This window comes from Peribacillus sp. FSL R5-0717 (assembly GCF_038002945.1).
Taxonomy (GTDB): Bacteria; Bacillota; Bacilli; order Bacillales; family DSM-1321; genus Peribacillus; species Peribacillus frigoritolerans.
In genome coordinates this window covers 5,184,041-5,241,711 of the sequence record NZ_JBBOOF010000001.1, presented here as the reverse complement: position 1 = coordinate 5,241,711, position 57,671 = coordinate 5,184,041, and the positions used below count along the sequence as shown (strand labels likewise).

The 57,671-nt window shown below is 39.1% G+C and carries 57 protein-coding genes and 1 pseudogene (2 of these 58 running past the window's edge); 25 read left to right on the top strand and 33 right to left on the bottom strand.

Features of this window, described 5'->3' with window-relative positions; translation table 11 throughout:
- The 7 genes from NYE65_RS25105 to NYE65_RS25075 form a co-directional block, all read left to right on the top strand.
- Nucleotides 1-365 carry the 3' portion of a transporter substrate-binding domain-containing protein gene (locus NYE65_RS25105; RefSeq protein ID WP_340862186.1) on the top strand. Its footprint begins 1,657 nt before the window's first position, so only the last 365 of its 2,022 coding nucleotides appear in the window; its start codon lies beyond the left edge, outside the window; it ends in the stop codon at nt 363-365.
- Between the two features lie 24 nt (nt 366-389).
- Nucleotides 390-1,766: a sigma-54-dependent transcriptional regulator gene (locus NYE65_RS25100; protein ID WP_340861994.1), complete on the top strand. Its 1,377-nt coding sequence runs from the start codon at nt 390-392 to the stop codon at nt 1,764-1,766.
- 162 nt (nt 1,767-1,928) lie between these two features.
- Nucleotides 1,929-2,936 carry a TAXI family TRAP transporter solute-binding subunit gene (locus NYE65_RS25095; RefSeq protein WP_106026368.1) on the top strand — a complete coding sequence of 336 codons (1,008 nt, stop codon included), beginning with the start codon at nt 1,929-1,931 and terminating at the stop codon, nt 2,934-2,936.
- Nucleotides 2,937-2,955: 19 nt separating this feature from the next.
- Nucleotides 2,956-4,056, top strand: coding sequence for an ABC transporter substrate-binding protein (locus NYE65_RS25090; RefSeq protein WP_340861993.1), 1,101 nt, complete (start codon nt 2,956-2,958; stop codon nt 4,054-4,056).
- A 19-nt stretch (nt 4,057-4,075) separates the two neighbouring features.
- Entirely contained in the window at nt 4,076-5,236 is a 1,161-nt protein-coding gene (locus tag NYE65_RS25085) for an ABC transporter ATP-binding protein (protein ID WP_340861992.1), read from the top strand.
- Nucleotides 5,200-6,144 (top strand): ABC transporter permease, encoded by a 945-nt coding sequence (locus tag NYE65_RS25080; RefSeq protein WP_340861991.1) that lies wholly within the window; start codon nt 5,200-5,202, stop codon nt 6,142-6,144. Before NYE65_RS25085 ends, NYE65_RS25080 begins: the two co-directional genes overlap by 37 nt.
- Complete coding sequence (locus NYE65_RS25075; protein ID WP_328178164.1) at nt 6,144-6,950, top strand: ABC transporter permease; 807 nt, start codon at nt 6,144-6,146, stop codon at nt 6,948-6,950. Before NYE65_RS25080 ends, NYE65_RS25075 begins: the two co-directional genes overlap by 1 nt.
- Before the next feature lie 64 nt (nt 6,951-7,014).
- On the opposite strand, the gene NYE65_RS25070 is transcribed toward NYE65_RS25075, so the two are convergent.
- Nucleotides 7,015-7,656 (bottom strand): hypothetical protein, encoded by a 642-nt coding sequence (locus NYE65_RS25070; RefSeq protein WP_328109413.1) that lies wholly within the window; start codon nt 7,654-7,656, stop codon nt 7,015-7,017.
- A gap of 109 nt (nt 7,657-7,765) precedes the next feature.
- On the opposite strand from NYE65_RS25070, the gene NYE65_RS25065 reads away from it, so the two are divergent.
- A complete protein-coding gene (locus tag NYE65_RS25065) occupies nt 7,766-9,172 on the top strand; it encodes an FAD-binding oxidoreductase (RefSeq protein WP_328178018.1) in 1,407 nt (468 codons plus the stop codon).
- Entirely contained in the window at nt 9,169-10,500 is a 1,332-nt protein-coding gene (locus tag NYE65_RS25060; RefSeq protein ID WP_340861990.1) for a (Fe-S)-binding protein, read from the top strand. The genes NYE65_RS25065 and NYE65_RS25060 overlap by 4 nt, the downstream gene beginning before the upstream one ends.
- A gap of 215 nt (nt 10,501-10,715) precedes the next feature.
- Here NYE65_RS25060 and NYE65_RS25055 read toward each other — a convergent pair whose 3' ends face one another.
- A complete protein-coding gene (locus NYE65_RS25055; RefSeq protein WP_268591709.1) occupies nt 10,716-11,345 on the bottom strand; it encodes a homoserine/threonine efflux transporter in 630 nt (209 codons plus the stop codon).
- 139 nt (nt 11,346-11,484) lie between these two features.
- On the opposite strand from NYE65_RS25055, the gene NYE65_RS25050 reads away from it, so the two are divergent.
- From NYE65_RS25050 to NYE65_RS25025, 6 genes and pseudogenes are all read left to right on the top strand, one after another.
- Complete coding sequence (locus NYE65_RS25050; RefSeq protein WP_034306726.1) at nt 11,485-12,312, top strand: TrmB family transcriptional regulator; 828 nt, start codon at nt 11,485-11,487, stop codon at nt 12,310-12,312.
- 278 nt (nt 12,313-12,590) lie between these two features.
- The gene (locus tag NYE65_RS25045) at nt 12,591-13,049 is read left to right on the top strand and encodes a HEAT repeat domain-containing protein (RefSeq protein WP_340861989.1); all 459 of its coding nucleotides are present in this window, start codon (nt 12,591-12,593) and stop codon (nt 13,047-13,049) included.
- A gap of 173 nt (nt 13,050-13,222) precedes the next feature.
- Complete coding sequence (locus NYE65_RS25040; RefSeq protein WP_340861988.1) at nt 13,223-14,041, top strand: methyltransferase domain-containing protein; 819 nt, start codon at nt 13,223-13,225, stop codon at nt 14,039-14,041.
- Between the two features lie 674 nt (nt 14,042-14,715).
- Entirely contained in the window at nt 14,716-15,411 is a 696-nt protein-coding gene (locus NYE65_RS25035) for a GntR family transcriptional regulator (protein ID WP_328178013.1), read from the top strand.
- A complete protein-coding gene (locus tag NYE65_RS25030; RefSeq protein WP_328109420.1) occupies nt 15,404-16,321 on the top strand; it encodes a DMT family transporter in 918 nt (305 codons plus the stop codon). Before NYE65_RS25035 ends, NYE65_RS25030 begins: the two co-directional genes overlap by 8 nt.
- A 177-nt stretch (nt 16,322-16,498) precedes the next feature.
- Nucleotides 16,499-17,032: pseudogene (locus NYE65_RS25025) on the top strand (family 4 glycosyl hydrolase); the annotation flags it as partial.
- A gap of 135 nt (nt 17,033-17,167) precedes the next feature.
- Here NYE65_RS25025 and NYE65_RS25020 read toward each other — a convergent pair.
- Together NYE65_RS25020 and NYE65_RS25015 are read right to left on the bottom strand one after the other, a co-directional pair.
- Nucleotides 17,168-17,374: a hypothetical protein gene (locus NYE65_RS25020; protein ID WP_328178012.1), complete on the bottom strand. Its 207-nt coding sequence runs from the start codon at nt 17,372-17,374 to the stop codon at nt 17,168-17,170.
- Between the two features lie 575 nt (nt 17,375-17,949).
- On the bottom strand, nt 17,950-18,321 hold the full coding sequence (locus tag NYE65_RS25015; RefSeq protein ID WP_340861986.1) for a cyclic-phosphate processing receiver domain-containing protein: 372 nt from the start codon (nt 18,319-18,321) through the stop codon (nt 17,950-17,952).
- 300 nt (nt 18,322-18,621) lie between these two features.
- Here NYE65_RS25015 and NYE65_RS25010 point away from each other — a divergent pair, with 300 nt between their 5' ends.
- Nucleotides 18,622-18,801 carry a hypothetical protein gene (locus NYE65_RS25010; RefSeq protein WP_034306717.1) on the top strand — a complete coding sequence of 60 codons (180 nt, stop codon included), beginning with the start codon at nt 18,622-18,624 and terminating at the stop codon, nt 18,799-18,801.
- Between the two features lie 225 nt (nt 18,802-19,026).
- On the opposite strand, the gene NYE65_RS25005 is transcribed toward NYE65_RS25010, so the two are convergent.
- Nucleotides 19,027-19,779, bottom strand: coding sequence for a FadR/GntR family transcriptional regulator (locus NYE65_RS25005; RefSeq protein ID WP_340861984.1), 753 nt, complete (start codon nt 19,777-19,779; stop codon nt 19,027-19,029).
- Between the two features lie 525 nt (nt 19,780-20,304).
- Here NYE65_RS25005 and NYE65_RS25000 point away from each other — a divergent pair.
- Together NYE65_RS25000 and NYE65_RS24995 are read left to right on the top strand one after the other, a co-directional pair.
- Entirely contained in the window at nt 20,305-21,693 is a 1,389-nt protein-coding gene (locus tag NYE65_RS25000; protein WP_340861983.1) for an FAD-binding oxidoreductase, read from the top strand.
- A gap of 4 nt (nt 21,694-21,697) precedes the next feature.
- Nucleotides 21,698-22,672, top strand: coding sequence for a bile acid:sodium symporter family protein (locus NYE65_RS24995; protein WP_328109433.1), 975 nt, complete (start codon nt 21,698-21,700; stop codon nt 22,670-22,672).
- A gap of 91 nt (nt 22,673-22,763) precedes the next feature.
- On the opposite strand, the gene NYE65_RS24990 is transcribed toward NYE65_RS24995, so the two are convergent.
- Nucleotides 22,764-23,795 (bottom strand): acyltransferase, encoded by a 1,032-nt coding sequence (locus NYE65_RS24990; RefSeq protein WP_340861982.1) that lies wholly within the window; start codon nt 23,793-23,795, stop codon nt 22,764-22,766.
- A gap of 750 nt (nt 23,796-24,545) precedes the next feature.
- On the opposite strand from NYE65_RS24990, the gene NYE65_RS24985 reads away from it, so the two are divergent.
- Nucleotides 24,546-25,187, top strand: coding sequence for a glycosyltransferase (locus NYE65_RS24985; protein WP_328131529.1), 642 nt, complete (start codon nt 24,546-24,548; stop codon nt 25,185-25,187).
- A 373-nt stretch (nt 25,188-25,560) separates the two neighbouring features.
- Here the strand turns inward: NYE65_RS24985 and NYE65_RS24980 are convergent, their stop codons facing one another.
- The 21 genes from NYE65_RS24980 to cdaS all read right to left on the bottom strand — a co-directional run bounded on the left by NYE65_RS24980 (nt 25,561) and on the right by cdaS (nt 50,358).
- Nucleotides 25,561-26,301 (bottom strand): exosporium leader peptide, encoded by a 741-nt coding sequence (locus NYE65_RS24980; protein ID WP_340861981.1) that lies wholly within the window; start codon nt 26,299-26,301, stop codon nt 25,561-25,563.
- The gene (locus tag NYE65_RS24975) at nt 26,282-26,506 is read right to left on the bottom strand and encodes a hypothetical protein (protein WP_340861980.1); all 225 of its coding nucleotides are present in this window, start codon (nt 26,504-26,506) and stop codon (nt 26,282-26,284) included. Before NYE65_RS24975 ends, NYE65_RS24980 begins: the two co-directional genes overlap by 20 nt.
- A gap of 1,517 nt (nt 26,507-28,023) precedes the next feature.
- Nucleotides 28,024-28,194, bottom strand: coding sequence for a hypothetical protein (locus tag NYE65_RS24970; RefSeq protein WP_340861979.1), 171 nt, complete (start codon nt 28,192-28,194; stop codon nt 28,024-28,026).
- A 1,088-nt stretch (nt 28,195-29,282) separates the two neighbouring features.
- On the bottom strand, nt 29,283-30,260 hold the full coding sequence (locus tag NYE65_RS24965; protein ID WP_340861978.1) for an NAD(P)H-dependent flavin oxidoreductase: 978 nt from the start codon (nt 30,258-30,260) through the stop codon (nt 29,283-29,285).
- A gap of 71 nt (nt 30,261-30,331) precedes the next feature.
- Entirely contained in the window at nt 30,332-32,218 is a 1,887-nt protein-coding gene (locus tag NYE65_RS24960) for a sigma-54-dependent Fis family transcriptional regulator (protein WP_340861977.1), read from the bottom strand.
- A 206-nt stretch (nt 32,219-32,424) separates the two neighbouring features.
- The gene (locus tag NYE65_RS24955; RefSeq protein ID WP_034311940.1) at nt 32,425-33,201 is read right to left on the bottom strand and encodes an acetoin reductase; all 777 of its coding nucleotides are present in this window, start codon (nt 33,199-33,201) and stop codon (nt 32,425-32,427) included.
- A gap of 35 nt (nt 33,202-33,236) precedes the next feature.
- Nucleotides 33,237-34,619, bottom strand: a complete 1,383-nt coding sequence (gene lpdA / locus NYE65_RS24950; RefSeq protein ID WP_340861976.1) for a dihydrolipoyl dehydrogenase — start codon at nt 34,617-34,619, stop codon at nt 33,237-33,239.
- Between the two features lie 16 nt (nt 34,620-34,635).
- Entirely contained in the window at nt 34,636-35,856 is a 1,221-nt protein-coding gene (locus tag NYE65_RS24945) for a dihydrolipoamide acetyltransferase family protein (RefSeq protein ID WP_340861975.1), read from the bottom strand.
- A gap of 105 nt (nt 35,857-35,961) precedes the next feature.
- Nucleotides 35,962-36,996, bottom strand: coding sequence for an alpha-ketoacid dehydrogenase subunit beta (locus NYE65_RS24940; RefSeq protein ID WP_098936477.1), 1,035 nt, complete (start codon nt 36,994-36,996; stop codon nt 35,962-35,964).
- A gap of 21 nt (nt 36,997-37,017) precedes the next feature.
- A complete protein-coding gene (locus tag NYE65_RS24935) occupies nt 37,018-38,010 on the bottom strand; it encodes a thiamine pyrophosphate-dependent dehydrogenase E1 component subunit alpha (RefSeq protein WP_340861974.1) in 993 nt (330 codons plus the stop codon).
- Nucleotides 38,011-38,344: 334 nt separating this feature from the next.
- Nucleotides 38,345-38,887, bottom strand: coding sequence for an NADPH-dependent FMN reductase (locus tag NYE65_RS24930; RefSeq protein WP_048684481.1), 543 nt, complete (start codon nt 38,885-38,887; stop codon nt 38,345-38,347).
- 74 nt (nt 38,888-38,961) lie between these two features.
- On the bottom strand, nt 38,962-39,285 hold the full coding sequence (locus NYE65_RS24925) for an antibiotic biosynthesis monooxygenase family protein (protein ID WP_340861973.1): 324 nt from the start codon (nt 39,283-39,285) through the stop codon (nt 38,962-38,964).
- Between the two features lie 109 nt (nt 39,286-39,394).
- A complete protein-coding gene (locus tag NYE65_RS24920; protein ID WP_340861972.1) occupies nt 39,395-39,988 on the bottom strand; it encodes a TetR/AcrR family transcriptional regulator in 594 nt (197 codons plus the stop codon).
- 210 nt (nt 39,989-40,198) lie between these two features.
- Nucleotides 40,199-42,187, bottom strand: a complete 1,989-nt coding sequence (locus NYE65_RS24915) for an acetoacetate--CoA ligase (protein WP_340861971.1) — start codon at nt 42,185-42,187, stop codon at nt 40,199-40,201.
- Between the two features lie 108 nt (nt 42,188-42,295).
- A complete protein-coding gene (locus NYE65_RS24910) occupies nt 42,296-43,486 on the bottom strand; it encodes a sensor histidine kinase (RefSeq protein WP_239861240.1) in 1,191 nt (396 codons plus the stop codon).
- Between the two features lie 473 nt (nt 43,487-43,959).
- A complete protein-coding gene (locus NYE65_RS24905) occupies nt 43,960-44,280 on the bottom strand; it encodes a (2Fe-2S) ferredoxin domain-containing protein (protein WP_340861970.1) in 321 nt (106 codons plus the stop codon).
- Nucleotides 44,281-45,120: 840 nt separating this feature from the next.
- Nucleotides 45,121-46,263 (bottom strand): acyl-CoA dehydrogenase family protein, encoded by a 1,143-nt coding sequence (locus tag NYE65_RS24900; protein ID WP_340861969.1) that lies wholly within the window; start codon nt 46,261-46,263, stop codon nt 45,121-45,123.
- 115 nt (nt 46,264-46,378) lie between these two features.
- Complete coding sequence (locus NYE65_RS24895; protein WP_278088949.1) at nt 46,379-47,626, bottom strand: GTPase family protein; 1,248 nt, start codon at nt 47,624-47,626, stop codon at nt 46,379-46,381.
- Between the two features lie 111 nt (nt 47,627-47,737).
- On the bottom strand, nt 47,738-48,493 hold the full coding sequence (locus NYE65_RS24890; protein WP_048684497.1) for a helix-turn-helix transcriptional regulator: 756 nt from the start codon (nt 48,491-48,493) through the stop codon (nt 47,738-47,740).
- A gap of 229 nt (nt 48,494-48,722) precedes the next feature.
- Nucleotides 48,723-49,469 (bottom strand): type I methionyl aminopeptidase, encoded by a 747-nt coding sequence (map, locus tag NYE65_RS24885; RefSeq protein WP_057277666.1) that lies wholly within the window; start codon nt 49,467-49,469, stop codon nt 48,723-48,725.
- A 268-nt stretch (nt 49,470-49,737) separates the two neighbouring features.
- Nucleotides 49,738-50,358: a sporulation-specific diadenylate cyclase CdaS gene (gene cdaS / locus NYE65_RS24880; protein ID WP_328177993.1), complete on the bottom strand. Its 621-nt coding sequence runs from the start codon at nt 50,356-50,358 to the stop codon at nt 49,738-49,740.
- 265 nt (nt 50,359-50,623) lie between these two features.
- Between cdaS and NYE65_RS24875 the strand changes: the two genes are divergently transcribed.
- Nucleotides 50,624-50,944, top strand: coding sequence for a 2Fe-2S iron-sulfur cluster-binding protein (locus NYE65_RS24875; RefSeq protein WP_340861968.1), 321 nt, complete (start codon nt 50,624-50,626; stop codon nt 50,942-50,944).
- 97 nt (nt 50,945-51,041) lie between these two features.
- Here the strand turns inward: NYE65_RS24875 and NYE65_RS24870 are convergent, their stop codons facing one another.
- Nucleotides 51,042-51,422, bottom strand: coding sequence for a VOC family protein (locus tag NYE65_RS24870; RefSeq protein WP_053535009.1), 381 nt, complete (start codon nt 51,420-51,422; stop codon nt 51,042-51,044).
- Nucleotides 51,423-51,971: 549 nt separating this feature from the next.
- Nucleotides 51,972-52,100 (bottom strand): hypothetical protein, encoded by a 129-nt coding sequence (locus NYE65_RS24865; RefSeq protein WP_340861967.1) that lies wholly within the window; start codon nt 52,098-52,100, stop codon nt 51,972-51,974.
- Nucleotides 52,101-52,264: 164 nt separating this feature from the next.
- On the opposite strand from NYE65_RS24865, the gene NYE65_RS24860 reads away from it, so the two are divergent.
- The 4 genes from NYE65_RS24860 (at nt 52,265) to NYE65_RS24845 (ending at nt 54,710) form a co-directional block, all read left to right on the top strand.
- A complete protein-coding gene (locus NYE65_RS24860; RefSeq protein WP_340861966.1) occupies nt 52,265-52,732 on the top strand; it encodes a DinB family protein in 468 nt (155 codons plus the stop codon).
- 62 nt (nt 52,733-52,794) lie between these two features.
- Entirely contained in the window at nt 52,795-53,208 is a 414-nt protein-coding gene (locus NYE65_RS24855; RefSeq protein WP_057277670.1) for a VOC family protein, read from the top strand.
- 286 nt (nt 53,209-53,494) lie between these two features.
- Entirely contained in the window at nt 53,495-53,995 is a 501-nt protein-coding gene (locus tag NYE65_RS24850) for a VOC family protein (RefSeq protein ID WP_328177989.1), read from the top strand.
- Nucleotides 53,996-54,158: 163 nt separating this feature from the next.
- Entirely contained in the window at nt 54,159-54,710 is a 552-nt protein-coding gene (locus NYE65_RS24845) for a DUF402 domain-containing protein (protein ID WP_340861965.1), read from the top strand.
- 88 nt (nt 54,711-54,798) lie between these two features.
- On the opposite strand, the gene NYE65_RS24840 is transcribed toward NYE65_RS24845, so the two are convergent.
- On the bottom strand, nt 54,799-55,449 hold the full coding sequence (locus NYE65_RS24840; RefSeq protein WP_034311999.1) for a lysozyme family protein: 651 nt from the start codon (nt 55,447-55,449) through the stop codon (nt 54,799-54,801).
- A 156-nt stretch (nt 55,450-55,605) separates the two neighbouring features.
- Between NYE65_RS24840 and NYE65_RS24835 the strand changes: the two genes are divergently transcribed.
- Nucleotides 55,606-55,761: a DUF4021 domain-containing protein gene (locus NYE65_RS24835; RefSeq protein WP_082609346.1), complete on the top strand. Its 156-nt coding sequence runs from the start codon at nt 55,606-55,608 to the stop codon at nt 55,759-55,761.
- Nucleotides 55,762-55,949: 188 nt separating this feature from the next.
- Here NYE65_RS24835 and NYE65_RS24830 read toward each other — a convergent pair whose 3' ends face one another.
- The 3 genes in view from NYE65_RS24830 to NYE65_RS24820 are tightly spaced (at most 49 nt apart) and all read right to left on the bottom strand, a layout consistent with a single transcriptional unit that may run on beyond the window.
- A complete protein-coding gene (locus NYE65_RS24830) occupies nt 55,950-56,735 on the bottom strand; it encodes a glucose 1-dehydrogenase (RefSeq protein WP_340861964.1) in 786 nt (261 codons plus the stop codon).
- A 49-nt stretch (nt 56,736-56,784) separates the two neighbouring features.
- Nucleotides 56,785-57,537: an SDR family NAD(P)-dependent oxidoreductase gene (locus tag NYE65_RS24825; RefSeq protein WP_034312008.1), complete on the bottom strand. Its 753-nt coding sequence runs from the start codon at nt 57,535-57,537 to the stop codon at nt 56,785-56,787.
- A 34-nt stretch (nt 57,538-57,571) separates the two neighbouring features.
- On the bottom strand, nt 57,572-57,671 hold the final stretch of the coding sequence (locus NYE65_RS24820; protein WP_340861963.1) for an SDR family NAD(P)-dependent oxidoreductase. 689 nt of this gene lie beyond the right edge of the window; only the last 100 of its 789 coding nucleotides appear in the window; its start codon lies beyond the right edge, outside the window; the stop codon is at nt 57,572-57,574.

Here is a 57,671-nt window from a genome sequence, read left to right as displayed (position 1 = left end):
AGATGATTGAGGAGGACTTTATTTTTTATATAGATTTACAACAAATTCAACAAGTACTTCTTAACATGGTGTTGAATTCGATTCATGCCGTTGAAGAAACAAAGGAAAAGACCATTAAAATCACCATTGATAAAGTAAACGAAAAGACAGGGCGGATTGCCATATCGGATACGGGAAAAGGGATGAAGCAGGAAGAACTGAACCATATTTTTGAGCCTTTTTTCACAAATAAAGAAAAGGGAGTCGGTTTGGGACTTACGTTATCGTATAGGCTCATTAAAGAAAATAACGGAGATATCCATGTGAAAAGTTATCCTAATTCAGGAACGACATTCACCATTTTACTACCTATATATATTGAATAGAAGCCTGGAAAGAGGAGGAGTCATATGAAAATGCAAGTATTGGTGATTGATGATGAACCTGCTATTTGCACCGCTCTTAGCTTTGCATTGGAAGATTCTTATGATGTCATGACAACTACAGACCCGGATGAGGGTCTACGGAAAATTGACAATCAGCTCTTTGATATTGTGTTACTTGATTTGAGAATAGGAAATAAAAGTGGACTTGATGTCCTACAGAAAATCAAACAAATATCTCCTAACGTAACAGTCATCATGATGACTGCCTATTCATCCATTGAAACTTCCATTGAGGCCATAAAAAAAGGAGCCTACTACTATATTGAAAAGCCAATTAATATTGAAGAACTTTCTTTGTTGTTGATGAGGGCAGCCGAATTCAAACAGATGTCCAATCAATTGGAGACATTACATGAAGAATTAGAGATTCAAAAGGGATTCGGTAACTTCCTTGGTAACAGCAAGGCGATGCAGCGTATTTTCTCAATGATCGAAAGAGTGAAAGATATTGATTCCAGTGTTCTCATCACGGGAGAAAGTGGTACTGGAAAGGAGCTTGTAGCCCGAAATATCCATACGTTGGGAAGAAGGAAAAACAATCCAATGCAGATCGTCAACTGTGCAGCAATTCCTGAGATGCTGCTGGAATCTGAATTGTTCGGTTATGAAAAGGGAGCATTTTCAGGTGCAACTCAGAGGAAGGAAGGGAAATTCGTTGCTGCTAATGGAGGGATTCTTTTTCTGGATGAAATCAGTGAAATGCCCCTTCCACTTCAAGCCAAATTATTAAGGGTATTGCAGGAACGGGAAGTGACGCCTCTGGGATCCAATACAAAAATCTCATTGGACGTCCGTATTATAAGTGCAGCCAATAAAAACCTGGAACAAATGGTGATGGAAGGGGAATTTAGGGAGGATTTGTTTTTCAGGCTAAATGTCATTCCTATCTCGATGCCGCCACTAAGAGATAGAAAAGAAGATTTACCGATCCTTATGGATTATTTTATAAAAAAACACGCGAAGGATATGAATCGTGAAGAAAAGATGTTCTCGGCAACCGCACGTCGGATTTTACTGGATTATCATTACCCTGGGAATGTCCGGGAGCTTGGAAACATTATAGAATATGCTGTTGCCCTATCAAACTCAAAAAAAATGGAAGAAACCGACTTGCCGCAATATGTTCAAGAACAGAAGTTCATTCTTCAGCCGGATGGCACGGACGACGATTTCAACAGTTTCAGGATTCCCATTGGCATTTCCATGAAAGAGATAGAAGAAAAGGTCATAACGGCCACTCTTCAATATTGTAATAATCATCGGCAAAAAACAGCCCAAATCCTAAAAATTTCTGAAAGGAGCCTTCGTGATAAAATCAAGCTCATTTCAAAAGAAGAATAAAGGGTTCATCGCGTTAACCGGCAATTTTTTCTGGAAAAGCGGAAAAAATTGCCGGTTTATCCTTGTATAACATTCTTGAAATCGGCAGGATTTGCGTTTTAAAGCAGAAAATCGACTTGGCATGGCATTTGCATCTAAATTCATTAAGAAAGGAGGATCACGATGAAAAATGGAGCACTCTTTATAAAAGTCGCTTTGTTATTTTGTTTCATGACAGGATGTTCTTTTATGAATGAGCAGCAGGAAATATCTAAACCTGCTACTACCTTGATCCAGAGGCAACTAACTTCTGAAGGACAGGATTTAAATAACAGGATGTTAATCATTGGAACCGGAGATATGACAGGTGTTTACTTTTCATTGGGACAAAGATTATCAAATATGTATGAAAAATACAACGGGGCTGTGTCAGGTACCCAAGTCACCGATGCTTCCATCGAAAATACTGAATTGGTTAGCCGTCATCGGGCAGAAATTGGTTTTACCTCAGTGGATGTACTGGATTTGCCTGAAACGGATAAATCCAAGTTAAGAGCTTTAACGGCCCTATATTCCAATTATGTTCAAATTGTTTCTACTAAACAAAATGATATTGATTCCTTGGAAGATTTAGTGGGTAAACGCATTAGTGTAGGGACGGCTGGAAGCGGTACAAGGCTTATTGCAGAGCGGATACTGTTAGAATCTGATTTACCGACTGATCAATTGAATTTATCCTATCTTTCTTTTTCTCAATCTGCAGAAGCATTACGAAATGGTACCATTGATGCAGCTTTTTTTTCTTCGGGAATCCCTAATAATGAAATCGCTTTCATATCCAAGCAGACGGAACTAACTTTCATTCCAATACCGGGAGACATCATTGAACGCCTTCAAAAACAATATGGAGTTTATACCCATAATGAAATTCCCAGAGATACATACAGGGGGATGAAAAAAAATGTCCAAACGATTTCAATTAAAAATGTCCTGGTAACCTACAAGGAAATGTCTGATCCTCATGCTTACAATCTTGTGAAAACATTATATGAACATCTGCCTGAACTGCAGCATACACATCCAGCTGCTTCTGATATTTCAATAACGGAAGCAACTAAACAAGTTCCCTTGGATTTTCATCCAGGGGCCGTGAATTATTTCACCGAACAAGGAATTATTGGAAATCAATGAAAAACGGGAGGTAATGATTATGAAAAAGCTGATGAGTCTTTTATCAATAATAGTATTGATCACTCTTGCGGGATGTGGTAATCCTACTCCGCATAAACCGGGGGAATCCGTACAAACGGGTGCTGGTGAAAAAGGAGAGAAAAAAATAACGATAGCCGGTAATGGCGGTGTCATCGAAAGTGCCATCCGAGATGTGATTGCCCCAAAATTCAAAGAAGAAACGGGAATCACGGTTAATTATATTTCCGGTTTATCAGGTGAAATCCTATCCAAAGTGGAATTACAGAAGAATGCTCCGCAAATAGATGTTGCCCTTTTTGTACCGGTTGATGTTATACGCGCTAAGGAGAAGGAACTGATCGTACCAATTGATGAGTCCAATGTTCCCAATATGAAATCGGTGGATTCACGGTTCATTCCGGTTGAAAATGCGGCCGCTCCAGCATTTGGTTTGGTAATTGCACCAGCTTATAATACGGAAACCTTTAAAAAGGAAGGCTTAAAATCAATTGAATCATGGAATGATCTTGTCTCTCCTGATTACGAGGGTAAAACGGCATTTTCAGATATTACGAATGATTGGGGTTTCAATACCCTTAATGGTCTGGCGATTTCAAACGGCGGCAGTACGGAAGACATGGAACCAGGTCTCGAAAAGGCAAAAGATCTTGCAGCGTATTCCAATACATTTTATAAAAACTCAACGCAAATGATGCCAGCGATCCAACAAGGAGCTGCTGACGTAACGGTCATGGGAAGTTATTCCATCGGTGAATTAGCCGTTTCAGGTATTCCGATTAAGATGGCCGTGCCTAAAGAAGGCGTGCCGCTTCAAGCTTTCAGCGCTGGTCTAGTGAAAAATACACCAAATAGCAAAGAAGCCCTAGAATTCATCAACTATGTAATCAGTGAAGAAGCACAAGCATTAATTTCAGAAAAAGGATTTTATCCGACAGTGGAAGGCATGAAAATTCCAGAAAAATATGAAGAGTCAATCGGGCTTAAAGCAGGTGATAAAACATTCAAACCTGATTTCGCCAAGTTTGCCGAGATCCGTGCAGAGTTGTCAGACAGATGGGCGAAAGAGGTTACTCCTGAATTAGGGAAAAAACTCAAATAAAAAGGAGCGTGTTGATCACATGGAAGTATTAAAAAAAGATGTGGAAATTAACAGGCAACACCTGGAGGCAGTTCAGGGGGTTGGCTCAAATAAGAATGATGTAGAGATAAAAGGCGCGTTTAAACAATTTGGAGCGAATGTTGTCCTGAATGGCATTGATTTGGAGGTGAAACAAGGAGAGTTACTCACTCTTCTTGGTCCTTCCGGGTGCGGAAAGTCCACAACCTTAAACCTTATTGCCGGGTTCCTCGATCCGGATCGGGGCGAGGTCCATATTAAAGGCAATAATGTTACGAAGGTTCCGCCTTACAAGCGAGATTTAGGAATGGTTTTTCAAACCTATTCGCTTTTTCCCCATATGACAGTCTATGAAAATCTCAGTTTTGGCTTGAAACTGCGCAAAGTCGGGAAAGCTGAACAAAAAAAGAAGATTAGTAAAGCGCTTGAATTAGTGAAAATGTCAGGATTGGAAAATCGTTATCCAAGGGAATTATCAGGAGGTCAGCGTCAGCGTGTAGCGATTTCAAGGGCACTTGTTGTTGAACCGGAACTCCTTTTGCTTGACGAGCCGCTTTCAAACCTTGATGCAAAGCTGCGTCATGAACTAAGGGCCGAGATTAAGCGTTTACAAAAGGAAATTGGCGTAACAACCATTTTTGTGACTCATGATCAAGAAGAAGCTCTATCCATGTCTGATCGAGTCGTGGTCATGAATGCAGGGAAAATTGAACAAATCAGTACTCCGACTGAAATATACAATCATCCGAAGACAGAGTTCGTTTTTCAATTCATCGGGAAATCGAATTGTTTTGAAGGGAATGTGTCTGCTATCGATAAGCGGAAAGTTGCAGTCAAGATCGGTTCTGATATCACTCATGTCGACACAAATAACGTCATGGGAAATGAAAGTGATCTGAAAACCGGGGATGAGGTAAAACTTTATATTAGACCGGAAAAACTGCAAATTGTTTCTCTCGATGAAAAATCTTCATCTCCATTGGATTTCCATCGTGCCAAGATCAGCCAAATGAACTATCTCGGTACCTCATGGGAAATCAATGTTCTGTTACAGGGGAAAAGTATTCAAGTATTGACTTCCGCTTTCGATTCATCATGGCAAAATGGAAGTGAGGTGTTGATTGGATGGAGCCCATCAGAAGTTATGCTAGTCAAGAAATAGAACAGCAAACGAGTCCTATCGAGCCGCAAAAGAAGCCTAAAAGCAAGAAAAGGAAAGTCTGGGTGCCGGGATTACTTCTTTTAACGCCGATTCTGCTTTTCATATTTGGTTTCTTTGTCATACCGATGTTATACATTTTATATTTAAGCTTCATATCCACAGATAATCTTGGAGGAGCGGAGGCAGTTTATAGCATAAAAAACTATACACAATTATTTTCCGATAGCTATTACTTATCTTCATTATGGCTGACAGTGAAGATCAGTTTATATTCGGTCTTGGTTGCTTTATTTCTAGGATATCCAGTAGCTTTGACAATGGCCAAAAGTTCAGCGCGGATCAGAGGGTACATCACTCTCTTGATCGTGTCACCGCTCTTGGTAAGTATAGTTGTCCGTAATTTTGGCTGGTACCTTTTGCTCTTGCCTAATGGAACGATTAATCAAACCTTGATGGCCCTTGGCATAATAGATGCACCATTGAAACTATTGTTTTCGGAGATGGGAGTTGTGATTGGGCTTTCCAATGCATATCTTCCTTTCATGATCTTATCCATCGTAGCAAGTCTTTATAATATCGATCCTTCTCTTGATAAGGCAGGAGCCATACTTGGGGCAAGCCCATTCAGAAGGTTCTTTTCCATTACATTGCCGCTAAGCATCCCAGGTATCGTATCTGGCTGCATTCTCGTATTCAGTTTGTCAATGAGTGCTTATGTGACACCTGCACTAATGGGGGGAGCCAACGTGCCCGTGATGCCTGTTGTCATCTATGATCAAATTAATAACCTGCTGCATTGGACATTCGGATCTGCTCTTTCTTATATTCTATTAGCAACCACTGTCATATCGGTAACCGTCTTTACCAGAGCGTTTGAAAAAGGGAAATTCAAGGAGGTATTCCGATGATGAAAACGTTTGGCGGCCTTCGGGTTACAGTAGCCGTTTTGGCCATTATCTATATCTTGATCCCGCTCATTGTCGTTATTCCCGCTTCTTTTACAAGTGCCAATTATCCAAGTTTTCCGGCTGAAGGCTTTTCACTGCAATGGTATGCCAAGATCTTGGAGCGCCCTGAATTTTTGGAAGCATTTTTGAACAGTGCGAAGTTCGCAGCATTAGCTGCCCTTTTCTCCGTCATATTCGGTACTTTGGGTGCCCTTGGCATCGCAAAGTATGATATTCCGGGAAAATCGTATATTACGGCCCTTTTAACTTCTCCATTAAGTGTGCCGCAATTAGTCTTAGGGATTGCGCTCTTAATGTACTTTACACCAATGATGCTTGCCGGTACGTCTACAGGATTTTTAATTGCCCATATCGTGATTTGCATACCATATGTCATGAGGCTCGTATTAACCGGTTTAAGTGGATTTGATTATAATCTCGAAAGGGCTGCGGCCATACTTGGAGCCAATCCACTAACGGTATTCATGAAAGTGACACTGCCGCTAATTGGATCCGCGGCCATCTCAGGGGGATTATTCGCATTTTTGACATCATTTGATAATGTAACGGTCTCTCTTTTTATGGTATCACCTGAAATGAGAACGCTGCCGATCGAGATTTTCTCGCAAATGCAGGATGCCTACAATCCAATCGTCGCATCCGTGTCGAGCGTGGTTATTTTCATATCAGTCCTTCTGATTGTCATACTTGAAAAAATTCAAGGTGTAGGCAAAGTTTTTGGCGGTTCGCATCATACAAACGGTTAAAAAACGGTATATATGATGCGACATTCGATCATGCTGGCAAAGTTATGATTTTTTCGAAGAAAACTCATGTGTACATTCCATTCAAATGGGCCAAACACCTTTTCGCAGCCAATAACGGCGCCGTTAGGACAGGGACAGAGGGATTAACCTGCTTTGCGATATGTTCCATACTATATTGTGAAAGCAAAATCACTTCTGTCTTTCCATCCAATTGTTCCACCATCTTTTTAACCCGATCGTCATGTTCCTTTCTTTTTCCTTGTGATAATAAATGGATGATTCCGGGATCGACCAATGACTCGATCATACAGTCCGGATTCTTATTTAATAGGTAATTTTGAAGGGCGATCGGCGTTTCTTTTACGGTGGAAACCAGACCAATGCGAGTATAGCGAAGAGCTTCATCAAGCATGGCCTCATCTGAACGAAATAACTTTACAGAGTATAAAGGCTGTAAAATTACAGTGATGTCATTAAAGGCCGAGCAAGTAAGTTGGATGCATGAAACATCAGAATCACAAGCTAAATTCACTAATGCAGAAAAGCGGCGGATGATTTCAGGAGTTAACTTGCCGCTCTTTTCCATCAAGGAGAGAAGAGACGTGTCCATGAAATGAAGGAGTTCAATGTTCGGTGCAACGGTCTGAAAGGCAATTTCAATTGGTTTTAGTGCAGTTGTGGTTGCATGAATCAGTGCGATTTTCAAAAAAAACCTCCTTTTCTTTCATCATTATATCTAGCAGAATCCTAAAATGCCATTATATTACATACGGGTAGAACTTACCATATTTCTATTAAGAAAGGAAGTGGGAAGCATGGAGAATGAAGTCTTGGTCGATCTTCGACAGGTAATTCCAGGTGACAGAATGTTTCTTGATTTGGCAGAAAGGTATTGTTATAGCTATGACGCTTCTTTTGGGGAATATTTACCCGAAATCGTCATCCAGCCCAAAAACGCGGAGGAAATCAGTGAAGTGGTTAAATTGGCTAATACTCACAAAATACCTGTTTACCCTAGAGGATCAGGAACCTCGCTAAGCGGCGGCCCTTTACCTGTTAAAGGGGGGATGGTTCTTGATATGACCCTTTTGCGGGATAAATTGATCATTGATCGGGAAAATATGCTTGCCATAGTCTCTCCAGGGGTGATTACGGCAGATATTCATAAAAAGGCTGAAGAAGCTGGCTTATTCTACCCGCCGGATCCAAGCAGTTCCAATGTAGCCACTATAGGCGGGAATCTATTAGAAAACTCCAGCGGGCCAAAGGGATTGAAATACGGAACGACAAAAGAATACGTGATAGGTCTGGAGGTGGTCACCCCGACGGGAGAAATCATTCGTACTGGCGGAAAGACCGTAAAAAATGTAACTGGGTATGATTTGACCCGATTGATCGTAGGATCGGAAGGTACTCTGGGCATCGTAACTGAGGCAATCATCCGCTTAATACCAAAACCTCAATCTAAACAAACATTTGTCGCCCACTTCAATCATTTGATAGACTCTGGACATGCCATTACCAGCATTTTATCATCAGGAATTCTACCCTCTGCCCTGGAATTAATGGATAATGCGTGCATCCGTGCTGTTGAAAGCTACCATCCTTCCGGGTTGCCTCTTCAGGCAGAAGCCATTCTGATCATAGAAATAGATGGACACCCATTGGCGATTGAGGAAGAAATCAATAAATGCGCCGATATATGCAGGGCAGAGGGTGCTTCCTACGTCAAGATAGCGGAGACAGAGGAAGAGCGCCAAACGATTTGGAGTGCGCGTAAATTGGTTTCCCCGGCCATTACACAAATGGGTCCTACAAAAATTTCTGAAGACGCGACCGTTCCACGCAGTCAAATACCGGCAATGATGGAGAGATTAAACAATATCCGGGAGAAATACGGGTTGAACTTGGTTGTATTCGGTCATGCAGGGGATGGGAATTTACATCCGAACATCATTACTGATAAACGAAATATTACGGAAATGAAAAAAGTGGAGCTTGCTGTCAGTGAAATTTTTGAAGCGGCAATCGAATTAGGCGGAACACTTTCAGGGGAACATGGAATCGGTACTTTAAAGTCACCATATATGGAAATGGAATTAGGAATTACTGGAGTGAATATGATGAAAAAAATTAAAGAAGCATGGGATCCCAATAATATCCTGAATCCAGGGAAGATTTTTCCTGATAAGGGACAGACAAGGGTCGTGTTGGTTCCATGAATCTACCCGCCAAACCGGATGAGTCAAATGCTGCGGTCCAAAATTTATATTCAGATGCCTATGATTGGACAAACCAATGCGTAAAATGCGGATACTGTTTACCGGCATGCCCTACATATGAATCAATGGGTGTGGAATCCGCCTCTCCACGCGGTCGTATCAATCTAGTGAAAATGGCAGCCGAAGGAAAAATAGATTTCCAAAAAGATTTAGCTGAACCAATCGACTTATGCTTAGGCTGTCGTGCTTGTGAAACAGCATGTCCTGTTGGTGTGCCATACGGACATATACTGGAAGCGGCTAAAGAAGCCATTGAAAACTCCCCGTCAGCAAACCAAAAAAACAAAATGACAAGATTCAAAAAACTGGCATTGGTTCATCTTTTTCCATATCCAAAACGAATGAACAGGATGGGAAGTGCAGTTCAGCTCTATCAAAAAACCGGCTTATCCAAGCTTATCCGTTCATCAAATATATTGCAGAAGGTTTCCCCTGCCCTTGCACATTTAGAACAGGCACTTCCAGTCATCGAGACTTCTTCCAAACGTATCCGACCAGGTACGATTATGCCGGCAAAAGGGGAAACGAAACTAAAAGTGGCATTTTTTACTGGGTGTATCATGGATTCCATGATGTCACGAATTAACCGTCTTTCCATTGAGCTGCTTACCATAGCAGGGTGTGAGGTCATTCTCCCTGAAAATCAGAATTGCTGCGGTGCACTGCATTCCCATCAAGGTGAAACAAAACAAGCGAAAGCATTGGCAAAGAGGAATATCCAAACCTTCATGCAAACGGATGCTGATGTAATCGTAAATAACGCAGGAGGCTGCGGTGCTTCGCTTCTTGAATATGGACATCTATTGGCAGAGGATCAAGAATGGGCTGCGGCGGCAAGGGCTTTCTCGGAAAAATCAAAAGATATCAGTCAAATTCTTCATCAATTGGGGCCGCTACCCTTCACTGAAGGATGGCAAGGCATCGTTTCCTATCAAGATTCATGTCATTTACGCAATGTACAAAAGGTCCAAAAGGAACCTCGTTTATTATTGCAATCCATACCAGGAGTTTCCTATGTCGAAATGGAAGGCTTTGACCGTTGCTGTGCATCTGGAGGCATTTACAATCTTCTCCACTTTGATGAATCCATGAAAATTCTTGATGAGAAAATGAAGAATCTTAACGAAACGAAAGCAACTACCATTGTTACGGTTAACCCAGGATGCCAAATGCAAATGAGCATTGGCATCCAAAGGGAGGGAGCGGCGAACCAAATGAAAAGTTTGCACCTTGTTGAAGTACTTGCCAAGGCTTGCGGCTTGGACTGACAAAAAGGGATACTTCAAACTTCATAGGACATTACTTCGTCAGTATTTCCTGCACTTATGGGAAAATACTGACGTTTTTGTTTTAAATGATGAAGACGGAAAAATCTTTGCAGTCAATAATGCAGTGCCATATGTATAATTAAAAAGATATCGGTGCCGGTTCGTAAATGAAAAAAACCGTTCAATTATCTGAACGGAATGTGTGAGTAAATAATTTAAATTCCTGTTTTTATCCCAAAACCGATTAAAATTAAGCCAGTTGATTTTTGGAATGCTTTCTGGAATTTGGAATTGTTCATCCATTTTTTTGCGTAATCAATTAGATAAACAAGAAATAGAAACCACAGAACAGCGAGCAAGGTTAAGATGAAGGCTAATATAATCAATTGCTGGTTTACATTTCCATTCAAATTGATAAATTGTGGCATGATTGTTATATAAACTAAAACGGTCTTTGGATTAAGAATATTATTCAGTAATGCTTGCATGAAGGAATCTTTATTGTGCCGGTTTGAATACTTAACAGGTGTATTTGCTTGTGCTTGAATGTCTTTTAAGGAAAAAACGCTTTTAGCAAAAAAACTTTTTATCCCTAAGTAAATTAAGTAGGCGGCTCCCAAATATTTGATTGTACTGAAAAGAATCACAGACTTTGCAATGACAACAGATAGTCCAAGAATGGCTATAAGCGTCCAAAAAGAAAGTCCCGTTGCCATTCCGAGAACGGTATAGCGTCCCGCTTTCGGACCATGACTAAGCGTGTTTTTCACTAAGAGCATTGTATCTGCTCCCGGTATAATAACCATCATTGCCACTATTGATATGTATGTAAGTAAGCTGTCCAAACTAATTCCCCCTCCCGTTTTCATAGTGGTTACTAAAGTAACTACTTAGTAAGTATATTAGATGAAAATGGAAAACGTCAACAGATTTTGCTAAAATATTAGTTACAAAGGTAGCGACTACGGTTGTGTTGGAGGGTTTATGAAAGAAACCATTTTAGAAACATTAAAAAATCTGAATTTCACCGAATATGAAGCGAAAGCATATCTTGCCTTATTGGAAGAATCGCCATTAACAGGCTATGCAGTAGCAAAAAACTCCGGTGTACCACGTTCAAGAATATATGAAATTCTGGATAGTCTCGCCATACGCGGAGATATTCTGGTCAGTCCTGGAAACACACCACAGTATACTCCTGTTCCTGCAAAGGAGCTAATAAAAAACCGTCGGATGAAAGCGGAAGAGAATTTTGAACTGGCAGAAAAATCATTAGCGGAGTTCGAACGGTCTGCAAATGATCGTGAAAATATCTGGAATATCATGGGGCGCAATGAAATACTCGATAAGGTTAAAGCTTGTATATTATCTGCTAAAAAAAGAATACTCTTAGAGATTTGGGAAGACGAATTCGAAGAATTAGAACCTGAACTAAGACAGGCCGCAAATGGTGGGGTCAATGTAACAATTATTGCCTATGGGGAAATCGTCTGTGATTTTGCAAATGTTTACCTCCATTATATGGGTTATGAAATTACAGAAGAGTATGGTGGACGATGGCTTGTTATCAGTGGCGATGATTCTGAAGTAGTCGCAGGTATAGTCTCTCTTGGTAAAGATAGCCGTGCAGCATGGACCATGCATGTAGGTTTAGTGATGCCCATTACAGAAGTCATGATTCATGATTTGTATCTCATGGAAATCATGGAGAAACATAGGGAACTTTTAGAAGAAAGTTTTGGTGTAAACCTCGTCAATTTACGTAAAAAGTTTTCTATTCATCCAGATAATAAAAAACATTACGTGGACTAGATTTGTTCATGTTCAATAAAAAAAAGCATCCTTCAAAGCGGCATGAATCCAGGCAGGATTTATGCCTTTTAAAGTTGAAGTTGATAGGCGCAGGTAAATTGAAGACAAACAAAGCATCTCGTCCCCGGAACCCGGGTGATTGACTATACGGCAGATAAATTTAACTATATTAAAATATGGAAAAGGGTATAATAAAGAATGGAATAAGCCATTTTGGTAATGGGAATATCATATCGGATTACATGTTTGATATCCGGATCACTAAGACAGAAGGAGAAATGATTCATTTGAATAACAAGGAAACAACGGGTATCGAGTTACCTGCCAACTATGAGGAATTAAAAAAATCTGCCAATCGCAAATCTAATTGGAGAGAACGTTTAGATGCAATCGAAGAATTAGGTCAAGCAAAAAATAAACAAGTAATCGACATTCTCATACATATCATGAATAATGATTCTGTATATAAAGTTCAAGAGGCAGCCTACCGTCAATTGAAAAGTTTAGGCGAAGATGTGCAATTGCTGCCCGCAAGGAAAAAGGGCGAGTTGATCAAAGGTTTGACCAAAATCTTAGTGAGGATCAAGAAGAGTTTACCTGAAAATCACACATATCACGAATTCAAAGACAAACTCCAGAAGATGAGAATGGATATATATGATACATATGAGGGTGAAAAAGGAGCAGACTTTGATAAATGGCTTGAAAATACGTGGTCAACTTTATCGAAAAGATAAAAGTTTTTAGAAAAATACGCAATATGGATATAGGAGCAAAGTTTTTGCTTCTTTTTCTTATGTGTAAAACAAAGTTTTAGCTATGGTATGCTAATATATTTAAAAGAGGAAGTATTTGGCTGTTTGCTTTAATTTGAAAACCGATAACTACATACGAATTCAGGGGAGAAAAGATGACAGATTATATTGAACTTTGGAAACAGGCAATGACAGATCATACAGGGAAGATACCTAACAGGCTAAAAGATGATGCTGCAGAAGAAGCTTTTTGGGCTTCCAAGGTTGCAGCGAAAAAACAACATAAAGCGGACCCTTATGCAAAAATTGTGCAGCAAGAGTTATTGGCATTATTAAAACAGGATGATCATGTTTTGGAAATCGGCCCTGGATGGGGCAATTATACATTTGATATTGCAAAAGAAGTCAGGAAGCTAACTTGTATAGATAGTTCCAAAAGCATTATCAATTTTTTGGAATCCCAGGCAAACGAAAAAGGTTTGGAAAACATGGAGTTAATTCATGATAAGTGGGAAAGTGATAACAAAAAAGTCAAATATGATGTAGTTTTTGGTTTTAATTGTTATTACCGAATGAGTGAAATCGGTCATACCTTATTAAAAATGAATGATTCTGCAGCTCGTTTAGCGATAGTAGGTATGACAACCGGACCAGAAAAACCTCATTACATGGAATTGAAGCAACGAGGATATACGATTAATTTAAGAAGACGGGATTACATACACATCTTGAATGTTTTGTATCAACTTGGAATACTGGCGGACTGTAAGATCGTTAAATTGAAAAGTAAAAAAATCTATTCCACCTATGAAGAAGCAATCCTAGATAATACAACAAAAATTCTTGATGAACATTTTTCCTATGATGAAGTAAAAACGATCCTAAATAAATATGTGGTGGAAAAAGAGGGAGTTTTCGAATACGAATATCCGTTTCATGCAGCTTTGATGTATTGGAATCCAAGGTTAAATTAACAATTTTAGTACCTTTTTCTCTGGCCCTTCAGGAAAAAGGTATTTTTTCGGTTGGATATTCGCAAAATAATAGTAACAAGGTTACAAATATGATGAAAAAACGGAGTGTGAATGATAAATGAAAGAAATATCCGAAAAGAGATTTTGTGAAACTTGTAAAAAAGAAACAGTTCATACAGTAACTGAAGATGCATTGGAAATAGAATATTCATGTAATGAGTGCGGTAAGCACCAAGATATTTTCAAGACATTTTTTTAGATACACAAATTTCACTTGAAAATGGTCAGTAAAGTGAAGAAGTATACAAATCACTCGCGAAAAATATCCAATATTTGTTAATCCTGAAAGCAATAAACTACAAATGCCGTTAGTCTCAATCTAATGTACTAGGAATTTTAAAATACATACAATGGTATACAAAAAAAATAGAACTTTCTTTTTAATCAGTGAATCGTTGTAAATTTAAAGCTCGAGGACTCATGATAGAAGGATTTCTTTCACCATCGTAAAGAAGTGTTTTTACTAAGGAAGGATTCCCTTTTATTATGTGAAAAGATACTTGATGTTTTATTAAAGGACCCAGATTTAAAATGTTCTATAATTTCTTCCAACGGAATGCAATATGTGATATATTGCATATTATAAATACCTGTATTTTAAGGAGGTAAAGCCGTTGAAGCATTCAAATTCTTCACAAAAAATTAAACGTACGTCTGTACGTGAAGAAGCATACATGATATTGCGGGATTGGATTGTCCAGGGGATCCTGTCGCCAGGCCAACAATTACGCGACAAAGAATTAGCCGAACAATTGGGAGTAAGCAGAACCCCTATTAGAGAAGCACTTTTAAGGCTTGAGGATGAGGGATTTGTCGAGACCAAGCCGAGCCGTTCAACTATTGTTTCCCCCATTCGATTCGAAGGGGGATTAAACATATATTCCCTTGTTTGGACACTGGAAAAGCTGGCTATGGAACAGGCTTTTGATTTCATTGAAGAAAAACACTTAATGGAAATGGAAGCCATCAATCATGAAGTTAAAAACGCAATCGACGAGGGAAATCAAATAGTGGCCGTCCAGAAAGATAATGACTTTCATTCCATTTACATCAATCTTTCAACAAATGATGAGTTGAAGCGGATTCTATCGGGACTCAAACAAAAACTTATACGAATGGAACTGTTTTATTTCAATCAGGTAAGTGATGTTCACTTTTCCGTTGATGAGCATGACCAGATCATACAGGCAATTAGGGGTGGAAATCTCACAATGGTGCTTAAGGAGATAGAAAAGAATTGGAAAGAAAGTTACTTTAGAATACAAGCCCATACGGAACGTGTAAAAAGTGGAAAAGAAAAAAATGAATAATGATACTTTAGTTGCTATATCACCTTCAAGAAATAAAGGGATTGCACTGGTACTGACTGGCGCTGCGTTATGGGGAGTGTCAGGAACGGCAGCTCAATATCTATTTCATCAGCAAGGTTTCAGTCCTGAGTGGCTCACTGTTGTACGCTTGTTGCTTTCTGGAATCATCTTATTGGGGGTCGCTTATAAGAATGAAAGACTGAAAGTTTTTGAGATTTGGAAAACTAAAAATGATGCGCTTCAAATTATCCTTTTTGCCATTCTGGGCATGCTCGCTGTTCAATACACATATTTTGCAGCAATTGAACATGGCAACGCAGCCACTGCCACTGTCCTTCAATACTTGGCCCCGGCACTGATCACTTGTTATTTAGCCATTCGTTCCAAACGTTTTCCAAGCATTACGGTGAGCGTAGCTGTGATCATAGCGATTTTAGGAACTTTTTTGCTTGTGACGGGAGGAAGCATACGTACACTCTCCATTTCCGGGTGGGCAGTATTTTGGGGAGTAACATCAGCCTTTGCCTTGGCATTCTATACATTGCAGCCTTTTAAACTCCTTTCAAGATGGGGTTCAATGATTGTTGTGGGTTGGGGCATGTTGATTGGAGGCATATGCTTTAGCATGATTCATCCCCCATGGGCATTTGAAGGCAAATGGACGTTATCTTCATTTTCAGCGGTTTTATTCATCATCATTTTCGGTACGATCATTGCTTTTTATTTTTATTTGGAAAGTACAAAATTCATATCTGCTTCAGAGGTAAGCTTATTGGCTTCCGTTGAGCCATTATCCGCAACCTTAATATCCGTTTTCTGGTTGAATGTAACGTTCGGTTTTGCCGAGTGGCTCGGCACACTCTGCATTATAAGCACCATTACGATACTATCCATCGTAAAAAACAAGTAAGGTCATTGTAAACAGGGGAAAATCTGCAGTAGTTTATTTTTACTTGGCGATTAAAACCATAGTCTACCCTGTAAGGGATAGCTCGAACATTAACGAAAGCTTAATTAACATGAGTTATATCCATACACTTCTTTAAAAAGCAATTACACTACATGTGAATTGCTTTTTTTTGTATCGCTTGCCGAAGAAAAGGAATCCTCAGCAACAAATGGGACGAGGGCTGAGGTCGTTCAACAACTGGAAAAAGATTTATTTGAATTGTATACAGATCCTGAATTGAATGTTAAACCGACTCAACTAGAAAAGTGCGGTGGAGCGTATTACAGCGAAGCGGCCTGCAGTCTCATCAATTCGATTTACAATGATAAGCGGGATATTCAGCCAGTCAATACACGTAATAACGGAGCGATAGCGAGTATCCCAGATGAATCAGCAATTGAAATTAAAAACTGTATGATCACCAAAGAAGGCCCCAGACCAATCGCCATAGGCGACCTGCCTGTAGCAGTGCGGGGGTTGGTCCAGCAAATTAAATCATTTGAAAGAATGGCTGCTGAAGCGGCTGTCACAGGAGATTATCATAAAGCTTTGGTAGCGATGACGATAAACCCTTTGGTACCATCAGACACCATCGCCAAAAAAATGCTGGATGAAATGCTCGAAGCGCGTAAAGAAGACCTGCCGCAATTTTTCAATGAAGTGAAATCATGAATTAATTCAATGAATACAGAATGGGCATATTAAATAGCAATTGGCTTTAAGACTAAAATAGATCACCCCTTGTCCGCTTTCAATCAGGGTGTGATCTATTTTATTGACCTGCAATTTATTCAAAAGTTTTATCAATTAAGGCTGTTGTCGAGATGGTCTTACAATAAACTCATTAACGGTAACATCTAGAATCGTTTCCGCTATACGGGCAGGACTAATCGCAAAAGCATCGTATAATTCTTCGAACGGACCTTTCAAGTCTGTATCAGCAATGGTTTGAGTTAATTCTGTTGTGATAGCTCCTGGAGAAACAATCGACACCCGAACAATACTTTCAGCCACGGCTTCCTCTTGACGTAACGTTTCACTATCATATTTACAGCTGCTTTCGTTGCGCTATAAACAGCTCCAATTAAATTTATTGTTTACATCAGGAGGCAGTTAATGCAAAAAAGCACAAAAGATAACTGTTTACCTTTTACAACGGATGACAAAGCCTCAAAGAAGGAAAAATCACCACAGAAAATTGAAAGATCTGGGTGGCTAGATATGTCTTAAGAAACCACCAAAATTAATTAGGCGATAGGGCAGGGGGGAGGATAGTAACTTTAAAATAACATATCTCATATGTGTCGAATCTTTATGTGTACCCGGTATGAACTTCTGCTTGGCGGTACAATGCTATGGAAGTTGGTATATAGATATACGCAGCCAGAAAGAAAAAGTAATTCGATGATCAAGTTGTTCACATGTGGATGATCGCAAAGTGTGCAATGAAAGATATTCGAGCTCTTAAACAAAGTAGAAATACAAAAAGAGCAACTCAGATTAAAGTTGCCCTTTCGATTTACTATTTATCTTACCTACAGTCTAATGTAAAAAAGAAGGGGTAAAATGTAATTGAGATTGAGAAGGGGTTACCGTATATCTATATAATGTTGCAGAACCTTTGACGGGAAGAATTTGAGGGGCAATGGTCGTAAGGATACGATAATGGCAGAGGGCATAGTTAAATTCCGTTGTGCTTGCTTTAAACAGTTGTACATCGCTTTACCGCCTACTGAATTGGCAGAGTGAATAGTAATTCGATTAGCAAATAGTTTTTCTTTCACCATCTCTTGAACAAGCATAAAACCATTCCTGGTTTTATTTAATAAATCATGGTCCAAAGAGAGATGTTCAATATCAAAGTTTTGCAATAGCTCTAAACATTCGTCAATAGTCTCGACTAACACATAGCCATCGGGTGCTTTCCGATAGTCATCCAAAAAAACGCTGATTTTCTTCATTTCCTTCACTCCTTTGCTTATGCAAGTGTGACTAAGAAAAGTCAATTAAAACCAAGAAAATATGGTTTTATCTATTAAGTCTAACACAACAAGGTAAGAAGGGGGCATATTCGACGTTTAATACTACTATACGACAGCCTTTTTTAGATCGTCGTGCTACTTTAACTAACGGATCTTTACTATAAGAAGGAACTGTTACTGAGCAATCCCTTGTGAATATAGTACAAAACATCCACTTATAAGTTAATGATTGTAATAATTTGGGTAAAAGGTAATATCTTGATTAAAAGGAGAAGTGATATGTTACATCCAGACGAGATTTACCTTATATTAAGGGACAAAACGCTGCTGTTGGAGTTAAAGGAACAAATTAATGACTATCATATTTCCTACTTATCAATGATTAATGAACAGCTTTCATTGATTGATAATGCTCTAAAAGTATGTAACATTGATTCCTTCACTATGTCAAAAGGATAAAACAAACATTTACTTATATAGGGGATCAATTACTTAACTATATTAAACCAGCTTAGCGCCCTCTGAGAAAGGCGCTTTTTTTATTGGTCAAAGTAGTGTCAATTAATAGGCCAAGGTTAAAAAATCACTTAGTTGATAATTTTAGAGGTGTAGTTCCATATTGGGTTAATCATATTGCAAGCGGAACTTTATTTTTCACCTACAGCATTGTGAGGCTGGTCTTTTTTATTTGGATAAGCAGCAATCTTTTGCATCTTCTCCAATGCTTTCAAGTGTAGCCGCAGCCATCTGCTCTCTAATGCGAATGATATGGGCATTCATTAGTTGCTTGGCTTTGTCCGCGTCCTTTAATGCGATGGAATAGTAGATTTCTTTATGTTCTTGAAGCGTTTCTTGAAAATGACCTGGTTTTGCGAAACGATGCCGTCTTGTGGCACGAATCGTATTTTTCATTTGGTCACTTAAAGTATGAACCAATCCAGCATATATGGAATTATTTGTGGCTTGTGCAATACTATGGTGAAAAAGCAGATCTGCTCGCAAGCCTAATTCTTCATCATGTTCCGAGCGTGCCATTTCTTCTAGAGCTTTAAGGATATTTTGTAAATCAAGAGAGTTTGCTCTCTGCGCAGCAAGAAAAGCACACTCCGTTTCAATTACTCGACGGACTTCAAGCATTTCATAGACCATGTTGTCCTCAGTTTTGATGATGGAGGTGGATAGCTGTTCAATCAGTGATTGAACATCAGATTGTCTGATAAATGTTCCATCACCTGGTCTAATCTCAATGACTCCGTTTATCTCCAATACTCGAAGGGCTTCCCTGATTGATGTTCGACTCACTTTAAAAAGGTTGGATAATTCGCGTTCAGGCGGTAATTTATCTCCAGGTTTCAATTCACCGCTAATAAAAGATTCCTTAATTTGATTGAAGATGACTTCGTACACTTTGGGAGATTTAACTGGTATTGAATTCATTACTCTCTTCACATCCTTCCATGACAACCCACAACTTGCTGGTACGACTATTAGTGAAATCATTCTAACAAGCATTCATTTATGAAGCAAGGGGATAATCCGCAATATTAAAATTAAAATAAATAACTGTTGAAAAAATCTGATATTTTAATTGGTTAGACCAATATTGTAAAAATATAATGGTTCAGATTCAGTCAAATTACGTTCACATGGCTATTAAAGGTCATTTGGGTTTTTGTTATAAGGATGGAAAATTAACTATAAACATTGAGAATAAAGCATTTTTTTTATGGAGAAAAGTATAAATTGAATAATTGTTGAAAAAGTCAAAAAATTTAGTATAATGAAAATTGGTTAGACCAATTATCCGATAAATAGAAGCGATATCATATAAAGCTATTTAAGGAGGGGAAAACCATCTCTTGATACTCAGTTGAAGAATAGAAGAAGAAACTAAATATTGGTATAGGTACGACCAAAGTTTTTGATATGAACGGATGCTATAGCAGAAAGAAGGAGAATAGAATGGAAGCGGCTAGTGTAAATTTAATCAACGATTTAAAGCAAATCCTTTCGGAAAGCCAAGTAACGGAAAACCAGACAGTAAGAGAATTACATGCCAGAGATGAATCCTATCATGCTGTAAGTCTTCCTGATATTGTTGTATTTCCGGAAACAGCACAGCAAGTCAGTGAAGTTGTGAAATTGGCAAATAAGTACAAAATCCCGATGGTTCCTTTTGGGTTGGGATCAAGCCTCGAGGGACATGTCATACCATACAACCATGGCATAACAATTGATTTTTCACTAATGAATAAAATCCTGGAAGTGCGTGAAAACGATTTTCTCGTAAAAGTTCAGCCTGGCGTAACGCGTTCGCAACTAAACAAAGAATTGAAAAAATACGGTATGTTTTTTTCCGTTGACCCGGGAGCTGATGCTACTCTTGGCGGAATGGCGGCAACAAATGCCAGTGGAACGACATCAGTTAAATATGGTGTGATGCGTGATCAAGTCCGTGATCTTGAAGTGGTACTTGCAGATGGTTCGATTATACATACTGGCAATTTGGCCGCTAAATCGTCATCAGGCTACCATCTAAACGGCCTTTTTGTTGGATCAGAGGGAACGCTTGGCTGCTTTACGGAATTGACGTTAAGAGTTTTCGGAATTCCTGAGCACGTTATGGCGGCAAGAGCATCATTTCCGACATTGACCCATGCGGTGGAAGCTGTTGTATCCATTTTGCAGTCAGGTGTTCCAATAGCAAGGGTGGAACTTGTCGATGAACCCTCGATGAAGCAGGTTAACCTTTATAGTGATACAAGCTATAACGAAGCGCCTACACTATTTTTGGAGTTTCATGGCAATGAAGCCGGGTTGAAGCAAGACATAGGGTTCACTAAGGAAATAGTAGCTGAACATAATTGTTTCGATATTGAATTTGAAACAGATAATGCTGCCAGGAACCGCCTATGGGAAGCTCGCCATAATCTTGCCTATGCTTATATTCATGGCAATCCTGGGAAAAAACTAATGGTGACTGATGTCTGCCTTCCGATTTCAGAGCTGTCCGGTGCCATTCATCACGCAAGGGAAGCTATTGATTTCCTTGGCCTTACCGGTGGGATCGTCGGCCATGTAGGCGACGGGAACTATCACGTACTTTTAATGATTGATAACAATAATCAAGAAGAGATTAAAAGAGCTGAACAGCTAAATGAACAAATTGTCCTGTATGCCCTAGAACGTAAGGGAACATGTACTGGCGAACATGGTGTTGGGGTCGGTAAACAAAAATATCAGGAAAAAGAACATGGGAACTCACTGTTTGTGATGGAAAAAATCAAATTAGCCCTTGATCCAAATAATTTATTAAATCCCAATAAAATATTAATGCTAGAAAGAGTGTGATGGAATGAAAGTATTAGAAGCATTAAGCGCAGTAGCCGGAAAATATTTTGCTGTTTGGGTTATCTTAATATCCGTCATTGCTTTTATATTTCCTGAGCCATTTTTGGGATTGGGGGGATTCATTACAATATTGCTTGGCGTTGTCATGTTTGGAATGGGGCTCACTTTGAAGGCAGTTGATTTTAAAATCATCATTACTAAACCACTGCCCGTGATAATTGGAGTTTGCGCCCAGTTTATCATTATGCCATCTGTAGCATTCCTTCTTGCTAAACTCATGAATTTGCCAGCCGAATTAGCTGCAGGTCTGGTATTGCTTGGTTGTGTACCAGGCGGCACAGCCTCTAACGTGATGGTATATCTTGCAAAAGGGAATGTACCTTTATCGATAGCTATGACTTCGGTTTCAACTTTACTGGCTCCTATCATGACACCGCTGCTTCTGCTTTTGCTGGCAGGACAATGGATGCCTGTTGATTTTTTTGATATGTTTAAGTCCATTGTACAAGTCATCCTTCTTCCGATTGTTTTAGGATTGGCCATTAAGCGGTTTTTCCCAGTAGCAGTTGAAAAAAGCTTGACCGTTTTACCGCTTATTTCGGTAGCAGCCATCATTACTATTGTAAGCGCAGTAGTCTCAGGCAACGCAGCTAGCATTGCTGCTTCCGGGTTCCTTATTTTTACTGCAGTGATGCTTCATAACGGATTTGGGCTACTTTTTGGTTACTTAGCAGCAAAAGTGCTTGGACTTGATGAAGTGAATAGAAGAGCGATTTCGATTGAAGTGGGCATGCAGAACTCTGGGTTAGGTGTTGCGCTTGCTACTGCACATTTCGGCCCGCTGGCAGCACTTCCAAGCGTCCTGGCTGCTGCATGGCACAACATATCGGGACCAATTCTCGCGACTTACTGGTCAAAAAAACATGCTGGCGACAGTATAGAGGAACCGAGAGTTCATCCGGTGGAGACCAAGCTTTAATTATTTGTAATTGAAAAAAAAATCCCATGCTCCCAGCAGGGGTTTTTTTTATCTATAAATCCCAGCACTAAGTAAGGGTTTTAACCTTCCACTAACTGATTTTTACCAATTCGCTTAAGCGCCTTTTGAAATATTGAAGTAGGTCATAAGAAATGTACGACATCGTAATTATAAGGAGTGTCTCAAATAGTTTTAAGAAAAGATTGTCAGATATATGATCCATTCTTAGTGCCGATATAATTAAATCAAAAATATCGATGAAGACTACATGAACAATGTATATACCCAGGGCTCTTCCTCCTACTTTAGTAATGAACAAATCCTTCCCCAATGTTTTATTATTTAATGCAAATAAAAAAAGAAATGCAGTTAAAAAGATAGTAGAAATAAAATATTCCCCATGACTTCCCGATAATATCTTTTCTAATAAGTATCCTTCTACCACTTGGATAGTAAAGAAGATAAAAATTAAAGATAAATTGGTTTTGGCTGTTATTGCTCCCGACTTTTTAAAGAATTTATCAACCGCAAAGAAGAATCCCAAAGTTGTATAAAAAAGACCAATGAATAAAGCATCCCGTGAACTCAGAGGAAGATCATAGAACACCGAATACGATTGTCCGAAAAGACCTAACAAGTTGAATATTAAGCTAATGGGTAAAAGAAGCCTTGCTTTTTTTAACTTAAAAAAACCGAATAGAATGATAACACTCCAAATTAATGCGGTTAAAAACCACAATTGGTATCCGCTAGTCCCAGTTCCGTAATATATAAGGTCAAGAAAAGAAAAATGATTAATGTATTGCGCAAATTCCTTTGGTACATCGGCAGCATCTTTATAAAGAATTAGAACATCATACATCATATAAAAGAAGAGCCAGCACAAATACAGTTTCAAGATTTTTATAATATACCTTTTAAAATAATCAAAGGAATCCCTTTTATGGATCATCTTTTGACCGAACAAATAACCAGATGCAGTAAAGAAGAATGGCACCGCAAACCTTGAGAGGTTATCGAGAATAAATAGACCAATTTGGCTATCCCTAGGGAATACATGAATGACTACAACAGATAATATGGCAAAAAATTTAATAAAGTCAATCGCGTTATTTCTTTCCATTTGTTCACCCTTTTCATAACACTTTTACTATCATTGGTTATTCCCTATATTATGTACACCAAAGAAAAATTTATTTTTCTCTTTCTGATTCCAATTACAAGATACTCTAAGACTTAATTAATGAACAGCTAATCGTTCAGGAAGGTGGACTGTTTGTAGTAGTAGCTTCACTATACAGATAGTAATCATTTGAATGCCTATGTTCTTGTTAATCTGGCCCTTACAGAAGAAACCCCTGTAATCAAGCCTTTTGACTAAGGGAAATGGGAGACTTTCTGATTGCAACTTGCAAATTGATATTTAATTTTCATTGCTTGGAGCACTGCACACATGCTGGAGCATAAGTCCTGCTGATATATTAAAAACATTTAATTTTTGCTCGCTAAAAGAATGCTTAATAGTTATGGTAAGACAATGTGATGAAGGGGGAGGAGGCGTTCTTATTTTCTACTTTCTCTATTAACTTGCTCCCATATTAAATTCACTAATTCTTTTCGTCTCATTCCTGAATTTTCAAGTAATTTAAACATCAATTCATCATATTTCAAGCACCAATGCGACGTAGTTGTAACTGTGTATTAATCATGATTGATGACCTGATTTTATACAAAACAGCTTACATTGGACGATGTGAGTCCATCTAATTCCAATTTAATATAAACATGGTAAGTACAAGCAATTTTATGCATATAAAATTCGCATATATCAATAATAAAAAGGAACTTTTTAACTTTGGAAGGAGATGGTTTTATGAAAAAATTATTGTTGATGGGATTTATTTTATTATTTCCTCTAAACATGGTGGCCGGAACAACTAGCGCATACGCTAAGCCACAGGAACAACGTATTAGCCAATCTGAGGTAAACTTCGAAAATGAATTCAGGAGACTTTGGATTGATCATGTATTATGGACAAGTAATTATATAACAAGTGCAACCACCGCTGGAGCGGAGGATCAAACACAGGTACTGGCTAGACTTCTAAAGAATCAGGAGGATATTGGTAATGCTGTAAAGCCAGTATACGGAGAGAAAGCTGGGAACAAACTTACCGATCTGCTTAAGGAGCATATTGTAATTGCGGGAAAGATTGTAGATGCGGCTAAAAGCGGAAATGATGCCTTGGTGAAACAGCTAAACAAAGAATGGTATAGAAATGCTGATGAAATAGCAGCTTTCCTTAGCGGTGCCAACCCATATTTAAAAAATGAGGATCTAAAAAATTTGCTGTATATGCATCTGAAATTTGTGACAAATGATTTAACTGCAAGCTTAGCAAAAGATTGGAACGCAAGAATCGTTGCAATTGACGAAGGGGTCACACATATAATCCTAATGGCAGATACTATCTCTGCCGGAGTTATAAAGCAGTTTCCGGATAAGTTTAAATAATAATCTTAAGAATCCTCCAGCAATCTGTTGGAGGATTCTTTCATGTTGAGAGATGAATTGATTATGTTTATATAAGTGGTTCAATCAAATGCGCGCTGTTGCGTAACTGCATTATTACAATGAACTTCACGGTTACTTTAAGTACATTCCTTGATCGCAGAGATAACAGTTCAAGGCAATATTTAAACATAATATGAAGAAGTTGCTTATTGAACAAACGGGGCATGTTATTTCAAGAAGGAATGAGACTTCGCTTAATTTACCTGTGTAAACAAAACCACCACGGTCATTAAGCATCTGAAAGTTATAAAAGGAAAAAGCCCACAACATTTAGGTTAGGGCTCTTTTTGCTCCTATTTACTGACTTTGGCAGCTAGTTGGCGATTTTTGTGACTACTAATGAGGGATACCTATATGTTACATTGGCAGATGCAGTAATAACTCTAATACTTAGCCTATCGTTTGCGGATAATTGAAGTTGGATTGTTCTTCCTATCGTGTTTCTAGTTTCAACTTGTGATGGTTGACCGCCTGGACCGCCTGAAATACGATTAAAGGATTCAAAAGTACTTTCAAGAACCGGGGTTGTGTCATTGATGAATAACCTGAACTGCACCTCGGTATTAAACGTCAAGTTAGAAGCATTAATCAATCTAGCTGTTAAATCCATGCTAATCTCATAAACCCCAGCAGTCAGAACTTCAATATCAGTATAAGGACCAGGACCAGGAGGTAAAGGAGCTGTTCCTAATAACGGCCCAGTAGTTGTAAAAACAACCTTCTGCCCCAGAGCAGGAGGACTTACCGTAGACACTGTGACAAAATTTCCAGTCGGATCGTACAATGATCCATAAGCCAATGCACCCCCTGGTCCTGGGGGTCCAGTTTCTCCCTGAGGTCCTGGAGGTCCTGGAAGTCCTTGAAATCCTTGAGGTCCTGCAGGTCCTTGAGGTCCTCGAGGACCTTGTTCACAATCCTTACATTTTTTATGATCTTTTTTATTGACGAAATCATCGTTTTTATTAAAGAAATCATCTTTTTTACACTTATAAGTCGTGTCAACAAATCTACGACCTTGAATTGGCTTATCTATTTTACTCACCCTTTTTCTCATTGTTCACTTTCCGAAAAGTCGAGCAATGAAGCTTTTTTTCTGTTTTTTCCGTTTCTTTTTTTACTTTAATAGTTTCTATTTCCTCTTTAGCAGAGGATACAAGGGGTCCTATACGTTTTACAGTAAGTGACAGAGTTCTATAAGAAACACTTCCACTCACATTTTGAATAAACACAAACACTTTTTCTCCTGCATTTAATTCCACTTGGACGGTCTTACCTATAGTGTTAAACCATGAAGGTTCTCCAGTTTGACATGTCAATCCTGTTACGATTCCGAAAGAGGAACCTGGAATGGGCCCTATGAAACTTCAGTTAATCGTGAATAATGAAGTTTCAAGTTCATTAGTAACAACAACAAGGTCGGCACTTATTTCATAGACACCACTTAGAGAGACAGTGATCTCATTTGTTTCCGGATTCGGGATTGTATTTAAACTGAATCCTCGGAAATCAAAATCTTATGACAAAATTTCCAGACGGATTTGTACAATGATTAAGCCAGAGCACCTCCTGGTTCTTGAGGTCCTGTTTTCCGCAGTGTGATTCTTTGCAACAATTATTATCGTGATCGGCCTAGTTAATCACTCCCTTTCTACACTATATATGCCGATATAAAAAAAAGGGTTGGATTTTTAAGTTTTTTTAAAAAAAATAAGGATCTATTTAAAGTTATATTGAATGGGTTATATTGAATGCGTACAATTAAGAATGATAGCTGAATATCGTTTGGGCAAGTTATGTTAAAGAAGAAGCTGGAATATCGATTTATCAACGTTATGTATATACTGAACATAAAAAAACCTATAAATGTGCTTGTTGAAATACCATGAAAATTAACTTCTGGGGAAAAAAGCAATACTGAAGAAGACGCAGTTCATTTGTAAAAGGGGAGAGCGTCTTATATATGGAATCGGATTGGTTAACTGAATTAAGAAGCCTCCGGTTCTGCCAATGTAACCGTGAAGCCTAAACTTTCAAGTCTTCCAATTTGAATCACACTGGGGGTATATTTGAAAAGTTTAGATTCATGAATTGGATATTTGTAAAGATTTGTGAATTATTTCGGGAATAAGGAAATGAATCAAATAATAAACGGTTCAACAAGGATATTTATCAATTAGATAATAATTTTAAAAAGAAAGTCTTGACAGGAATTTAGAATTAATCGTAAAAGGAAAATAGAGAGAAGCTAAAACATTCGTAAAAATGATTTTCCGTATGGATGTCTATATATCAGGGGTAGTCGTTGTTAAAAATGTTTTAATAGATGAGGGGCGGTAGACATTAAAGGAAAGAATCCATTTTTATTAAACATTTTTTCTAGTTTACATAATATATATTATAGGAAGTTGTATTTTTAATGTTTATTTTGTCTCATATCTTAAGAATACTTAACTTAGTGAGACGGGATACGGATTTTTTATATTTAATTTCATTGCCATTATTTATCTATAATTTTTTTAAGTCATTGTTAACTTATACTTTAAAACTTAATAACAATTGTTCCAATTAAAATGATTGATCTTCAATTAAAAATTCGGTCTAAATTCGCAATAAGATTTCTTGGATTTAAGCTAATTTCACATTAGTTACGGTCATTAAAATTTCCTTGATTAATATTATATTGAATTTTAATTTATCTGCTAATTGTTAACATATTTCGTTTTCAATCATTTTATGCTATAGATCGGATTATTCAATTAGTATTTATCATCCTTAGTCATTTCACTCTAAGGATTTCCAGTTGCTTGGTTGTGGTAATCAAATCTATTTTATTATTTCCCTTCATGTATAAAACGGAAACGCCCTCAGTTTTTCCATCCATTCGCTTTAAGGGCCATTGCATATCCATAAGGAATGCCGTCTTCTTCAGAAGCCCTTGACCATTCATATCTATTCCCTTGTTCATTTATGAAGAAAAAGATTAGTTGTGCACTTACCCTAGCTGCTTTTTTAATAGGAGGGGCAATCATTTATTACTCAATTTCTATTTCTTTATACACTACTACAGAAGATTTAAATGAATTCCCTGTACCTAAAAATGCTGAATTGGTTCAGTTACTTCCCCTTTCCTTTACTTTCCTTAAGACCTATTCAAAGAATAGTTATCTAATAACCTGTAGTAATCTAAATATCCCTGTTTTATTTACATTATTTATCATTTTTATTATTCTTATATATAAATTAAAGGGCCAAATGAGAAAAATCACGGGTTAACACTCATGAAAAGTTATATAAATATAATTTACCTCAATGATAATTCAAAAGGTTTTTTATCATGCAAGTTCCGCTTTCTACCTGAAATTGATGATAGCTCCTCCATTTAGCCACATAATTACAATATAAGCTTTCATAATTAACCTCATAGCAGCCTTTAGCATGAATAACCTTTAAAAATTGTTTTAAACTTAATGATGCTCAAACCGCCATCGAGTTTTGATGTAAAATAACAAGCATTGACCGCTTTCATATGTGGAAACAAGCAGTGAATCAATAGGAAGCTGCCAAGGATTATAAGGCAAACCTTCAAATTAAATTTGTATAGAGCCACACCTACTTTCAGCAATCAGTTTTTTATATCATGAGTGAAATAAAATCGTAAAAGTCGATTTTTACATTTTATATAAAAAGATTTAAAAGTTTCAGGAATCAAAAATGCCAGATAAAATAGAATGGTTTTAAGATCTCAAGCTTTGTTTGATAAAGCAGAATAATAATGTTATGTAAACACTCACGAAATGTTAATTACCTTTTTCTTTGTTTTTTTACATGTGAAAGTCTTTATTAAGAAGTCACTGAAAGTTAATTAGCAAGTAATTGATGGGCTATGTAGCTTTTTTCTATTGAATTGGCCTTTCGCGTTAGAGTTATAAATCAGTCTTCTGTTATAAATAACGGTCATGCATTATGGAACTTTATTTCTAATAGATAAAAAAGGAACACGAAATCACTATTGATCGCATGTTCCAGTTAGGTTATTTATGTTCGAATGGATTCGATACGGCTTTGGATGAATTCGAACGAGTTTTTTGCTTCTCGGACGATTTGTTTGATCAGTTCATTGACGGTCAATATTTCTTTTATGAGTCCTACGGATTGACCGCATGACCAGATGCCTCCGTCTAAATTTCCTTCAAAGTATACTTTCTTGCTTCTTTGTCCCGTAATTAGCGGAATCAATTCCTCTATAGTGGCACCTTCATTTTCAAGTTTGTCCACTTCTTTACTGACGGCATTTAATGCTACACGCGAAGGACTGCCTATATTCCGTTGGATGACGACCGTATCCGTTTCATTGGCCGATACCATCCACTGCTTCACGTTTTCATGAATCGGTGCTTCTTGCGTTGCCATAAAGCGAGTCCCCATGACGATACCTTCAGCACCGAGTGATAAGGCGCTGATAAGGCCCCTCCCATCCGAAAATCCCCCTCCAGCTATTACTGGTATATTTACAGAGTCAACGGCTCTAGGGAGCATGACAAGCGTTCCTACATCCCCCATGCCTGGATGTCCGCCTGTTTCATTCCCGACAATAATAATCGCATCGACTCCTAATTTCTCTGCAGACACAGCGTTTTTGACGTTCGCTACCTTATGTAAAACGGTAAAGCCGTGTTCTTTAAGTCTGGGCATTAAACTTTCTGGGCTTCGGCCACTCGTTTCAACAATTTTCACATCTTCCTCAATTAAAATATCGATGAACTCATCATTCGGGGTTGCCGTTTGACTTGGAAACAGGTTCAGGTTGACAGCAAAGGGTTTCTTGGTCAAAGTTTTCACTTTCCGTATTTCATCACGGAGACCCTCTGGTGTCACCTGTGTTTTCGAAGTGATGATACCAAGTCCCCCGGCTTCTGAAACAGCGGCTGCGAGCGGGGCCCGGCCAACTTGAAACATCCCGCCGCAAATAATCGGATATTCAATCCCCAATAATTCAGTCATTCTCGTTTTCATTTGCCATACCCCTTTCATTTTTCAAGGATTTCTATAAGTCTGCTTTTCTTACATAATGTACACACGCATGTCTATATACCATACTTATGGAGCCGCTTGTAAAATGTACTTCTTGGAATATCCATCAGCTTTGCTGCAGCAGTGACATTTCCTCTTGATTTTTGTAATGCCTCTATCATTAGATCCCGTTGAATTTTTTCACGGATCGTCAGTTCATTTCCCTTGATGCCATTTTTACCCGGTTCTTCCCATGCAGGGAAATCATCATGCCGTGTAACGGGCTGGGAATGCATGGTATTCAACACTTTAACATAATCAAGAGGTCCTTCTGCTAGTAAGATGGTCAATCGCTGAAGTACATTCTGCAGTTCTCTAATATTGCCTGGCCAATTGTACTCCTTTAAACGGTTCAATAATTCTTTAGTTAATGGAATATTCCAACTATTCTTCGAACACAGGTAGTTGACTAGATAAGGAATATCTTCAATCCTTTCCCTTAAGGGAGGTACATGAATGGGGTAAACGTTCAGCCGATAGTATAAATCCTTACGAAAGGACCCTTCATTGACAAGCTCTTCAAGATTACGGTGTGTTGCAGTGATAATGCGAATATCCAATGATATGCTTTTTGTGCCGCCGATCGGAACGATTTTTCTTTCTTGAAGAACACGCAGTAAGGCAACCTGCATCGCTGAAGGGATTTCACCGAGTTCATCGAGAAAAATGGTCCCTCCATTTGCCTGCTCGAACTTCCCTTTGTGCCCTTGCCGTTTAGCCCCTGTAAAAGCGCCATCAACATACCCGAATAGTTCACTTTCCATTAAATCCTTAGGTATGGCTCCGCAATTTATCGTGACGAACGGTCCTTTTTTGCGGATGCCATTATCATGAATAGCCTTGGCAATAAGCTCTTTCCCGACACCCGTTTCACCGGATATATACACATTCGCTTCTGTCGGTGCAACAAGCTTCACTTTACGTAATGTGTTATGAAAGGATTCACTAATCCCTCTTTCCCCTTCGAAGACAAATCTTTCTGAAGGCATTGAAGCAGGAAAAAGCCTATTGGTTTCACGACCATGATTCTCTGATAAGAATAAACACTTACCGGAAACCCTATTATCCTCTTTGGATAGAAGCGGATTTTCCTTTACGATTCGATATCCATGATTTAACAGATCGGCCAACGCCATACCGATGGATTGAGGAATTTTTTTGCGAACCTGTTTACTGGCGGAGATTATCATTTGTTTATGATTACATACGATAAAAGGCAAATCTGGATAGGTTTCTGCAAGTTCTATCGAGTGCTGGGTCAGTGCCAGCTCCTTTTTATAGGAACGCATTCCCATTTCCTGTTCGATTGTATACGCCAAATTGGCTACCATCCCCAGCATGGAGGGATGAAAATATTCTACTGGACATGATATATCCAAAACTCCCAATATCTTACCGTCCTCATTTAATATGGGCATTGCAGAGCAACTCCATTTGTGCGAGGCAATCGAATAGTGTTCGGTACCTTGGATCATTACGGCTTCACCCGTTTTCAAAGCTGTTCCAATTGCGTTCGTTCCGACCTCACCCTCCGTCCAGCATACACCCTCCACAAAATTTATTTTTCCTGCCTCATCGAGGATTTTCTCGTTTCCGGAAAGTGAAAGGACATATCCATCCGGATCGACCAATAAAGCCATCATTCCAGATTCTTTTATCGATTGATTCATCCTGAATAATTGGGGTGATGCCACTTCTAATAGGAAGGAGTTTTTTTCTCTTTGAATGTCCAATAATTCATCCGTCAAAATGTGTTTGCCTTTATTAAGGTATGGGTTGACTTGATCTTTTTTGCAGCGATACCAGGATTCCATTATTCGCTTGTTCAGACGATTTGAATCGAGAACCCCTTCACTGACAAAGCGTTCCCATGTACGTAGATAACAACTGGTGGATAGCATATAATCCTCCTCTAATCATTTGGTTTGAACCTTCATTTGACCAGTCAATCTAGAGGAAAAATACCATGGAGTAATAAAATAGGATGTTAATCGAGGTCTTTTTAATTATAGTAGATTATGTATTCGCTTACAATATTTAGATTGAGTTTGCAAAAAAAGCATCATGTGATCATTCACATGATGCTTCTCCATTTAAACAATAAAGTTTATGAGAAAATAACTCCTCCATCAATCATGATGGATTGACCTGTCATATAATCCGAATCCGGTGAAGCAAGGTAAGAGACGAATTTCGCCACATCTTCTGGGGTTTCGGAGCGCCCCAAGGTTATGGAATCTGTGAACTTTTTAAATGTTTCCCCTTTAGCAAGATTCATATATGGACCCATTTTTTCATCGATTAAATCCCACATTTGCGTGCCGACGATTCCTGGACAGTATGCATTCACCGTAATGCCGAACTGGGCCAATTCCTGTGCTGCCGCTTGTGTAATGCCCCTAACGGCAAATTTTGTGGCCGAGTATGTACCAAGTAAGCTAAAACCTTTATAACTGGCTATGCTGGCAGCACTTATGATTTTCCCGCCTTCTTGCTTTTTCATTTGTTCTGCCGCGGCTTGCAGGCAAAAGAGGACACCATTTACATTTATATTGAAAATCTGTTCAAGATCTTCTTGAGTTACTTCCAATAGAGGCTTTATTTGAGCAATTCCTGCATTTGAAACCATAACATCCAGTTGTCCAAAACGTTCCACAACTTGATTCACCATTTCGAATACTTCCCGTCTATTGCTTACATCCGCTTTAACGGCAAAGCTTTCACGTCCAAGTTCCCTTATCTCATTCACGACCGATTCAGCCGTATCCAGATTGACGTCGTTAATGACCACATTCAATCCATCTTGAGCTAATCTTAATGCAATGGCACGTCCGATACCACGACCTGCACCAGTGACGACTGCCGTCCGTTGACTGCTAACCATACAAAATCCGCCTTCAGTAAAAAAACTTATTTATTTTAGGAATGCACAGCTTGACCTACTACATTTAAAAGAGCTTCATGTATGGATTCCGACAAGGTTGGATGCGCCGCCACTAAATCTTCCATCATATCTGCCGTTATTTCTGCATGCAGCATGATCGTTCCTTGTCCAATCAATTCTGTTGCATGCTGACCGACAATGGAAAAACCTAGAATTTCATTATATTGTGGGTTCACTAGGACTTTGACCTTCCCTACCGGTTTATTGGAAAGGGCAGCTTTCCCATTTGCCGAAAAAGCGAATTCACCAACTTTAATTTCACCATATTTTTGACGCGCTTCTTTTTCGGTCAAGCCTACACTGGCAATCTCCGGGGAGGTATAAATGCAGCGAGGGATTGCCCGGTAATTCACTTGTGCAAATTGACCGCAGGCATTCAGAGCCGCCACCCGTCCTTCATGAAAAGCTACATGGGCAAGTTGGATGCCTCCTATCACATCACCGCAGGCATAAATCGTTGGATTGCTTGTTTGCATTCGATCATCCACCGAGATGCCAAGTCGCGAAAAATCAATATCGTTTTCCTCTAAGCCTATTCCGTTCACTCTTGGTCTTCTCCCTATAGATACGAGTACGTAATCAGCTTGCATTTCTTCCAATTTGCCATCGCCATTCTCTAAATATACCGTTTTACTGGTTGCATTGATGTTTTTGACAGATGTGGAGGTATGGACCGTAACGCCTTGGTTTTTCAATTCTTCATGCAGAATGCTCGTGATATCCTCATCTTCCCCTGGAAGCAGCTTTTCCCCCATTTCGATAACGGTAACCTTAGTGCCCAGCCTGCTATAAATGCTGGCAAATTCACATCCGATGACGCCGCCTCCGACAATTAGCAGGGAATCGGGAATGGCAGGAAGTGACATGGCATGACCACTGTGGATGATCCATTCACCATCAAACGGCGCAAAAGGTAGTGGAATCGGTTCAGATCCCGTTGAAATGATGATCTTACTTGCATCAATCACTTCATTTTCATTTCCGTTCTCGATCCTCAGTCGATTGCTTGAAAGGATAGAAGCCCTGCCCTGTATGACTTTTATTTTATTCTTACCCATTAAATATCGAATGCCGTTCACTAGTTTAGAGATGACCTCTCTTTTTCGTTCCTGTACGGTATCCCAATCGACTTCAATCGAATTGGGAGAAAGGCGAATTCCCATTTGCCCGGCATTTTTCACGAAGTCATATGTATCGGCACTTTTCAATAATGACTTCGTTGGCATGCAGCCTTCGTTTAAACAGGTTCCGCCCAATGGCCCATCGACTACCAATATGACCTCCTTATCCTGCTGGGAAGCAGTGATTGCCGCTACATACCCTGCAGGACCTCCGCCTATAATAACTATACGATTCAAGGCTTTCCCTCCTATTCTATAAAATCACGGTGATCGGCTCTTCTAAATACCTTTTTAGTGTTTGTAAAAAGGCAGCAGCGGGTGCCCCGTCCAGTACACGGTGATCAAAAGTTAAACTGAGTGGCAAGATCGTTCTCCTCTCCAATTCTTCGCCAATATAAAGCGGGGTATCGTAAGCAGAGCCAACTCCAAGTATCCCCGTTTCCGGTGTATTGAGAATGGGTGTGAAATGCTCAACGCCATATGCCCCGAGGTTACTGATTGTAAAAGTGGAACCTTGCATGTCTTCAATTGGCAATTGACCGTCACGTGCACACCGGGCCAACTCCTTCCCCTTATTCGATAACTGTCTTAGGGTACAATTTTCGGCATTTCTTATGACGGGAACAACTAGTCCATTTTCCAATGCCACCGCTAATCCAAGATGGATATGCTCATACAAAATGATATTATCTTCAATATAAGCACTATTCATTTTAGGGTGTTCTTTAAGTGAAAGCACGACAGCCTTTGCAACAAAGTCCGTTAAAGTCAATTTAGTTGATTCGTGTTTTTGCAGAGTTTCTGTAGCCTGTTTTTGCAAAATGACTAGATTAGTGACATCAACTTTCATCGTTAGCGTTAATTGGGCACTGCTTTGCAAGCTCTCTTTCATACGTTTGGCAATGATGTTCCTCATTCCCTTAACAGGAATCTGCTGCTGACTCTCTATAGCAGGTTTTGGCGGAACTATTCTTTCTTCTGTATTTACCGGGATGGAATCCCTTTTCTCCATTACTTTCTGGACATCTTCTTTAGTGATTCTTCCTCCTGGCCCGGTGCCTTGAATTCTCTCAATGTCAAGATTCGCTGCCTGTGCAATTTTTCGTGCAACCGGAGTGATCGTCAATCGATCTCCCATTGGCAAAGTGGGGGACTCTTTTGTTTTCGGCATTTCTTGTTCATCAATTTTCAACTGGGTCTCTACAGCAACAGGTTCATCGATCTTTATTTTTTCATTCGGATCTCCGATATGACAGATAATGGTTCCTGGAGGTACTCCTTGTCCTTCTTGAACAGCTATATTCAGAATCGTACCTTCCGCTGGAGATTCAATATCCATTTCTATTTTCTCTGAATTGATGCTGGCTATTGCTTCACCTTTTTGGACTGGATCCCCAACAGCCTTACTCCATAACGAAACAGTGCCTTCTTTCATTGCCATGCCCAATTTCGGCATTACCACTTCGACAGCCATATCTAATTTCTCCCTTCATAATGGTTTGTGTTATCCATCATTGGTTTTGTTGCTCCAACCTTTGCAGTTCTATGCGAAAAAGCTGGAGCATGCATCTGGATTTATTTACACTCCTAGAATGGAAGGTTCCCCTAATAATTCTGAAACGGCTTGTATCACTTTTTCTGATGTAGGAAGGTAAATATCTTCAAGCGGTGGAGAAAAAGGGACAGGTGTATGTGGTGCCGTAATCCTCTTGATTGGCGCATCGAGCGTATCAAACCCCTTATCCGCCACCAGTGCGGCAATATCCGTTGCGACACTGCATCTTGGGTTCGCTTCATCGATCACGATCAAACGATTTGTTTTTGCCACAGAGGAGAGAATCGATTCTTCATCCAGTGGTGACAAGCTCCGCGGGTCGACAATCTCAACTTCAATTCCTTTAGCTGTGAGTTTTTCAGCAGCCTCCATCGCGGTGTGAACTTGTTTACCGATGGCAACGATCGTCAAATCCGAGCCTTTCCTTTTCATTTCGGCTTTGCCGATTGGGATTGTATAGTAGCCTTCCGGAACCTCTCCAACCATGTTGTATAGTGTTTTATCTTCAAAAAAGATGACAGGGTCATTATCTTCAATGGCTGAAAGTAAAAGCCCTTTTGCGTCATAGGGGGATGAGGGAACGACGACCTTCAATCCTGGAATGCTGGTGAACAAGGCATAAAGGCTTTGTGAATGTTGAGCTGCAGCCCTGAACCCTGCACCATGCATCGTACGGATCGTCACGGGAACCTGTGCTTTACCGCCAAACATATAGCGGAATTTCGCACCTTGATTCAATACTTCATCCAAACAGCTGCCAATGAAATCGTTGAACATTAACTCGGCTATCGGTCGCAAGCCTGTCGAAGCGGCTGCCATTGCCGCTCCCATATATCCTGCTTCAGCAATGGGTGTGTCAAGAATTCTATCACGGCCAAATTCTTGAACCAATCCCTTCGTGACACCTAAGACGCCACCCCATGCTTCGTCATCCTGCAAATGATCGACCTCTGCACCGCCGGCTACATCTTCTCCCATAAGGATGACATTCTCGTCTTTTCTCATTGCCATGGCCATTGCTTCATTTATTGCCTGCGACATACTGATTTTTCTACTCATCTCAATTCCTCCTTTTATGGTTTAATAAGATACATAAACATCGTTTAATAAATCGGACGCTTCTGGATATGGGCTCTCTTCACTGAACTTAACTGCTTGTTTAATAGATTCCTCAACGGCATTCTCAATAGAAATCAGTTCTTTTTCCGCCAGCAGACTCTGATTCAGTAAGTAATTCCTAAATAGGGCAATCGCATCTTTCTCTTGTTTATGTTCCTTTTTTTCTTGTTCCTTTTTATATTTCTGTGCATCTCCCTCGAAGTGGCCATAATTACGATAAGTAACGCATTCGATCAATGATGGGCCTTCTCCCCTGCGAGCCCTCTGAACGGCTTCTTCAGCAGCCTTATACACGGCCAATACATCCTTCCCATCCACCCGGACACCCGGGATATTGTAGCTTATCGCCCGATCGGCTATCGTTTTACAGCTAGAAGCATAGTTGAAAGGCGTGGCTTCTCCATACCCATTATTTTCAGCGATGAATATTACGGGCAGCTTCCAGATTGCCGCCAGATTTATCCCTTCATGGAATGTCCCATGATTATTGGCACCATCACCAAAAAAACATACACTAACATGATCGGTCTTTTTATACTTGGCAGTTAATGCTGCACCGCATGCGAGCGGAAAGCCTCCGCCGACTATCCCGTTTGCACCTAACATCCCCTTGTCCAAATCGGCAATATGCATCGAACCGCCTTTTCCTTTGCAAAGCCCAGTCACTTTCCCATAGATTTCAGCCATCATCCCATTTAGGTCGCATTCTTTTGCAATACAGTGACCATGCCCCCTGTGAGTGCTTGTAATGCTGTCCTTTTCGGATAGGTGGGCACATACACCAACAGCAACCGCTTCTTCCCCTGCATATAAATGGACAAACCCAGGTAAAATCCCTTTTGCAAAAGATTCATGAACTTGGTCTTCGAATTTTCTGATCTCCAGCATTTTCTTGTACATCCAATAAGCCTTGTCCTGTGATAACTTCATTTCATTCGATTGAACCGTTTCCATTTTTCAGCCCCCAATCAGTAATAGCGAGTCAATCTTATATAGTGCAATTGCCGTGCCAAAATGGGAGGCGGTAAAATTAGGACTTTAACTATTTTCAGCAGAAACAAAACGAGACAAAATGAGATTGGTGTCTCGTTTTGTCTCGTTTTGTTTAAAATATACGATCCGAATTCACTTATAACTGAAGTTCAAAGATGGTTTGAATCTGGAAAGCAGCCTGCTTAAGCTTAAGGAATAAGCTCTTTATACACCTTTTATTTAGGTTTCAGTATTTACTAACATGAATTTTGTTAAATAGTTAGAGAGGAAGGACCTAGCTAGTAAACTATCAAGCTTAACGTAAATTTTTTAGCGCACCGCTCCATGCAATTGTTTGATCTAGCATTGCATGGACATTACCAAGGTGTAAATCAGCTGGTTTAAACGTTTTGAAGTTTTCAAAGTCTGTAAATAGCGATAATGTTGGATTTACACGAACGTCCGCAACTAGTAATTCCCCTAATATGCCACGCAAATGTTCGGCTGCACGGGCTCCGCCAGTTGAACCATAGCTTACGATGCCCGCAGCTTTGTTGTTCCATTCATCACGTGCGGAATCAAGTGCGTTTTTTAATGCCCCTGTAATGCTATGATTATATTCTTGTACGATAAACACAAAACCATCCAAGCTTGAGAGTTTTTCTGACCAAGCTAATAATCCTGGTTCTTTACCAGTGCCTTCTCCAAAAAACGGCAATTTGAAATCCGCGATATCGACGATTTCATAAGTTGCATCTTCTCGTTTATCAGCTATTTCTTTAACCCAATTTCCCACTTGTGGACTTACGCGTCCTATTCGTGTGCTTCCTAAGATAATTCCAATCTTTAATTTTTCCAATGTTTTCTCCTCCTCGTAAAAACTGACTGGCCAATTAATTGTTTTAAGAATATAACCTTTATGAGTTGATGGATTTACATATTTTCAATCTCTTCCACTAACGTGTAATACCCACCTTCTGTATCTTCAATGAGATGGTTTATTTTGTTAAGATGTACTCTGAATTCACTTTTTTCTAACCAATTTTTATGAAAATCAATACTCTCAAAGGTCGTTACCATAATTGCCTTATCATTATCTACAGAACGATGCCAACGGCTGCTGATCCAACCGGGAACACCTTGTGATCCCTTCTTGAAATTGAGCAGTTCTTCAGCTTGGATAGCAACCAATTCATCTAGTTTGCCTGGTTTAGCTGTAAATACATTAATCCATACTATTGTATTACTTGATTTCATATTCATAATCTCCTGTCATTCAATCTATTTTTAGTTCATTAAAAATTGGAATTTCCTTTACAATCAACATGGTATGTCAGTACTGACTGTCGTTATACTTATTCAAAAACTAGGGAGTCAAAGCCCTAGTAAATGTTTGCACACTCTCCATGATAAATGCCTCCAGAGACACGGTTGGATAGTTCTCATCGGCATCCAGATTGTTCATAAAGGCACCAAAATTCATCATCATGAACGACAATGCCTGAAGCTCTGGGTCTGTGGGAATAAGCTTTCCTTTTTCATGCATCGTGTTAAAATAGTTTGTCAAGATTCCCAGTAACTGTCGGGGGTGCTTTTGTGTTTTTTCTCTAAAACCAGGTAAATTGCCTTCCTCCTTGATACTTATCATAATCATTTTCCGGTTACGATTCATGATTTCATGATATGTTCGACTGATCAGTTGTAAATCTGAATGCAAATCCCACACGATTTGTTCTTCATTAAAAAGTTTGGTCATCTCTTCAGAATAATGATATCGGTCAAATGCCGTTTCTAAAAGATTTTGCTTGCTTCCAAACCGACGGAATAGTGTTTTTTCACTAAAACCTGCGGAACCAGCAATTTCCTGAGTAGAAACACCATTATACCCTTTCTCTGAAATTAGATCGATTGCCGCCAACAACAGCTTATCATCGGTACTAAGCTTATTACTGCTACTCATGCTCTCACTTCCTCCGAATAGACTGTCAGTACTTACTGACTTTCCATTTTATTCTATTCATCTGTTTTTAAATTGTCAAGAAAATATTTCCAACAGTATATATTTTTTTAAGATGCAGGCCAACCCGGAAGAGTGAACCTTATTGGGGAATTAACACCAGCCCATTCAGGAAAATTTATAAAAGGCGGAGCTTTTTGCTCCGCCTGAATTCTAGAATATTTTTTTCTCATTCAACTCGAGTGCCAATTCTTTAAAAAACTGTAGCGATTCTGGATTTCCCATGGAGTCTGCATTCACTACTTTATCAAACTCGAAACCTAATAATACTTTACGTATCGGGACTTCCATTTTCTTTCCGTTCAACGTTTTAGGAATTTGTTCAACGACATGGATTTGGTCAGGGATAAAGCGAGGGGATACATGCCCTCTGATTTGTTCCTTGATTTTTGCCGTCAATGCTGCATCCAGACTTTCCCCGGGCTTAAGGACTACGAACAACAGCAGTGAGGAACCGCGGCCAAGCACTTCCCTATCAATGACTAGGCTTTCCATTACCTCGTCTATCGCTTCGACGACCCGGTAGATATCGCTAGTTCCCATCCGTACACCAGAACGATTGATGGTCGAGTCTGAACGTCCATAAATGATACAGCTGCCCTTGTCGTCGATCTTTATCCAATCACCATGTTTCCATATGCCAGGATACGTATCGAAATAACTCTCGTAGTATCTTTTCCCATCTTGATCATTCCAGAAATAAAGCGGCATGGACGGCATCGGTTTGGTAATGACCAATTCACCGACTTCATTAATCAATGTTTGACCATGCTCATCAAAGGCTTCCGCACAAACACCCAATGCCCTTCCTTGTATCTCTCCGATCCTCACGGGCAATGTTGGAACACCGCCTACAAATCCGGCACATACATCGGTCCCGCCACTGGATGAACTGAGCCAGATATCCTTCTTGACATTTTCATACACCCATTTATAACCGTCTCCAGATAATGGAGCTCCAGTTGAAAAAAGAGCCCTCAATTTCGATAAATCATATTTTCCCAGGGGCTTGTTTCCTAACTTCATGGAATTCGTAAGGAATGGTGCACTTGTTCCAAAGAAAGTCATGCCTGTATCTTGCGCCAATTCCCAAAGAACATCCATATTCGGAAAAGAAGGACTACCGTCATAAAGGACGATGGTCCCTTCATTAAGCAAACCACCCATAAGGAGATTCCACATCATCCAGCCTGTCGTCGTAAACCAGAATACGGTATCCTCGGAAGTCATGCCTTGATGGATTCTTGTTGATTTGAAATGCTCCAATAATATACCGCCATGCCCTTGAACAATCGGTTTTGGCATCCCGGTTGTACCTGATGAATAGAGAATCCAAAGCGGATGATCGAAAGGAACACTTTCAAAAGATAATTCTGCCTTTTCTTTTAATAGGTCATCCCAAGGAACTGTATCTGCCAGATTCACTTCCAAAATCTTTTTTTCTATGTAAGGAACCAGCACGGTATGCTTGACAGTGACCAATTCCTGTTTAAGCTGGGAGACGACCGATGTTTTATCATATACATTTCCATTGTACTGATATCCATCAACCGCCAGTAATACAACTGGTTCAATCTGTTTGAAACGATCTATGACGCTTCTTGCCCCAAAGTCAGGTGAACAACTGGACCAGATGGCACCTATGCTCACTGTTGCCAAGAAAGCTATCACCGCTTCGGGTATGTTTGGCATATAGGCAACAACACGGTCACCTGATTTCACACCAAGTTTCCTTAATGAATGGGCGACAGATGCCACTTTTTCTTTCAGCTCTTTCCAGCTAACCTCTTGCTGCCTGATATGTTCGGAACGAAAAAAAATCGCCGTTTTCTCTTCTTGATCATTCAATAATGCATTTTCAGCATAATTAAGCCTTGCCCCCTCGAACCATTTGGCACCTGGCATGGATTGCTCCGCTAAAACCCTGTCATATGTCCTGCCGGCTTTTACATCACAATAATCCCAAATTGAGGCCCAAAATTGCTCCAGTTCATCTACCGACCATTTCCATAATTCATGATAGTCATGAAATGTTAAACCTTTCTTTTCTTTTAACCATTTCACATATTGAGTCAATACCGTTTGCTCGATTTGTTCCTTTGTCGGTTCCCAAATGATTTGTCCATCTGTAAGCGATTTCATGCAATCATCTCCCTTAGGTATCAAATGCGTCATTGAATCATTTCATAATATTGGTAGTTTACTTAAATTGTAATCTATGAGTTTCAAAACTGTCAATTTACACTAAACTCAATTAGGCTCGTATTTATGTATGGGCAGGTTAATGGAGAAACATGTCCCTTTCCCTTGTACACTTGACACATGTACCGTACCATCCATGCTTTTGATAACGCTATATGAAACCATCATGCCCAATCCCGTCCCTTTATTTTTTGTGGTGAAGTAAGGCTCACCTAAACGGTATATCTGTTCCTGTGTCATTCCAATTCCCTGATCTTGGATTTTAATTTGGATGGTAGAGGCAGCACGAATTAAATCTATGTATATTTCGCCAGCATGGTCCATCGATTCTATGCCATTCTTTAGGATATTGAACAAGCACTGCTGGAATTTCTTCCTTTCCCCCATGATAGAATAAGCTCCATCTTCGATTAGTGATAACTTCAATTCTGTTCCATTATTGTTAGCCAGGGGTTTTATGCTGTTCACGACATGCTGAATTTCCTCCGATACCCTTAATCGCTCCGTGTTTTCAGGGCTTATGGAAGCAAATGTCAAATAGTCATTAATGACATCCGTGGCCCGATCCAATTCCTTCAGTGCAATATTTGCATATCTGACCTTTGTATGGGAAGATACGTCTTCGCTTAACATTTGTATATATCCCCTGGTAACTGTAAGGGGATTTCTGACTTCATGAGATATGCTTGCAGCCAGATGACTAACGATTTGCAATTTTTCCGCTTTCACTAATTTTTCCAGAACCTGAAAATTAGTGAGGATGACCTCCCATAGTAAGATTACAACAACAATTCCAATGACTTGGATCGTGAAGTATTGTTTCCATAGACTTATGCCGATAGTAAGTTCAAATACTACTGTTGAAATAAACTGCGTGAGAATATGTACAATGAAGATTAATGATATACCGATGAGAATTTTTTTACTGACAGAGAGTTTCAAATAGTATTTAGATATAAAAAACAAGGAAACACCCACTAGTGGAAAAGTGATGCATGATATATAAAATCCATTATCACCCCCTGATAAATAGCGGATAACAAGAGTGATGACTATCAATATGATTCCTAACCGATAGCCTCCATATAAACCGCCTAACAGAAAAGGGATCCATCTAAGGTCCCAAACAAAATCCTCTTCTATAACAACGGGAAATAGCATGCATAAAACAAGTGAAAGAATAGGGAAAATCGATAGGAAGGATCCTTTTAATGCATCTAAACGGTATACGTACTTCACTAGATAGCTCATTTGCAATAAAAAGATCGGAAAAAGGATAAGTAAAAAGTTAATCAGTAAATCTTTGGTCATAAGATTCATTTTTACACCGAACTTTCGATATTTTTCGAAGATTTAGACAGGCATATCAATCATATCAAGATAGATAATGATAAGCTAGTGAAATTATTATGAGGAAAATAAAAGTTACCTCTTCCGCCATCCAGGTAAGAATTTGAGGTAATGTTATATAAAAAATACCCGTTCTTAAAGAACGGGTATTTTTTTCAAATTGGTAAAACTGTTGAATTTTCTAAGAGAACAATTTTCAATTAGGATTAATGGGGAAATGTAAACTCTATTGATTAAATTATCGACTGATGGGTAAAAATGATCAGTCCACTGAATATCACAATTTTTTTCTTCCAGAAAAGCGTCATTTACAGAAACCCTTTTTAGATATAGAAGTAAAGTGTTAAAGTTCATTCACTCTTCTAGTTCTTGAATGTTTTCCCATCATGATAATAAAGTTCAGAACCTAGATGAACATTGTCATTTTCTTTCAATTTATGAATAAGCTCTTTACTTTTTGTTTTATCCAATTCTTTATACCAGGTTCCTTGTGGATATAGAATAGCGATCGGACCATGCTTGCATTGGCCGTTGCATAATGTTTTTGTTGTGTGAATCTCCTTTTGTAGTTCTAAGTTTTTCAATTCCCCCCTAATCGTCTCTGTTACTTCTTCTGCTCCATTTTTCGTGCATGTTTTCCCGTTGCAAATTAATAGATGTTTGCTAACCCCAACTAAGTTCATATAAATTCCCCATTTCCTTATTATTTGACCTCTGTAGCAAATGGATAGCTATTGACTTTATCATAAAACTTAAATTCTCCTCAAATTTTTATCAACGTCAAACTCTATCGGACTAACCTGATGACAAGGTTTCCGGGTTTACTATCAACAAACGCACTATAAGAGTATTCAGGCAGGTCGAAATTCAGAGAATAAACGCCATTTCCTTTTTCCACAGGATGTATGGAAACAATAGTAAACCATACCCCGGTAAAGTATATGTTACTCTAAAAGAAATCGTGCTACAATTCGCACGTTCTTTTTTTAATGTATGGTACATGTCTGGATCAAATTCCTCTTCAACGGTTCTTTTCTCTACACTACCTTCAATCGCTTTATTGCACTTGCCATAAAACACAAAAAAGCCAAGCGCCGATTCAGGGACTTTCTAATCCTATTTTCTCCTGAATTCCAGAAAAAATAAAGGTTCTATAAGTGACAGAGAATTGGAATATGGTTTAGCGGCACAAAATAAGAAAAATGAAGAAAAACTCTGTTGAGACTCATCTCCACAGAGTTTACTTCAAATCATCAGTTAGCTTTCAACAAGGGTGGCAGGGCACCTTCCCTTTGATTACTTGTGAATAGTACTTTTCGTGCCTCTTTTTATTTTGCAATTGAATCCATGTAAATGTTTTGTTCTAGTTTTCCCCACACTCTAGAAGTCTTACATGTGTACGGAAAAAAGACTACACCTAATCATGCACTTAAAACGAAAACACAAAATAATGTTAGAAAAAGAACAGGAAAAAACACTGAAACGATCATTTCAGTGCCATCAAAAAAATATTTGAATAAGTATTAATAAAGAGCTGATTTTGCGAGCACAGTGATTGTCGCATCATCCATCGGAGGATTATGAAGTCCTGCGCGTACATCCCTATAGTAGCGTTGCAGGGGATTGTTTCGTTGTAAACTTTTGGCTCCGACGACTCTCATCGCTTTATCGACGATGGAAATCGATTTGTTGACGACCGATAACTTAACTGCCCCCAATTGCTTCGATAATTCATCATGATTTTCAGGCTGCCGCACCCATTTTTCTGCGACAGAGTAGAGGAAATGGTGTGCTTCACCCAATTCCAGTTCCATCCCCCCAATTGTGCGTTGCACATTCGGAAGGTCCCTGATTGGTCCTGGTAAGCTATTCGGAGAATAGGTTTTCGCAAATTCGACTGCGTAATTTCTGGCAGCCACTGCGATTCCCAAGTAGCAAGCCGGTATATGTAATAGCCACGCTTCAGGTTTTCTTTTTTCACCAGGATTGCTTTTCATGACATAATACTTTTCAGGCAGGCTGACATCATTTAACACCAGATCATGACTTCCCGTCCCCTGCATGGAAATCATATCCCAAGTTTCTTCTATACTTACACCCTTTACATCACGATGAACTAAAAATGTGCCAAGTCGCTCATCCTCGGGAACCCATGCCGTTACGAGAAAAATATCAAGGACAGGAGAGAGTGTAGTAAAAGTCTTTCTGCCATTCAAATTCCATTGATTACCCTTTTTGATCGCGATGGTTTCCGGTCGGCCTCCGCGCGTCGGACTCCCCGTTCCAGCCTCAGATGCTGCCGTATTGATTAGTGCACCTTTCGACACTTCATCATACAATTCTTTCATGACTCCTTTTTCCCAAGGTCTCTTCTCCGATAAGGAAAGTACCGTTCCGACATGCCAGCCTATTCCTAAGGCTGTTGGGCCGCAATATTGAGCTATTTTTTCTTGGCATAGGAGAAAATCATATAAGGAACCGCCATATCCCCCATGCTCTTTAGCTAATGTTAATTGGGGGTATCCGAATTCCTTTAACTCCTGAATGTTTTCATAAGGAAACCCCTTTGAATCATCAAGTGCCTCAGATCGGCCGGAAAACAACTGAATCGCGTCCTCTAATTTTTGTATATAGTCTTTTTGCTTCTGTGATTGAAAAAACGACATGAAGATCATCCCTCCTCTAGTAAACAAAAATCTTGAACCATCCAGCAGCAGAAACGGAACTGCTAACTCCACTTTATCATATCACCTTAGTGTAGTTTATGGTTCGAGTCTCAGATTAAGAGTCAATGTCTTCATTTTTATATTCTTTGTTCGCGTTCTTGTAAGCCTCCTTCGCCTGATCAATATTCTTGTTTTCAAGAAAGTAGGCTATCGCGGCTTGCCCGATTCCATAAGTGACGGCACCCGCTACCGCACCGGAAACGACTAGACCAGCTCCTGGAATGAAACGGACTGCAGCCCTGACACCTTCCCTGACAAGGAGTCCGATGCCAACATTGATTCCTAACGCTGCAATGAATTCACTTGCCGTTTTCGTATTGATTTCTTTATCCGCGATAAAACCAATCACCACAATCATCAAACCTTGAATGCCGGTCAAAATGGGAAAATCGGCAAAAGGTATTGGCTCTGCACCTATTAAACCTGCGATTGCCGTAAACGTTCCCACTATCGTCCGTGCGAATTTTTTCTTTACGAATTGGCTCTGCATCGCTTTGGCTGTCTTCAGCTTCGCTTCACTGGGTAAGGCCTCAATTAAGTAATCAGAAAGCAAATCTATGTTCCAACGCATATCATATTCAATATTTCCGCTTTCATCAAAATCAATATACGAACAAGTAGGGATAATGTTCAAAAGTGGTATTTCACTCTCTTTAAATCGTTTTGACATCAGAGCGATGGCTTCATCAATATTCTTTTTTTTCTTAGGATTGGCATCAAAAGGTACTTGTTTATAATGTGGCGGATCTAATTCATCCACTTGTGTGACCACACAGATGACAGGTACATCATAATGGTGATTCTCTTTAACGATCTTGCGCAGCTTATTCAATTCTTGTAAGTCTTCTTCAATACGTGAATCCGCTTCTTTTGCTTTAATCAAGAAAAGAAACACATCAGGCTGTTCTTCAGTCACCGCTTTTATCAATTCATCCAATGGTGTATCTTCCTCGAACTCTTCCGTAGGAGCTTCACTCTCACCCAGCCCGCGTGAGTCCAGCAAGCGAATTTTGGGTTCGGCATCACTCGGGTACCATAACCATTTACCCTTACCCGTTCCAGATTTAACGGAACTGACATATTGCCGTTCCTGACCAAACATCGCATTGATCAGTGAGGATTTTCCAGACCCTCTTCTACCGACAAGAGCAATTCGCGGTTCCCTTGCATCAACAGTCATCGTTTTCAGCTGTAAGAGCTGGTCGAGCATTTTGGTCTTTTTCGATTGTGAAATTGGGAGCTTATCTACCTGGCCTTTAATGAAACTGAATATGCTTCCCATTTCATCTTGTTTTTCCGCCATCACTCATTCCCCCTTTTTAAGAAGTGTCTTAAGTAACATTTACCCTTGAGCAATTCAATTTAAGCATGTAAATTCATTCTCCTTGCAAATTAAGGGGTTCCATTTCTCTAATCAATAACTCTTTTCTTTTAAGAACATGACGACACTGGCCATGTATTTTTGAATTTCCTGGACTTGAAAGGCCGCAGAATCCGCAATCTGTTTGTAATGATGCTGTCCTTCATCGGTTATTCGTAAATACCGTTTAGTTCGTTTTTCACTTTCCCACCTGCCGACAAGTAGGCCGTTCTCTTCCATTTCATGAGATAAATCGTATAAATAGCCATTTGAAGCGATCCAGCCGAACTGATTTTTAAGCAGATCGCCAATTTCCCCCATATAAATGGGTTTCTTAGTGAAAGCGGCTTTTAAAGTTACATAACGGACAAGGTCCTTCACCGATATTATTTTCGAGAAATAAGACCTGTATTCTTCTGGAAGCTCATTTACAACCGGTGGGTTTTCACCAGATCCCCTTAAATCGAACATGAAGCGATCAATGACCTTTTTCACTTCGGAAAACCGTTCCAGGAAATTTTCTTGATACCATATGTAAAGCTCTTTGCCTTTTTCCGTTATTTGATAATAATTTCTTCCCTTATTCGTATATAATGATAAATGATTGGATTCGACTAGCGTATTCGATATTTTACATAAATAGTCATAGCTATGCACTTTTCCAGTGAACGTATTTTTCAGGTCCTGGTGAATCGCCCTTGGATAATTCGCTTTTATCCTCAAAGAGTGAAGTAAGAAAATCGTTAAAAATTCGCGCTGGCTCAACCCCACGGTTTCTACCGTCGCAGACAGTTTCTCCCCTTTCTTCACAGTCATTCCCCCCCTTAATACTGTATATAATTAAATTTTCTTCCTTCCCCTTATTATCCTGTGCTGCCACATAATAGTAAAGTTTTTAATGCCAAACTGCCTAGTACTAATTTTTTGGATTCGATCTATTGTGGGATAGGAGAATTCTGAATATTCTGCCGAGGTTTATTGTGAAATAGTTTAAAACAAAAAAAGAAACGGCCTATGATAAGGCCGTTTCTTTTTTTGCTTACTGTTCCGTTAAAATGATCGGATCTTCTTTTGTAATGACGAGGGTATGTTCATATTGGGCGGAAAGCTTTCCATCTGCCGTTCTCGCAGTCCAGCCGTCTTGGTCCATTTTCATATGCCATGTTCCTGCATTAAGCATAGGCTCAATCGTGATGACCATGCCCTCTTTTAAACGGGCACCTTTACCTGGCTTACCATAATGTAGGACGGTAGGGTCCTCGTGCATGGTTTTGCCGATTCCGTGACCTGTAAAATCGCGGACAACAGAAAACTTTTCACCTTCTGCATAAGACTGGATTGCATGCCCAATGTCCCCGAGACGATTTCCTGCCCGTGCAACTTCAATGCCTCTATATAGAGCATTCTTGGTTACATCCATTAAGCGCCGAGCTTCTTCGGAAACTTCTCCGACTGCATATGTCCAAGCTGAGTCCGCCAAACCGCCGTTAAGGTTCACCACCATATCGATCGTGACGATGTCTCCCTCTTTTAGGGCTTTCTTTTGCGGAAACCCGTGACAAATCACATCATTCACTGAGGCACATGTTGCATATTTATAGCCGTTATAGCCCTTTTGTTCAGGTGTAGCACCATGCTCTGCCAAATATTGATCGACAAATTCCTCGATTTCCCAAGTCGTGATACCCGGTTTTATCATTTTTGCAATTTCTCTATGCGTCGCAGCAAGAAGTTTGCCCGCTTCATGCATCAAATTTATTTCTCGTTCACTTTTAATGGTTATCATGTAAAATCCTCTTTCGTTTTATAACTTATCTGCTTGAGACTCCTTATTTATCATATGCCTTTTTTTATATAAAAAGCAACCAAAAACCCGGTAAAAATCACCGGGTTGATTAATTCATGAAATTTTCTGTACCTGTCATTCTGATAAAATAAGCAAAATTACAAAAGCCTAAAAAGGATCCAGCGATTACTTATTACGCGATTGAATATTCCAGGGGTGAATTAACTGGAACATGATAATTACCCTGTGACTTATGGTCTTAATAATTCTATATAGGCCCGTGTGTATTAATTGGGTACAGTTTCCCATTCATTGCAAATGAAACTCTTCCTGTTTCCTCTGATACTACCAATACAAGGGCATCACTCCGTTCAGATAAACCCAAAGCAGAGCGGTGCCGTGTTCCCAGTTTCTTTCCCCCGGTTGACATGTCTGAAAGCGGAAGGACATTTGCTGCGGAAACAATCTGATTTTGACTAACCAAAACGGCACCATCATGCAGTGGATTTCCAGGAAAAAAAATCGATTCCAATAAAGAATGGGTTAACTCCGCTCCTATAGAAATACCGGGTTGAATCAATGAATCAAGGGGATCTCCCCGTTGAATCACAATCAACCCGCCATGTCTCAAATTCGATAAATTTTGAACGCAAGTTGATAATTCGGGATATTTGTCCGTAAATGGTGACAAATAACAGTTTAAATAAAATGTTGCTGCTTTCATATCAATGTATATGAATTTATCCTTTATTTTCTCGAAATTTCCAAGAAGACAATAATTTTCATCACCCATTGCTTCTAAGTTATTCTGTAATGCCGATATTACTTGGCGTATCTCCTCTTTTAACGTTTGTTTCATTGGTGAAAAATCACAATGTCCATTATTCACAGGCATGCACCTCCCTTTAATTATTCTACTCTTTTTTTCAATGGATCTTAATTCCCACTAAAAGACCATGCTTATTTTCCCTAGCTCTATTTATCCCTTTGTACATTATGAATGTACTTAAAGTTTGTCTTCACGATAATTAATTATTCATCTTTACTATAAATCAGCAGTGACTTCACATTTTTTTATGTCATATGGACAAGGTAAGAGAATAGATATATTAATGACCTGTTGATAGATATCCTATAATAAGAGGTGGTATGAGATGCCTTATGTAACAGTATTAGACCAAGGAACGTTTGAAGTTGAAATGGGAAAAAAATTAGTATTGGCATTGGAAGATAACGGGATAAATATTCTCCACCGATGCGGTGGGAAAGCTAAGTGTACAACTTGCAGAGTGGAAATATTGGCAGGTGATTTTTTGGAGGTTACCCATAAAGAAAAAAAGGTCTTTGAGGAAAAAGGAATGGAAGATCATTTGCGTTTATCTTGTCAAATTTACGTGAATGGAGACATAACAATTCGGCCGATCAAGACGGTTGAGAACTCTGGAATTCCTGCTGGGCCAAGGCCTGAAGACTAAATGTTTCATAAAGAGTGTAGTTTGATCAAAAAATATCAAAACGACTAAAAATATTTTTTCTAGTCGTTTTGATGTTTTTTATCTTTAGCTAAATGATTTACTTCTTTTCCATGACCGCAAAGTAATTATCTTCATTATCAGCAAAATTGAAGACTCTTCCAGATGGCATATTTACAAGTTCTCCCACTTTGATATTCTTCTCCGAAAAGTCTTTATATAATTCATCAAGATTATCCGAGTAAAACATTAATGAAGGTGTAGCAAGATTTAATTCAGGCTGCATTTTAGCAATGAATTCCTTATTATGCAGGATGATACTCGTTTGTGCATCCTTTGTTGGTGCTATTTCAATCCATCTTAACCCTTGGCCGTTATCTTCTTCAGAAATTACGCTAAATCCGAATTTTTCCGTCCAAAATTTCAATGACTCATCTTGGTTATTAACGTATAACATAATTTGACCGACTTTATTAATCATTGGCTTCTCTCCCTTTCTGCTGGTTCCGTTATTAATTGAATCATTTATGTATAAGCATCATGCTGGTTGGGAAAATATAACTGATTAAATCGTATAATAAATGAAAGATTTAATCAATATATACAAAAATTGAATTTTTCCTCTTTTGGGAAGGTTTTTGAAAACCAACACAATTGTTTATGGGAAGCGGATATCTCTTACGAACTTTGCTTAATTGTTTCTTCTACATATTCCAAGAAATCTGTATGTGCCGGATTCCCTTCCAGATGTTGAGCTACCACAGTCAATGGCATTATACTCTATCTCTCTTTTTGGAGTAAAGAACCGTCTCTGTTAATGCCCCTATTCACTTCATCAAGTGCAGAAGAAAAATGATATACAGAATCATATTCATACCATTTATAATCTTGATTTATATTCCTTTTTATAACTTCTCCAATATACGCACCTATCCTTACCACAAAATTATCAAAATGATTCTTTAAAAGTTCCCTACCCATTTGAGCAGTGCTTAATCTTTTCGTATAAGCATCTATATAACGAATGCTTTCAATAGTAAAATCTAAATTTCTCTTTGTTAGGTTCTCTAGTATCAACTGATAAATCCTGATACATTAATTTCGCAATGCCTTTTAAATCATTTTTTATTAATTTAGTTTTATTTAATGAACCGTACATATGACATTTCCCCTTTTTACTTTTTCTATTGGTTAATTATATATTAATGGAATTGCTCCATTGTTTATTAAAAAAAGCTATGCATTCTTTATATTCAGGAATTTGCAGGACTTTTCGATTTTTCACAGAACTTTTATACAGAGTATTGATCAAAGGAGAGTGAAATGGTGGTTCTTTCGAAAGAGGGTTTGTTAAATATATTGGAAGGCAACAGGAGATTGACGTTGCGGGTGGTTGAAGCTTTCCCTGAAAAGGAATTATTTCATTATACACCGGCCGGGAAGCTTCGCCCTTTCGCAGAGATGGTTAAAGAAGTCATGAACATTGAGACTGGATATATGCGTGGAATTGCACTGGGTATTTGGGAGTTTCCAGATTCCTTTGCCGAAATTTCCACCAAAGAAGAACTCGTATCAGCATGCGAAACAGTAAGGGATGAGACGAGGAAATTGTGGGAGGAAATGACCGAGGAAACGCTTGAAGTAGTTGAAAAAGATCCTTTTTTCGGTCCCTCACAAAGCCACTTTGATAGACTTCAATATGCCTTGGAAAATGAGATCCACCATAGGGGACAGGGTTATATTTATCTTAGAACCCTTGGAATTGAACCACCGGAATTTTTCGTAAGGTAATCATGCATTAAGTAATAAATTGGGAGCATTGAAAAATAAATAAGAAAATAGGAGTGAGATACATGTCAGTTGATGCATATCTTAATTTTAATGGGAATTGTCGACAAGCAGTAGAGTTCTACGCAGAGGTTTTTGGAACGGAACAACCAAATATCATGACCTTTGGGGAAACACCGCCTAATCCGGAATTTCCCCTTCCAGAAGAAGCGAAAGATTTAGTCATGCATACAAGGCTTACTATTAATGGTAGCAATATCATGTTTTCAGATACTTTTCCTGGTATGCCTTTTGTAGAAGGAAATAATATCAGCCTTGCATATGTCGGTAATGATGTGGAGGAAATTAAATCGATCTTTAACAAACTAAGTGAAGGCGGCACGGTTGGTCTAGAGCTGCAGGAAACATTCTGGAGTAAAATTTACGGTCAGTTAACCGATAAATTCGGAATCAAATGGCAATTTAACTTCGAAAGCTGAGAAACGGAATTTGGATATAGGACTTTTCACGGTTGAAAAGTTTCTATATCCTTTTGTATTTCCATCATCATGAGAAGGATATTGTAACAAGCAAAGGATTAAGGGGATTAGTTAAATGATTGGTTGGAAAACACAAAACACAACATAACTTTACATCATTATCTTGGTTCAGGAAAAAAGGTGTATAGTGAAAGGGTACTTTCAAGGTATTTAATCTTATCTTATCGAATCAATTCTCATTTCCTGACCATAATAGCTAGGATGAAAACAATAAAGGAGAAAAATCATGAAAAACAAAATTCAAAAAATCACAACTAACCTTTGGTTTGATTCACAGGCCGAAGAGGCGGCGAGGTTCTACACATCCATCTTTGAAAATTCTAAGATCGGAAGAATCACTAGCTATGGAAATGAAGGAAATCAAATCCATGGAAAGACAATGGGTTCTGTGATGACCGTGGAATTTGAATTGGAAGGACAAACATTCGTAGCATTAAATGGCGGTCCTCAATTCAAATTCACAGAGGCAATATCATTTATCATCCATTGCGAGGATCAAAAGGAATTGGACTATTATTGGGGGAAACTCTCGGAAGGCGGAGATGAAAAGGCGCAAGTGTGCGGTTGGCTGAAAGATCAATTTGGTGTGTCATGGCAAATCATCCCAGAAAGTCTAACCGAGATGGTGAACGACTCCAATCCTGAAAAATCGGAAAGAATGATGAAGGCGTTGCTCCAAATGAAGAAAATTGACATTAAAACTTTAGAGCAGGCGCATCAAGGATAAGTTCCAATAAACAACTTTCTGATTAGGCAGAAGAGTGAACGATTTTGAAATAGTTAAAGCCTAATTTCTCGGTACTTGTGAAATTAGGTTTTGATATTTACCAAAGTAGAAAAGAAACAAATGGCATAATGATATAGATGGTTTTTAAGGGAGAAATAAAATGATGGACAAAATATATACCAAACCACTTCAACTTGGCAATGAAATAATTGAAAGAAAAATCCGCTATGACTCTTTAGTTGTAGAACATACCTGTATGCTATTAAACGCACAAAATCATCATGTCGTGCTTTTTCATGAAATCATGGATGCGTTCACGATGAAAGCGGGTCCCATAGAATTAAACATACCCATTGGAAGTTATACGATAGCTTATTATTGGAAAGACCGCCCTTATAATTTATACATTTGGAGAGATAATGAAGGCAATTATTTAGGTTCCTATTTTAATATTGTAAAAAATACATATATGGCGGATAAGTTGTTATCCTTTGAGGATTTGATCATTGATATAATGGTGCTTCCGGATGGGTCACATTTTATTTTGGATGAGGAAGAGTTACCTGTGCCCTTAGAGCAATTTGAGAGTGGTTCTGTTAAACAAGCCTTAAACTCTTTACTTGATTCCATTGATATCCTTCTTTCACAAATCATTGAGGAATCCGGGAAACTCTATAAACATAACGACCTCCTTCCATGGTTGAACAATAAATGACAATCGTTTTAATTCTTTGAACTCCGCAAAAGAGGTAGCATTACCATGAACAAAAAGCCTACTTCATTCAGCAGGCTTTTTGTTCCCCTCACTCACCATCAGCTTGAGCCGATATACTGTTACCAAGCTCCTCAATGTTCTTAGATACCTTTGCACTGTATGAGTAGTCACCGTAGCAATATGGGTACCGAAAATTATCCTTGTCCCCGCCGCAATCATAAAGCTTGGGGTTCTTTTCGACCTGAAGCATGGAGAACTTCTTCGCAAGCTCTTCATTATGCTTGCCCCCTTCATTCGCCACGAAATCAATATAACCAATACCCATGTTATATGCTTGAATGATCGTGGCAAAATCCACACCCTTTTCATTGCCATATTCATTGATCCTCTTAAAATGTTTCACCCCATACTTAATGCTTTCCGTTGGATCTGTGATTGTATTTGGATCAAGACCCGCTGACTCAGATGCCTGCATTGGGTCACCGCCCCGTCCTCGGCTTTCCTGCTGCATCAAAGCAATCAATGTCGAAGTATGCTCCTCAAGTCCGTATTTAGCCAACTCCCCTTGAAGGAGTGAGCTATACTTCTTTACGTTCGCGAAAGAATCAAGCGTATTTACTGATGTGGAAACATTTTCGGAATAGGGGGTTTTCATGATCTCCTTAATGAGCAAAAATCCAAAAATCAGGATGAAAATGGTAAAAACTTTCTTTGATTTCTTACGTTTCTTCTTCTTCACATTCCCTCTCCGATATCTCTAAGTTAATATATTTATATCTTAACAAATAGTAAGACTAATAACTATTTAGAATACCCAATAAAACGTTTTGCAAATGAGATTACCATGCATATTTTATCAAACAATGAGACACCCTATTGGTTGGAGGTGATATGTATGGACAAGAAGAATGAAAAAGAAGAAATCCTTGATGATAAAAAGAAAAAATATAGAAACGAGTTTGGGGCAGATCCGGATGAACAAGAAATGAATGGTCTGTATGGTATGTTGGAAACTGAATATGAAGATAAGCTTCATGATAAAGAAAAGTAACGATTGGTTTCTTTAATGTTTGTTAAGCGCCTTAATATGGCGTTTTTTTATGAGTTCCGTTACTATTCTAATGGTTCGCATTTCGTTTCATAATGTACTGATTTTTAAAATTTGAATTAATTTGGTCATAAAATAAAAGGATACGATTAAAAAGGGAGTGACCTAATACTGTCACTCCCTTTACACATTTAATATTGTGAAGACTGTCCGCCATCAATCGGAATGACAGCCCCGTTGATGAACTCCGATTCCCCTGATAATAGGAAGGCGACTAAACGGCCGACCTCTTCTGGTTTACCAAAGCGTTTCTTAGGATTCACACTGACGAAATCCGCCATTGCTTCTTCCCAATTTTCCCCGCCTATTTGCCTGAATGAACCTTCTACCATTGCCGTTAAGATAACTCCTGGTGCAATGGCATTTATGCTGATTCCATATTGACCATATTCTATGGCAGCTGTTTTCGTTAAGCCTGCAACAGCATGCTTACTCGCAACGTAAGCACTTTGGTTAAGTACAGCACGAATTCCACCTACGGAAGCCACGTTCACCACTGCCCCTGATCCTTGTTCTTTCATGATTGGCAGAATGTATTTCATACCATAGAACACACCATTTATATTGATGTCCGTCACTTTGTTGAAAACTTTGCTATCGTATTCAGCCATAGGAGCTTGTTTACCTTCGATACCCGCATTATTATAAAATGCATCGATTCTGCCATACTTGCTGACTGTTTGGTCTACATAGTTCTTTACTGCTTCTTCATCCGATACATCTGCAGTGACCAGAAGCACGTCCGATTTTGGTGCAATTTCCAAGATTAATTTTTTTGTCACTTCCAAAGATACATCGTTTAAGTCAACTAATGAAAGTTTAGCCCCTTCTTTAGCCAATTCCAATGCGGCTGCTTGTCCTAACCCTGATCCTGCCCCAGTAATGATTACAACTTTGTCATCGAATCGTTCGCTCATTTGTCAAAACTCCCTTTTTTAAGTTATCACGAAAATCCTTTGATTATTATTATCCTTTAAAGCTTAAGAATCCATCATCAACAGGGATGACTTGTCCATTAATGGCGTCCGCTTTTTCAGAGAACAAGAACGTTACAACTTCAGCAACTTTTTCTGGCTGAATCAATTTTTTCCTCATATGAAGTTGTGCCAAACTGTCCAGAAACTCTTGATCTTCACCAATGATCGGCGTTTCGATGAAACCTGGTGCAACGCCTACAACACGAATCCCATATTGCGCAAGTTCAATGGCACCGGATTTAGTCATGGCGATGACTGCAGCTTTTGCGGCATGGTAATTAAAGCTGCCAATTGAAACCATCGTCCCATATATAGAAGCTGTATTAACGATCGTTGCCCCAGTTACACCAAGCTCGACCATCTTCCTTGCTGCATAATACATGCCATAATATACGCCGTGTTGGTCAACATCAACGACTCTGTGGTATGATTCTGGATCCATTTCCAAAAATGGTTTTACAAGTCCAATTCCAGCGTTGTTGAATATGCCATTGATGGTGCCATGGTTGGCAATTGCTGCTTCGACCATCGCTTCCACTTCTTCCGCTTTAGCTACGTCCACTTTCACAAAAGATGCCGTGCCTCCCTTTTGTTGAATAGATTCAGCCGTTTCCTTAGCGGCAACATCATTATAATCAGCCGCTACGACAATAGCTCCCTGATCAGCTAATTTATATGCCGTTTCCTTACCAATTCCGCTGCCCGCTCCTGTAATTATTATGACTTTTCCTTTTAAACTCATGTATGGGTCCCCCTTTAATAATGTTTTTTGCTAATCAGATTAAAATGGCCCCTCCGTCGATTACAAGTTCTTGACCCGTAATGTGGCTGGAAAGATCGGATACTAAGTACATCATTAGATTTGCAACTTCCTGA

Excerpts from the sequence above, each read along its gene's own strand:
- NYE65_RS24995 (WP_328109433.1), top strand. The coding sequence starts at position 21,698 with ATGAAAGTATTAGAAGCATTAAGCGCAGTAGCCGGAAAATATTTTGCT.
- NYE65_RS24980 (WP_340861981.1), bottom strand. The coding sequence starts at position 26,301 with ATGAGAAAAAGGGTGAGTAAAATAGATAAGCCAATTCAAGGTCGTAGA.
- NYE65_RS25000 (WP_340861983.1), top strand. The coding sequence starts at position 20,305 with ATGGAAGCGGCTAGTGTAAATTTAATCAACGATTTAAAGCAAATCCTT.
- NYE65_RS24850 (WP_328177989.1), top strand. The coding sequence starts at position 53,495 with ATGAAAAACAAAATTCAAAAAATCACAACTAACCTTTGGTTTGATTCA.
- NYE65_RS24845 (WP_340861965.1), top strand. The coding sequence starts at position 54,159 with ATGGACAAAATATATACCAAACCACTTCAACTTGGCAATGAAATAATT.
- NYE65_RS24855 (WP_057277670.1), top strand. The coding sequence starts at position 52,795 with ATGTCAGTTGATGCATATCTTAATTTTAATGGGAATTGTCGACAAGCA.
- NYE65_RS24945 (WP_340861975.1), bottom strand. The coding sequence starts at position 35,856 with ATGGCTGTCGAAGTGGTAATGCCGAAATTGGGCATGGCAATGAAAGAA.
- NYE65_RS24925 (WP_340861973.1), bottom strand. The coding sequence starts at position 39,285 with ATGAAATCAAGTAATACAATAGTATGGATTAATGTATTTACAGCTAAA.
- NYE65_RS24865 (WP_340861967.1), bottom strand. The coding sequence starts at position 52,100 with ATGTACGGTTCATTAAATAAAACTAAATTAATAAAAAATGATTTAAAA.
- NYE65_RS24955 (WP_034311940.1), bottom strand. The coding sequence starts at position 33,201 with ATGGTTAGCAGTCAACGGACGGCAGTCGTCACTGGTGCAGGTCGTGGT.
- NYE65_RS25100 (WP_340861994.1), top strand. The coding sequence starts at position 390 with ATGAAAATGCAAGTATTGGTGATTGATGATGAACCTGCTATTTGCACC.
- NYE65_RS24960 (WP_340861977.1), bottom strand. The coding sequence starts at position 32,218 with ATGCTATCCACCAGTTGTTATCTACGTACATGGGAACGCTTTGTCAGT.
- NYE65_RS25090 (WP_340861993.1), top strand. The coding sequence starts at position 2,956 with ATGAAAAAGCTGATGAGTCTTTTATCAATAATAGTATTGATCACTCTT.
- NYE65_RS25085 (WP_340861992.1), top strand. The coding sequence starts at position 4,076 with ATGGAAGTATTAAAAAAAGATGTGGAAATTAACAGGCAACACCTGGAG.
- NYE65_RS24905 (WP_340861970.1), bottom strand. The coding sequence starts at position 44,280 with ATGAACTTAGTTGGGGTTAGCAAACATCTATTAATTTGCAACGGGAAA.
- NYE65_RS24990 (WP_340861982.1), bottom strand. The coding sequence starts at position 23,795 with ATGGAAAGAAATAACGCGATTGACTTTATTAAATTTTTTGCCATATTA.
- NYE65_RS25015 (WP_340861986.1), bottom strand. The coding sequence starts at position 18,321 with ATGAAGAAAATCAGCGTTTTTTTGGATGACTATCGGAAAGCACCCGAT.
- NYE65_RS24985 (WP_328131529.1), top strand. The coding sequence starts at position 24,546 with ATGAAAAAATTATTGTTGATGGGATTTATTTTATTATTTCCTCTAAAC.
- NYE65_RS24875 (WP_340861968.1), top strand. The coding sequence starts at position 50,624 with ATGCCTTATGTAACAGTATTAGACCAAGGAACGTTTGAAGTTGAAATG.
- NYE65_RS24970 (WP_340861979.1), bottom strand. The coding sequence starts at position 28,194 with ATGAATGGTCAAGGGCTTCTGAAGAAGACGGCATTCCTTATGGATATG.
- NYE65_RS24915 (WP_340861971.1), bottom strand. The coding sequence starts at position 42,187 with ATGAAATCGCTTACAGATGGACAAATCATTTGGGAACCGACAAAGGAA.
- NYE65_RS24895 (WP_278088949.1), bottom strand. The coding sequence starts at position 47,626 with ATGGCGGAAAAACAAGATGAAATGGGAAGCATATTCAGTTTCATTAAA.
- NYE65_RS24900 (WP_340861969.1), bottom strand. The coding sequence starts at position 46,263 with ATGTCGTTTTTTCAATCACAGAAGCAAAAAGACTATATACAAAAATTA.
- NYE65_RS24830 (WP_340861964.1), bottom strand. The coding sequence starts at position 56,735 with ATGAGCGAACGATTCGATGACAAAGTTGTAATCATTACTGGGGCAGGA.
- NYE65_RS25005 (WP_340861984.1), bottom strand. The coding sequence starts at position 19,779 with ATGAATTCAATACCAGTTAAATCTCCCAAAGTGTACGAAGTCATCTTC.
- map (WP_057277666.1), bottom strand. The coding sequence starts at position 49,469 with ATGATAACCATTAAAAGTGAACGAGAAATAAATTTGATGCATGAAGCG.
- NYE65_RS25050 (WP_034306726.1), top strand. The coding sequence starts at position 11,485 with ATGAAAGAAACCATTTTAGAAACATTAAAAAATCTGAATTTCACCGAA.
- NYE65_RS24835 (WP_082609346.1), top strand. The coding sequence starts at position 55,606 with ATGGACAAGAAGAATGAAAAAGAAGAAATCCTTGATGATAAAAAGAAA.
- NYE65_RS24860 (WP_340861966.1), top strand. The coding sequence starts at position 52,265 with ATGGTGGTTCTTTCGAAAGAGGGTTTGTTAAATATATTGGAAGGCAAC.
- NYE65_RS25075 (WP_328178164.1), top strand. The coding sequence starts at position 6,144 with ATGAAAACGTTTGGCGGCCTTCGGGTTACAGTAGCCGTTTTGGCCATT.
- NYE65_RS24825 (WP_034312008.1), bottom strand. The coding sequence starts at position 57,537 with ATGAGTTTAAAAGGAAAAGTCATAATAATTACAGGAGCGGGCAGCGGA.
- NYE65_RS24935 (WP_340861974.1), bottom strand. The coding sequence starts at position 38,010 with ATGGAAACGGTTCAATCGAATGAAATGAAGTTATCACAGGACAAGGCT.
- NYE65_RS24870 (WP_053535009.1), bottom strand. The coding sequence starts at position 51,422 with ATGATTAATAAAGTCGGTCAAATTATGTTATACGTTAATAACCAAGAT.
- NYE65_RS25010 (WP_034306717.1), top strand. The coding sequence starts at position 18,622 with ATGTTACATCCAGACGAGATTTACCTTATATTAAGGGACAAAACGCTG.
- NYE65_RS24940 (WP_098936477.1), bottom strand. The coding sequence starts at position 36,996 with ATGAGTAGAAAAATCAGTATGTCGCAGGCAATAAATGAAGCAATGGCC.
- NYE65_RS25030 (WP_328109420.1), top strand. The coding sequence starts at position 15,404 with ATGAATAATGATACTTTAGTTGCTATATCACCTTCAAGAAATAAAGGG.
- NYE65_RS25040 (WP_340861988.1), top strand. The coding sequence starts at position 13,223 with ATGACAGATTATATTGAACTTTGGAAACAGGCAATGACAGATCATACA.
- NYE65_RS25065 (WP_328178018.1), top strand. The coding sequence starts at position 7,766 with ATGGAGAATGAAGTCTTGGTCGATCTTCGACAGGTAATTCCAGGTGAC.
- NYE65_RS24920 (WP_340861972.1), bottom strand. The coding sequence starts at position 39,988 with ATGAGTAGCAGTAATAAGCTTAGTACCGATGATAAGCTGTTGTTGGCG.
- NYE65_RS24965 (WP_340861978.1), bottom strand. The coding sequence starts at position 30,260 with ATGAAAACGAGAATGACTGAATTATTGGGGATTGAATATCCGATTATT.
- NYE65_RS25080 (WP_340861991.1), top strand. The coding sequence starts at position 5,200 with ATGGAGCCCATCAGAAGTTATGCTAGTCAAGAAATAGAACAGCAAACG.
- NYE65_RS25095 (WP_106026368.1), top strand. The coding sequence starts at position 1,929 with ATGAAAAATGGAGCACTCTTTATAAAAGTCGCTTTGTTATTTTGTTTC.
- NYE65_RS25060 (WP_340861990.1), top strand. The coding sequence starts at position 9,169 with ATGAATCTACCCGCCAAACCGGATGAGTCAAATGCTGCGGTCCAAAAT.
- NYE65_RS25045 (WP_340861989.1), top strand. The coding sequence starts at position 12,591 with ATGATTCATTTGAATAACAAGGAAACAACGGGTATCGAGTTACCTGCC.